This is a genomic window from Leucobacter sp. G161, assembly GCF_001482305.1.
In the GTDB taxonomy this organism is placed as follows: domain Bacteria; phylum Actinomycetota; class Actinomycetes; order Actinomycetales; family Microbacteriaceae; genus Leucobacter.
Map to the genome: position 1 here is coordinate 115,344 of NZ_LOHP01000060.1, position 57,671 is coordinate 173,014.

The window sequence follows — 57,671 nt, forward strand, 5'->3', positions numbered from 1 at the left end:
TCGCTATCGCGGGATCGACCGCATGAGCGCGGAGCTCGTGAACCGCTTTGGCGCGAACAGTTACCGCGTCCACTACCCCGACGCCGGCCTCTCGTACGCCGATGTGCCGCGCGAGAACGCGCTGCTCGCGGCGGCCTCGATTGCGGACGCTGCGGGCGCGGTGCCGCTCTCCACCGACGAACTTGAACGTGTCGCACGTGCGGCGTTCATCAGCCAGCAGGTGTTCGCCGGCTCGCACGGCGAGGGCTTCAATACGTTCGTCTCCACCGAGCGCGAGATCGACGGCAGGCCGGGGCTTGAGGAGTCCGTGCTCGCCCCGCGCACCCTCGTTGCGATCGTGCAGAAGGTGGCGGGCAGCGGCGGTCAGGTTTCGCTCGATCACGCCCTCCGGCGATTCGTCGACGGCGTCATGCACGCGGAGGATCGCCAGGTACTCGCGCTGATTCTACGGTCCCAGGGATTTCTCGCCGGGTAACGCCCCACCAGAGACATGCACTTCGCACACTGACGCCGTGAGATAGTGCGAATCGCACACTGCCGTGGCGCGCATTCGAACGTAGCCTTGCGGAGACCCACTCCTCCCAAGGCAAGGATGCTCATGGCCAGCAGCACGCACGGCGACGACTTCGCCCTCACGAGAGTGCCCCAGGCCTCTCGCAAACACTGGTTCGGAATCGCAGTGCAGCGATTCGGCCAGGTCTCCGCACTCTCGCAGTTCTTGCTCGGAGCGACCCTCGGGTACGCGATGACGTTCGGGGACGCGGTGCTCGCGTTTCTGCTCGGTTCGATCATCCTCGAAGTCGTCATCGTCTTCGTCGGTCTCATCGGCCAGCGCGAAGGCCTGAACACGTCGCTCCTCGCCCGCTGGACAGGTTTCGGTGAGGTCGGGGCAGCGCTCGTTGGCCTGGCAATCGGCATTAGCCTCATCGGCTGGTTCGGAATCCAGTCCGCAATCTCCGCGCAGTCGCTCGACAGCCTCATGCCCGGCGTCTTCCCGGTGTGGGTCTGGAGTCTGCTCTTTGGGCTTGCGGTCACCGCGATCGTCGCCTTCGGGTTCAAGGGCATGCAGTTGCTCGCGAACGTCACGGTTCCGCTGTTCCTTATCCTCGTTGGCTGGTCTGTCATCAGCGAGCTCTCCAAGCACGACATCGGCGAGCTCATGACCGGCCCGCCGCCCGGTCCAACCATGAGTGTCGGGGCAGGCACGGGCATCGTCGCCGGTGGCCTCATCGTCGGCGCGATCATTTCAGCAGATATGACGCGGTTCAACCGCAGCGGCGCCGACGTCGTCAAGCAGACCGTCGTTGGCGTGACACTCGGTGAGTTCGTCATCGGCCTCTCCGGCGTGCTGCTTGCGCACGCGACCGCGAGCGGCGACATCGTCGCCATCATCACCACCTCTGTCGGCTTCGTCGGCCTCCTCATCGTCATCACCGGCACACTGAAGATCAACGACTGGAACCTTTACTCCTCGACGCTCGGGCTCGTGAATTTCATCTCGACGGCATTCGGCAAGAACCTGAACCGGGTCACCACGACAATCGTCCTCGGCGTTGTCGGTTCGGTACTCGCTGCCGCAGGCATCCTCGGTCAGCTCACCGGCTTCCTGACCCTGCTCTCGGTCGCGTTCCCGCCCATCGCAGGCATCATGGTCGCAGAGTACTTCATCGTGAAGCGTTGGCGGCCCGAGCTCGAGTCATCGCGCGCCGAGGGTCGCCTTCCCGTCACCGCGCCACGAGTGGTCCCCGCGACGATCATCATTTGGATCGCTTCCTCGGTCGCTGGCTACTTCATCACCTGGGGCATCCCCGCAGTGTTCTCACTGCTCATTTCCATGGTGCTCTACGTCATCGCAGGCAAGCTGGGCTGGGTACGCGCGATCGGCTCGGTCCGCACCAGGCAGCCAGAGGACGCCGGCGAGTCCGCGTAGCCCCCGTAGCTTCACCCACACGTTCCGCATCACCCCTCAGAAAGCACACACCATGCATATTGGCATCGACGTCGGCGGCACCAACACCGACGCAGCGCTCATGGACGGCAACCGCACCCTCGTCGGCATCAAGCACTCGACGACGCCGGACGTCACCGACGGCATCATCCAGGCCATCGCCGGGCTCCGCGCACAGCACCCATTCAACGGAGCAGACATCACCGCGGTGATGATCGGCACGGCGCACTTCATCAACGCACTCGTCCAGGCCAAGCGCCTCGCGCCTACCGCCGCGCTGCGACTGGGGCTGCCTGCCACCCAAGCCCTGCCGCCGCTCGTCGACTGGCCGGAGACGTTGAAAAGCGCGATCGAGGCGCGCAGCTATCTCGCGCACGGCGGCTATGAGTTCGACGGTCGACCGATCAGCCCGCTCGACCCGGAAGAGCTGCGGGCACACGCGGCCGACATGCAGCGGCACGGCATTCGGTCGGTCGCGATCTCATCGGTCTTCAGCCCGGTGAATCACGACCTTGAGGTCGAGGCCGCGCGGCTCGTTGGTGAGGTGCCCGGCGACGGGGTTGCGATCTCGCTGTCCCACGAAATTGGGCGGATCGGTTTGCTCGAGCGCGAAAACGCTACCGTCATCAACGCCGCGTTGCGGGAACTCGCGTCGGAGATTGTCGACGGGCTAACGGCCGCCGTGCGCGCCGAGGGCATCGACGCGCCGATCTTCCTGAGCCAAAACGACGGCACGCTCATGGACGAGGACTACGTGCGCCGCTACCCGGTGGCAACGTTCGCGTCTGGACCAACAAACTCGATGCGGGGCGCGGCCCTCACCAGCGGGCTCGACACCTGTGCGGTGATCGACGTTGGCGGCACGACCGCCGACGTCGGCCTGCTCATCAACGGTTTCCCCCGTGAGACGGCGAACGAGGTGAAGGTCGCGGGCGTCCGTACGAACTTCCGCATGCCCGACGTACTGTCGCTCGGCATCGGCGGCGGCAGCATCGTGAACCTCGAGACTGCAGAGGTCGGCCCCGAGTCGGTCGGTTACAACCTCGGCACTGACGCACTTGTCTTCGGCGGCACGACGCTCACGGCGACCGACGTTGCCGTTGCAGCCGGCCGGGCAAACATCGGCGATCCCGCACGGGTTGCCCATCTCGATCCCGCATTCGTTCAGCGAGTGCTCGACCGGATCGCGGAGCGGGTAGCCGAGGCAGTGGACCGGATGCGGACCTCGCCCGACCCGATCCCCGTCGTCGCCGTCGGCGGCGGATCCGTGCTCCTCCCCGACGTACTACCGATTTTTGGTGCGGTCTCGAAGCCCGAGAACTACGCCGTCGCCAACGCCATCGGCGCTTCGATCGCGCAGGTTGGCGGAGAGATCGACAAGGTCTATTCAATTGCGCCGGGTCAGCGCGAGGAGACCCTTGCAGCGGTGCGCGGTGAGGCGATCGAGAAGGCGATCGCCGCCGGAGCGAAGCCCGATTCGGTGTCCATTATCGATTTCGATGAGGTGCCGATTCCGTACCTGCCGGGGAACGCCACACGCATTCGCGTGAAGGCTGTCGGCGACCTGAGCATGGGGGCGTCACTGTGAGCTGGACAATTACCGTCGACGACATTGACGACCTCGCGCGAGGCTCAGCCGTACTCGGCACGGGTGGCGGTGGTGACCCCTACATTGGTGGCCTGCTCGCCAAGGAGGCGCTCAGGCGCCACGGTGACGTGACTGTCGTTTCACTCGACGAACTCCCCGACGACGCGGTCGTCGCGTGCGTATCGATGCTCGGCGCCCCGACCGTGATGGTCGAGAAGCTACCGAGTCTCGACGAGGTCATGCGCCCCGTCCGCGAACTCAGCGAACACTACGGCCGGCCCATCACGCACATCATGTGCATCGAGGTGGGCGGGGTGAACTCCACCATCCCGATCGCAGCGGCCGCGGCTACCGGGCTTCCTGTGCTCGATGCTGATGGCATGGGCCGCGCGTTCCCCGAGCTACAGATGGTGCTGCCGACGCTCTACGGCGTCACGTCCTCGCCGCTGGCGTACTCTGACGAAAAGGGCAACGTTGGGGTGCTCCGCACCATTGACAACGCATGGGGAGAGCGGATCATTCGAGTTGCCGCGGTTGAAATGGGCTGCTCAATCATGCTCTCTGGCTTCCACATGTCAGGTGCAACCGCGCGCAAGGCACTCGTCCGTGACTCGCTGTCGCTCTGCATGAACGTTGGTCGGGCAATCGTTGATGCCCGCGCAGACAAGGTCGATGCGGTTGAGCGCGCGACTGACATTCTGGGTGGCCGTGTCCTGTTCGGCGGCAAAGTGACCGATGTGGAACGCGCCACCACCGCAGGCTTTGCCCGCGGGCGTGCGACGATCGAAGAGGGCGGCAGCACCCTCGTGCTGTCGTTCCAAAACGAACACCTCATCGCCGAGCTTGACGGCCGCGTGCTTGCGACGACACCCGATCTCATCATGGTGCTCGACCACGAGAACGGGGAGCCTATCACGACCGAGGGGCTCAGGTACGGACAGCGGGTGCGGGTGATCGCGGCGCCCGCCGATGAGCGGTGGCACTCCCCCGCCGCGATCGAGATGGTCGGGCCACGGTACTTCGGCTACGACCTCGATCCGCACCGCTTCGATGGTACCGTGCGCGCGGGAGCCGCGATCGCTGACGCAGAGTCAGTATCGTGAGCTGGACGCTCACCGCGGAGGATCTCCCGGATCTCGCCCGAGGCGCGACGCTCCTCGGCACGGGCGGCGGCGGCGACCCGTACATCGGTCAGATGCTCGTGCAGCAGGTGCTCGGCGACCGCGGCATCACGATCCTCGACCCCGACGAGCTCGCTGATGACCTGTTCGTGATCCCGACCGCCCAGATGGGCGCGCCGACGGTCATGGTTGAAAAGATTCCGGCCGGCACGGAGCCGCTCGCGGCCCTCCGCACGCTCGAGGCACACCTCGGGCGGCAGGCAGATGCGACCATGCCAATCGAGTGCGGGGGCATCAACTCGATGATCCCGCTCATTGTCGCTGCGGAGTCCGGCCTCCCCGTGGTCGATGCCGACGGCATGGGGCGCGCGTTCCCCGAGCTCTCGATGGAAACGTTCGCCGTCTACGGTGTGCAGGGCTCACCGCTCGCCCTCGCTGGCGAGCGTGGCGAGCACGTCATCATCGACACCGGCTCCGACAACCGGCAGATGGAGTCGTTTGCGCGCGCGATCACGATTCGGCTGGGCGGTGTCGGCCACATCGCCGAGTACGCGATGAGCGGCGCCGATGTACGCCGCACCGCGGTGCCACGCACGCTGTCGATGGCGCTCAACCTCGGCCGGGCGATCCGCGTAGCGCGCGAGCAGCATCGCTCACCGTTCGCGGCGATCGCTGACACCCTGGCGCCGACGCTGTACTCCCACGTTCGCGAGCTCCACGTTGGCAAGGTGGTCGATGTCGAGCGGCGCACGACCGAGGGCTTCGCACGCGGCCGCGCGGTCATCGCCAGCGAGGAGGGCGAGGGCGAGCCGGTCGAGATCGCGTTTCAGAACGAAAACCTCACCGCCTATCGGGGAGCGGAACTGCTCGCAATCGTGCCAGACCTCATCTGCATCGTCGACCATGAAACCGCCGAACCCATCACGACCGAGGGGCTCCGCTACGGTCAACGCGTGCGCGTTCTCGGTATATCGACGCCAGCGCTCATGCGCACGCCGGAGGCGCTCGACACGTTCGGCCCGAGCGCTTTCGGACTCAGCGAAGCCTTTGTCCCCGTTGAGACGCTCGGAGGGGGCGCTGTCGAGGGAGCGTGACACGCTGGCGGGCTACACGGACTCCCCTGCGTCGCCCGCCACGGCAGCGTCGTCAGCGAGCTCGCCGTAGTACTCGCTGGCGCCGTCGAGTACTGGCCGGTCAAGCGTCGCCCCGGTCGTTGGCGGCGTCACAGTGCCCTCGCCATTGGGCGCCTCCGTGTCGGTTGCCGGGTGGGGAATGCGGTAATCGTTGCGCTGCGGCATGCTGCCTCGTTTCGCTCGGGCTGCTCACGCTAACCCGAAGACATGTGTGTTGACCGAATCGCACATGACTGTCAAGCAGGTGTTGGGGCCTGGCGTCTGGCGATCGCCCGATCATCTACGCTTGGAGGCATGGCCCTCACCCTCACCGCGGGAGATCTTCCGCTACTCGCAGCGGGTGCGTCATTCTTCGGCTCAGGCGGCGGCGGCTCCCCGACGCTCACGGAGCTGATGGTGCGGCCGGTGTTCGCGTCGCCGGTTCAGGCTGTCCTGCCTGGAGAACTCGATCCCGACACGCCGTGCTTCGCCGCCGCGTTTGCCGGCTCAACGATGCTGCTCAACGAACGCCTCCCCGGGGCAGATGCGTTCGGTCCGCTCGTCACAGTTGCCGAGCGCTGGATGGGCCGCCGCCTCGAGGCGGTGTGCTCGCTCGAAGCCGGCGGCATGAACGCGCTCACGCCGTTTCTGTTCGCTCACGACCGCATCATCATCGACGCGGACTGTAGCGGGCGTGCCGTCCCAACGCTTGGCCGCACGAGCATCTACATCAACGAAACCCCTGGCCTCTTTGCGGTGTGCTCGACTGGTGCCGGCGGCGTCTCGCTCCTCCAGTCGCGGAGGGCCGAGGACGTCGACCAGCTGTTGCGCGCAGCGATGGTCCAGTCCGGCGGCGCAGGTGCCGTCATCTTCGCCGGCTTCACGGCTCGCGACCTCACCACCGATTCCCTGCACGGCCACCTCGCTCACTCGCTCGAGATCGGCGCAGCGCTCGCCTCGACGCGCAGCGAACCGGTCGAGCTTCTCGCCGCGAGGCTCGGAGCCCGCCTCGTCGGTCACGGACGCGTCCTCGCACTCACACAGGATTCCCGGGACCCGCACGTGCACGCAGCCGAGATTGGCGGCATGGACGGTGCCGTGATTCGCCTGGTGTCACGATCCGAGCACCTCGCGGTACTGGTTGACGGCGAACCCATCGCAGCAGCCCCCGACTACATCGTTGCCATCGACGCGCTGTCTCGCAAACTCATCGAGGTGACCGACTTACACGTGAACAGGCATGTCGCGCTGCTCACGCTTCCCGCGGATCAGTGGTGGCGTGCGGCACCGGGCCGCGCCGACCGCTTGTTCCCCTCCTCCTACGGCATTCACGGATTGGATCCAGCATGGTAACGCCGCGGCGCGCAGACAGCGTCACTCTCGACCTCGCCAGCGTCCTAGCGCACCCGGACAACGGCGAGCTCGCACATGTCGCCGGGCCGGAAGGCGGCAGCTGGCAGGAGGTGACCGTCGACGAGCACACCGCCGCTGGCAGCGGGCTACTCATCCTGTCGTCCCCGTTGCCGGCTACGACGTGGCAGCAGGACGCACTCGTGCGGCGCGTACACGATCGGGGATTTCGCGCGCTGGCGCTGCCAGGGGCGAGTGCCGCCGCGCCCGGCGCACAAAAGCTCGCCGCCCGTCTCGGTGTCTCACTGCTTGCTGTGGCGCGCCCATACGAGCTGGCGCGAGCCTGCTGGCAGCTGCAGCAGGCACGCGACGCACTAACAATTGACTATGTCCGCAAGGTGGCGCAGGCCTTCGAATACCCCGCGACGGATCTCGCTGACCTCCTCGGCCACCTGTGCGCGGCGATCGGGCACGGCATCGCCCTCATTGACGGCAGAGGGGCCGTCCAGCAGTCGGGAGGCACGCTGAGCCAGGAGCTCCACGGCGCCATCGAGTTCTCGCCGTGGATCAGCGTTGCGCGATACGCCGACGAAGCCGCGGCGTCGGTGCGTGTGGACAGCTCGACGCGGGAGGGCCTGCGACTCGTCGTCTTCGGCACGGGGATCGGGGACGCGCAACTGCGCGCACTGTCGACGGTCGCCGAGATCATGATGCCTGCGGTCGCGGCGAGGATCCTCATCGATGAGCTTGCGACGGTGAACGACGCTTCTGCCTCAGCTGACCTGCTGCGCGCGTTTCTCGAGCTGCGCGGCGCACGCGACGCCGATGTACAGACACGCATGTCCGAACGTGGCTGGCGGACCGCCGGCTTCCACCTGGGATTCCAGTTCAGCCCGCGGACCAGGGTCGATCCGATCGGACTCCTCCGAGCCGTGTCGCATGAGCTCGCATCGATCAGCGTGGAGAGCCGTGCTGCGCTGAGCGGGCGGAGCGTGCTCGGCTGGCTGAGCTTCTCCGAGGCACCGAGCGCGAGCCAGGTGGAGACGTACGTTGGCGCGCTGCACGCCGCCCACCAGCACCTCAGGCGCACGCGCGACCTCGCGCTGGGCATCGGCTCACTCCAGAGCGGCGAAGGCGGCCTGGCACGGAGCCTCAGCGAGGCGACAGACGCCGCGAAAATCGCCACATCTCGGTCAAGCACCGGCTATCTCGTTCGTGTCGACAGCCTCGGTCTCGAGCAGCTGCTGCTGGCGTGGACGGGCAACGATACGTTCCTGCCTGCGGCAGAATCGCTCCTCGCTCCGCTTCTCACCGAAGCACCCGAGCTGCTCGACACCCTCGCCGCGTATCTCGACCACGAGTCTGGGATCCAGGCGACCGCGGACGCGCTCGGTCTCCACAGAAACACCGTCTCGCAGCGCGTGCAGCGCGCGCAGGAGCTCGTTGGCGCGGACCTCACCTCGCCGGAGACGCGGCTTGCGCTGCATCTCGCCTGCCGCGCTGTGCTCGCGCCGGGTAGCTAACCCACTTCGCGGTAGAGCCGGGCGGCCGCCTCAACTACCGCGGGATGCTCCGCGCCCAACGCCTGGATACCGACGAGCTCGAGCCCGGCCGGCGGCTGGCCACCGTGCGACCAGAGCAGTGCCGAGGTTTCAGACGGCATCTGCGACGACCACCAGCTGAGCCCGCCTCGCACGTCGCCGTCAGCTTCAAAGAGGCGCCTTGCGATGCCCTGTGTCACCCCAAGGTCTTGCACGACGACCTCACTGGGCCGAACCCCGAGCCGCACGAGCGCAGCTGCGTCGTCGAGGTCGATGAGACCCGGCCCGGAATAGCGAAACTCCGCGAGCGCCCGCGGCTCACCCGCTGGCGTGAGAAACACCTCGGGAATCCACCGTCGCTTGTTGTAAAAACTCTCGGCGATCGCGCCGACGGCAGTGCGCGAAAAGTACCAGGAGTCGAAGAGATCTGAATTGTCCCACCGCCCATGAAACTGTGGCCGCGGAACGAAGGACCAGTGCCCGGGCCGCCCCGGCCGCGCGCCAGCTGTTCTGGGATAGCAGCGGTACAGCCGCAACGCCTCGGGCATGGTTACGCGTACGCGCCCTCATCCTCGGCGTCGATCGCACCAATGACCTCAGCCACCCGTCCGAGCTTGATGCACTCGCGCGGCGTCGAGCCCCGCAGAAACTGGTTCGGCGAGTCGAGCCAGATCGGCACAACCTTCGTGTGCATCGTGGATTCGGCTCGCGCAATAATGTACGCGAAATCCATAATGGATCGCGCCGACTCGGCGGAGGGGAGCTGCGCCCCCTGCTTCCACCGGGTGACCTGCGAGGGTTTCACGCCGATGAGCTCGGCGAGGAGCGTTCCGTTCCCCGCCGCGCCAAGCAGCATGCGGAAACCGTCGGCGAAGCCGGGCTGCTGCGGGACTGAGATGCTCATGCACCCAGTCTACGCGCAATCCTCAAATTGCGCGATGGTTAGCTTGCGATCTCCTGATACGCAAACTGCAGCATGGACTCGTCGACGCCCGCGAGCACGCGGGGCTTTGCCAGGTCATCGAGCACGATGAACCGCAGCATGCCAGCACGCGCCTTCTTGTCCCGCTGCATCGCAGCGAGCAGCCCCGGCCAGCGCCCCGCGGGGTATTCGAGCGGGAGCCCGAGCAGCGTCAGCACACGGCGATGCCGCGCCACGGCTTCGTCAGAGAGCGCGCCCGCCATCCGGCCGAGTTCGGCAGCGTAGACCATGCCGATGGCGATCGCGACGCCGTGGCGCCACTGGTAGCGCTCCGCGTGCTCGATCGCGTGCCCCAGCGTGTGGCCATAGTTGAGGATCTCACGCAGGCCACCCTCCTTGAAATCCTCCGACACCACGCGAGCCTTGACCCCAATCGACAGCTCGACAACGCGCTGGAATTCTGCGGTCGTCGGGTCCGTCGCACGGTCGACATCGGCCTCGATGATGTCGAGGATCTCGGGTTCGGCAATGAAGCCGCACTTCGCAACCTCGGCGAACCCGGCGAGCACCTCGTTCTTCGGCAGGGTCTCGAGCACAGTAAGGTCGCAGATCACAGCGGCGGGTGGGTAGAAGGCGCCAACGAGGTTCTTGCCCTCCGCGGTGTTCAGGCCGGTCTTGCCGCCCACAGCCGCGTCGACCATGCCGAGCACAGTGGTCGGGATCTGCACGAGCTTCACGCCCCGCAGCCAGGTCGCAGCAACGAACCCGGCAAGGTCGGTCACTGCTCCCCCGCCGAGGCCGATGATCGCGTCGCTCCGGGTGAAATCGGCCTGACCCAGGATGCCCCAGCAGAACGCCGCAACCTCAACACGCTTCGCGGACTCGGCGTCCGGCACCTCAGCGAGCATGACCTCGCCGTAGTGTTCCTTAAGTGCGGTCCGCAGTTCGTCAGCAAGCCTCCCGACCGTCGACGTGTGCACGATGAGCACCTTCGATACGCGGGAACCCAGCGCCTCCGGAACGCGGTCGAAGAGGTCCCGGCCCACCGTAATCATATAGTTGGTTTCCCCGGTGACGGTGATCTCGCTGATGTTCGCAGGCATGCTCACTCCTGGTCCTCTCGTTCGGTGTACTGTTCCGCGCTGTGATCCGCGTCTTGGGTGGCAGGAGCATCGTCCTGCAGAGCGCTCCGCGCCGTCGCCTGGGCGGCTGCTCGCTCGCGGCGCGCATACGCGCGTGCCCACTCCACAACGCGGCGGGTGAGTTGTTCCTTCCCGGCACGATCGGTGCGGAAGGTGACGTCGGCTACCTCAAGGTAGAGGGGCTTACGCTCCGCGAGAATGCGTCCCCACGCTGAAGGATCGTCGCGTAGCAGCGGACGGCGTGCAATGTTCGCGGTGCGCAACACCGCTTCCTGCGTCGTCATGAGCAGGATCGTCGGGTGCTCGCGCAGCAGTGCGCGAGTCGACTCAGCGAGCACCGCGCCCCCGCCGAGGGCGAGAATGCGCGTGCCGGGCTGTGCCAACTCCGCGGCGATGATCTCCGCCTCAATCCGGCGGAACTCGGGTTCGCCGTGCGCGGCGAAGAAATCCGTAATCGCGCCGTGCTCGCGCACAAACACCACGTCGCTATCGACAAACGGGATCCCGAGCTCTTTCGCGACGCGGCGTCCGAGGCTCGTCTTCCCAGCCGCCATCGGGCCAACAAACACGATCGTGCGTTCCGGGAGGCGATTCCCGCCACCGCGACGGCGCCTGCGACGCTTCGAGGCGCGACGCGGCTGTGACTTCGCAGGCTCACTGGGCAAGGGTCGTCGCCCGCCGCCACGGCCAGGGGCCGGGGAAGCCTCCTGCGACGGTCGGGCCGCCGTCCCGGCACGTTTCACTGCAGCTGGAGAGTCGGAGACTTCCGCGCCGGCGTCACCGACTGCACGGCGCGCCTGTGCGGGCGGCGCGGGCTTCGGTGCGCCGACCGGGGCCCCCGCTCGCCGACCGGCTCGGCGCCCGCCGCTCACGACTCTCGTGCGGTCGCGAGCTGCTCGGGAATCGCTGCGAGGTAGCTGTCGAGGTTACGACGGGTCTCAGCGAGGCTGTCCCCGCCGAACTTCTCGACGACCGCTTCAGCGAGCACGAGCGCGACCATCGCCTCAGCGACGACGCCCGCGGCAGGAACCGCGGAGACATCGGAACGCTGGTGGTGCGCCTTCGCCTCTTCCCCCGTCGCGACGTCAATCGTCGGCAGCGCGTGTGGCACGGTTGCGATCGGCTTCATCCCGGCACGCACTCGGAGCACCTGGCCGGTCGTCATGCCGCCCTCGATGCCGCCAGCGCGACCGGTGTCGCGAACGATCTCGCCGTCACGCAGGTGCAGTTCATCGTGCGCAACCGAGCCGCGGCGGCGTGTCGTCTCGAACCCGTCTCCGACCTCGACGCCCTTGATCGCTTGGATACCCATGAGCGCACCAGCGAGGCGCGAGTCGAGTCGGCGGTCCCAGTGCACGTACGATCCCAGCCCGGGCGGCAGCCCGTAAGCGAGGACCTCGACAATGCCACCAATGGTGTCACCGGACTTCTTGGTGTCATCCACTTCAGCAACCATGCGGGCGCTCGTGTCCGCGTCAAAGCAGCGAAGCGGATCGGCATCGAGGGCCGCGACGTCTTCGGGACGCGGCAGCATCGTGCCAGAGGGGGCCACCACATCACCGATCGACACGGTGTGGCTCACGAGCTGCACGCCGAGTTCGGCGAGGAATGACCGAGCTACCGCGCCCAGCGCGACGCGGGCTGCAGTCTCGCGGGCACTCGCACGCTCGAGCACCGGACGCGCCTCATCAAAGCCGTACTTCTGCATGCCGACAAGATCGGCGTGTCCGGGTCGCGGACGGGTGAGCGCGGCGCCGCGGCCGCGTGACTTTTCGGAGAGCTCGGTCTTTTCGGAGCTCATCACCTCTGCCCACTTCGGCCACTCGGTGTTGCCAATACGGATCGCGACCGGGCCACCAATTGTGACGCCCTGTACGACGCCGCCCGAGACGTTGAGCTCGTCCTGTTCAAACTTCATGCGGGAGCCACGGCCGTAGCCAAGCTTCCGGCGCGCGAGGTCCTCTCGGATCGCCTCGAGGGAGACTGGCACGCCCGCAGGCATGCCCTCGATGACAGCAATAAGTTCAGGGCCGTGGGATTCCCCGGCGGTAAGCCAACGAAGCATAAGTTCTATCTTTCCACACTCGCGGCGCGCATGGCCGCCAGCACTGACTGTTCGTCGGCAACCGGGGTGTTCGGGTCGCCGTTCATGAAAATACGGATTTGCACGAGCGCCTGCTCGACGAGCATGTCGAGGCCCGCGTGCGCGATGCTGCCGGCCGCGGCCCATCTGAGAGCCAGCGGCGAGGGCCACGGGTCGTAGGCCACATCAAACAGCGGCACGGTAAGCAGCGACGCTGGCAGGGTAGCCGCTCCCCCTGCGGGGCCCGGGAGCGTCGAGATAACGAGTGTTGGCGCAAATGCAGGTTCGTCACCGAGCGTGAGCGCGGTGACGTTCCCTCCCATGCGGTCCGCGAGCTCCGAAGCGGCTTCCGGCCGGCGCGCGGCAACGGCGATCTGCATTGCCCCGAGCGTCCGAGCGGCAAGCACCGCGGAGACCGCGGTTGCTCCAGCACCCAGCACGACGGTGGCGGAGGCGTCGAGCCCGGCGCCTGCGAGCGCGCGGGCGAGCCCGGCAACGTCAGTGTTGAACCCAGCCCACTGCGGCGAACCGTCGGGAGCACTCGTGATTCTGAATAGCGTGTTCACCACGCCGCTCTCCGAAGCGACCGGGTCGACGACCGTCGCGAGGCGCGCCGCCTCTTCCTTCAGCGGCATCGTGAGGGAGAGGCCACGCCAGTCCGGCCCGCACTGCGCAAGAAACGATGCAAGTTCCACGGCCTCAACCTCGTGCCTGCCGTAGTTCCAGGGCAGCCCGAGTACCTCGTAGGCAGCCGCGTGAATCGCGGGTGACTTCGAGTGCGCGATCGGCGAGCCGAGCACCGCGAGTTCAGCCCTGCCCGGCTCACGCCGCTCCGCGTCAGTCGGATGCTGTTCATTCATGACCTAGTCACAGTACTTTCCGCCCTCGGCTGCGTGCGTCGTGCACCACTCGTCGAGGCGCTGCACATTGCGTTCGTGCTCCTCGAGGGTCGCCGCGAACTCGGTCTCGCCGCTTGAGAGATCGACGGGCATGAAGTAGATCCACGGCCCATCGGCCGGGTTCGTTGCAGCCTCGATGGCGGTGTCACCCGGCAGGCCGATCGGCCCAGCCGGCAGCCCCGGGTTCGCATACGTGTTGTACGGGTTCGACTTGTCGGCGCGTTCCTCGTCGGTCGTCCACACAGTGTGCGTGTTACCGGTGCCGTACGACACAGTCGCATCCGACTGCAGCAGCATGTCAATGTCAATGCGATTCAGGAAGACTCGCGCGACCTTCGGGAAGTCTTCAAGCCGCGACCCAGCCTCGCGCTGCACCATCGCCGCGAGCGTGAGCACCTGCCACGCATCCTCATCGGCGACGCCGTGTTCAGCGAGCGCCTGCCACATGCGATCGACCATCGTCTGAATGATCGACTCAGCCGTGGCACCGGGCTCAAAAGTATACGTCGCCGGGAACAGGAAGCCCTCGAGCGAGGGGAACTCGGCAGGTACGCCGAATGCCTGCGGATCCGCAGCAGCGGCCTCGAACTCCTCGAACGGAATATCGACGACGCCAGCCGTGAGCTCGAGTGCGTCCATCGCGGCGGTGCCCTCGGGGATCGTCACCGTGAGCTCCATCCGGTTCGCCTCGTCGGTGAGCGCGGCAAGCGCGGCCTTCGCGCTCATCTGCTGCTTCAAGCGATAGGTTCCCACCTGGAAACTGACTTCGCTCGGCTGCTGCAGCAGTAGCTCGTAGAACGCCTCGGACGTCTTGACAACGTCGGCCTGTTCGAGCGCCTCCGCGACGTCCGCACCGTACTGGCCGTCCGTGATGGTGAGCAACACTTCGCCGCTCCCCTCACCCTCGTAATCGTTGCTCGTCCAGCCCATCGCGAGCGAGATTCGATCGCCGTACGCATTCCAGACGAACGCTGCGCCACCGGCAAGCAGCAGCAGCATCACGATGAGTACGGACGAGATGACAATCCGTCCGCGCTTGCGCGAACGCCGATCCTCGTCACTCAGTGCGTTCGCGGCTCTTCGCCCACGGCGTGTCTCTGTGTCACTCACGTCGCGTCCTCGTTTCTCCGTTGATCGGGGGTGGGCGCCACGACTTCACCCGGCGCCGAACCTCTGTTGCGCTCCACGTCGAGCGCGTGTTGCAGAATAACCACAGCTGCCGCCTGGTCAATGACCCCGCGGCTCTCTTTCGTTTTGCGCCCGGCCTGCCGAAGCTGGCCCTGCGCAGACACGGTAGACAGGCGCTCGTCGACCAACCGCACTTCCGCGATGCCGGCGAGGCTCGTCGCCAGCTGCTCGGCGAACCCGACTGCGTCCTCGGTCGAGAGCGTCCGCTCGCCGCGCAGGTTGAGCGGTAGCCCTACGATAACCTCAAACACCCCAAGCTCGTCAACAATTGTCGCGATGCGTGCAATGTCGGCGCCGCCCTCGGCTTCTCGCTTCACCGTTTCGACCGGCGTTGCGAGCATGCCGTGCATGTCGCTGCGGGCAACGCCAATGCGCGCCTTGCCTACGTCGATACCGACGCGTACCCCTGTGCGCACGGGCTACGCCTCGATCGTGCGCCGCATCTCGGCAAGCGCGGCATCGATCTGAGCTGGATCGGTGCCACCACCCTGCGCGAGATCTGGCTTGCCGCCGCCGCCGCCGCCGAGCACCTGTGCGCCCCGCTTTGCGAGGTCGCCGGCCTTGATGCCGAGTTCACGCGCGCCAGCGGTCGTCGCCGCGATGACGACTGGTTTCCCAGCTCCGTCACCGGCAACAGTTCCCGCGAGGATCACGACGCCCGGCTCAGATGCGAGCTTCTCGCGGAGCTGCACGACCAAACCGCGCACGTCGTCCGGTGAGCCGACCGTACCAAGATCCGCTGAGACCAACTGCACTGCGCCGATGCGCTCAGCCGCTTCAAGTAGGGCAGGCACGCGCTCAGCAAGCTTTGCTGCTTCGAGGGCCGCGATCTTCTTCTCGGCGGCACGGAGCTGCGCGCTGAGATCTTCCACGCGCGCCACCACCTCTGCGCGTGGAACGCGGAGACCACCGGCGAGCTGCTGTACGATTGCGCGCTCTGCGGCGAAGCTCTGGAAGGCCTCGAGACCCACGAGCGACTCGACGCGGCGGTTGGTTGACCCGACTGAGCTCTCAGACACGAGGTTGATCATGCCGACCTCGGCAGCGGTCGCCACGTGGGTGCCGGCGCACAGCTCGCGCGACCACTCGCCGCCGATGTCGACGACGCGCACGCGCTCGCCGTACTTCTCACCGAAGAGCGCCATCGCGCCCATCGCCTTCGCCTCGTCGAGGCCCATCTCGCGGGTGACCACACCGTAGTTTGAGCGGATCGCGAGGTTCGAGATCTCCTCAATCTCGCTCTTGGTCGCCTGGCTGAGGGCTTCCGAGTGCGTGAAGTCGAGGCGCATGTAGCCGGCCTTGTTGTAGGAGCCTGCCTGGTGCGCGTTCGGGCCGAGCACGTCGCGGAGCGCCGCGTGGACGATGTGCGTTGCCGAGTGCGCCTGCGTGGCGCCCCTGCGGTATTCGGCGTCGACGCGGGTTTCCGCGCGCGCGTCAACACCAATGACGCCAACCGTGACCTTCACCGTGTGCACGATGAGACCGGGCACCGGCTTCTGCACGTCGAGCACCTCGGCCTCAAAGCCGTCGCCGACGATGACGCCGTTATCCGAATCCTGACCGCCCGACTCCGCGAACAGCGAGGTCTCTGCAAGCACGAGCTCGGCGATCTGCCCCTCGCGCGCCTCGGCTGCGGGAGCCCCGTCAACGACGATGCCAAGCACGCGGCTCTCGTGGATGAGCTCGTCGTAGCCGACGAACGCTGTCTCACCGAGCCCGCGAAGCTCCTTGTAGACGGCGAGATCAGCCTGCTGGCCGCGCTTTGCCTTCGCGTCAGCCTTCGCGCGGTCGCGCTGCTCCTGCATGAGCGTCGCGAAGACCTCGCGGTCCACCGTCACGCCGGCTTCTTCGGCGATCTCGAGCGTGAGCTCGACCGGGAAGCCGTGGGTGTCGTGCAGGAGGAAGGCGGTGTCGCCGTCGACGCTCGCGGGTGCGCCCGCAGCCTTTGAGCCTGCAACAGCGCTCTCTATCGCTGTGTCGAGGATCTGGATCCCGCTCGCGAGCGTCCGCAAGAACGTCTTCTCCTCGGCGTACGCAACGCGCGAGATGAAATCGAAGCTCTCGTCGACAGCCGGGTATGCGGACTTCATCGCGTCGCGCGACACGGGGAAGAGCTCAGCAAAGGTCGGGCCTTCGACCCCGAGGAGCCGCATCGAAAGCGTCACGCGACGCAGCAGCCGCCGGAGAATATAGCCCCGGCCCTCGTTCGACGGCGTCACGCCATCGGCGATGAGCATGAGACCACTGCGCACGTGGTCGGCGATGACACGCAGTCGCACGTCGTCGTCGAGCTCGGCACCGTAGGTCTTGCCCGCAAGCTCTGCAGCGCGATCGAGGACCGGGCGTACCTGGTCGATCTCGTACATGTTCTGCACGCCCTGCTTGATAAACGCAACGCGCTCGAGTCCCATACCCGTGTCGATGTTCTGCTTCGGCAGATCGCCAACGATCGTGAAATCGAGCTTCGACTTCACGTCCGCGATCTGGTACTGCATGAACACGAGGTTCCAGATCTCGACGTACCTGTCGTGATCGGTTGCCGGGCCGCCGTCGGGGCCAAAGGCGGGTCCTTGGTCGAAGAAGATCTCCGAGCATGGGCCCGCAGGTCCCGGCTGGCCAGTGGACCAGTAGTTCGTGTCCTTGCCGAGCTTCTGGATGCGCTCAAGCGGCAGCGTCGAGTACTCGAGCCAGAGGTTGAGCGCCTCTTCGTCTTCCTCGTACACCGTTACCCACAGATCCTCAGCCGCGAACCCGAGGCCACCATCGGCCTCGCTCGTGGTGAGCAGCTCCCACGCGAACTGAATCGCGCCCTTCTTGAAGTAGTCACCGAAGGAGAAGTTGCCGCACATCTGGAAGAAGGTGCCGTGGCGCGGGGTCTTCCCGACCTCTTCGATGTCGTTCGTGCGGATGCACTTCTGCACGCTTGTGGCGCGGTCGTAGGGTGCGGGCACCAGACCCGAGAGGTACGGCACGAATGGCACCATGCCCGCCACGGTAAACATCAGGCTCGGATCGTCGCTCACGAGCGACGCTGAGGGCACAACCGTGTGGCCTCGCTGCTCAAAGAAGTTCAGCCAGCGGCGTTGAATCTCGGCGGTCTGCATGTGCGGTGCTTCGTTCCTTCGTGGTGCGTCAGCGCAGGCGAGAAGAGGCCGTGCGCCAAAAATCGGTGGATCTCGATCGAGTCGAGGTTAGGAGCTCTTGCGGTCGAGGCTCTTGAGCGTTCGCTCGAGGTCCTCATCGAACTGCTCGCGCTCGGCGGCTTCGTAGCCGTTCGAGAACGCATTGGCGAGTTCGGCGATGCCGCGGTTGACGCGCTCAAAGAAGCGGTGCCCACCCGGGCTCTGATTCACAAAGTGGGCCGCAACAAAGCCGGTGGCCACTCCAAAAATGAACAATGTTAGCTTCCGCACGTGTTTCACCCTCCTGCGGTCTCACGACGACACCTTGCGCGCCGCGGATCCATACGCGACCAGCTTAACCGGTAACGCATGCCGGAAATGCTTGAGGGCGCTGGATTCCTAGTGGATCCCAGCGCCCTCAAACGTTCAGACTTAGCGGCCCGAGTAGAACTCGACGACGAGCTGCACTTCACAGGTCACGGGGACCTCAGCGCGCTTCGGGCGACGCAGCAGGCGTGCCTCGAGCTTGTCGAGTGCGACCTCGAGGTAACCGGGAACCGCGGGAAGCACCTCGGCGTGACCGCCTGCAGCTGCAACCTGGAACGGCTCGAGAACCTCTGAGCGCTCCTTGACGTGGATGAGCTGTCCCGGCTTCACGCGGAAGGAGGGACGGTCAACGAGCTTGCCGTCGACGAGGATGTGACGGTGCACGATGAGCTGACGAGCCTGTGCGGTGGTCCGGGCGAAGCCTGCACGCAGCACGAGTGCGTCAAGACGCATCTCGAGGAGCTCGACGAGGTTCTCACCGGTCAGGCCGTCCTGGCGACGTGCCTCGTTGAAGGTGATAACGAGCTGCTTCTCGCGGATGCCGTACTGGGCGCGAAGACGCTGCTTCTCGCGGAGGCGTACGGCGTAGTCGCTGTCGCTCTTACGCTTGGTGCGGCCGTGCTGGCCGGGGCCGTAGGGGCGCTTCTCGAGGTAGCGAGCCGCCTTCGGGGTAAGGGCGAGGCCCAGCTGACGCGACAAGCGCGTCTGCGAGCGGGTACGTGACGTAGTCGACACGGGTATCCTTTCGGGTTTCTGACAGAGCGGCACGAATGTGCTGTCCGTATGTTCTCTCGGCCACGCTGCGCCCGCATTCACAAGCTTTCGCTCGCAATGCACGCGACACAGCAAACCGTTTTCGGTGAGGGAACGACCGTTGCAGAAACCCGGCTACAGGGCGCCTGCCATATGCCTCCCGCATGCAGCCTGCCGCGGGGAGCAATGTTGGCCATCGAATAGCTTAGCAGAGGATCGCAGCGGGTGGCGGCGATGCCACGCCGCTACTCCCCCCGGCTTATGCGGCGGATCTTTTCGAGCCGTTCAGATATCTCGCGCTCGTTGCCATGCGTCGTGGGCTGATAGTAGTGCGCGTCAACGATCTCGTCGGGAAGGTATTGCTGCGTGACCACTCCGCGCGGGTCGGCGTGCGGGTAACGGTATCCCTTCCCGTGGCCAAGCTTCTTTGCTCCCGGATAGTGCGCGTCGCGCAGCGGCTTGGGCACTGGGCCGAAACGCCCGGCTTTGACGTCAGCGATCGCTGCGTCGATTGCCGAAATGACGGCGTTCGATTTCGGCGCCGTCGCGATATAGATCGTTGCCTCTGCCAGTGGGATTCGCGCTTCTGGGAGCCCGATGAGTTGTGTCGCCTGTGCGGCAGCCACGGCGATCGTCAGCGCCTGCGGATCGGCCAGCCCGACGTCTTCTGCCGCGTGCACCATGAGTCTCCTGGCAATAAACCGAGGGTCTTCGCCGGCCTCGATCATTCGGGCGAGGTAATGCACTGCGGCGTCGGGATCCGATCCTCGCATGGACTTAATGAACGCACTGATCACGTCGTAATGCTGATCGCCGTCTTTGTCGTAGCGCAGCAGCGCGCGATCCACTGAGATCGAGACCAACTCAGCCGTGATCTCAGGCACCGTTGGCGCGCCGGAGTCAGCGTCCACACTGCCACTCGCCGCGTCGTCCACGCCTGCTGTTTCGTCGCCGCCCATGGCGAGCGCGGACCCAGCGGCAGCCTCGAGCCCGGTCAACGCACGCCGCGCATCACCAGACGAGAGCTGCACGAGCGCGTCTCGCGCCTCCGTAGTCAGGCTCACTGCACCGCCAAGCCCTCGCGGGTCAGCCACCGCCCGTTCGAGGAGCTCGGCGATGTCGGCGTCACTCAGCGCTTCGAGCGTAAGTAACAGCGACCTGGAAAGCAGCGGGCTAATGACGGAGAATGACGGATTCTCCGTGGTGGCCGCAATGAGTGTGACCCAACCATTCTCGACACCCGGCAGCAGCGCGTCCTGCTGGGCCTTCGTAAACCGGTGGATTTCGTCGAGGAACAGCACGGTCGCGATATCGTACAGATCCCGGTCGTTGAGCGCGCGTTCCATCACCGTACGCACATCTTTGATGCCCGCGGTCACCGCGGAAAGCTCAACGAAACGCCGTCCGCTCGTGTGCGCAATCGCCTGCGCCATCGTCGTCTTTCCCGTACCAGGAGGGCCCCACAGAATGACCGACACGGCGGACCCTGCCTCATCGCTCGCAATCACCCTGAGGGGCGACCCTTGGCGGAGCAAATGCTTCTGCCCCACCACCTCATCGAGCGACCGTGGGCGCATGCGAACGGCGAGCGGAGCCGTCGCGGCGGACGAAGCTTGGAACTGGGACACACTCCAATGCTACCGAGCACCCCCGACAATCATGCTCAGAGAGGTTCACTGTGGCATAGTGGAGGGGTCTATCTAGTAACGCGGTCGGTCTAGCCGATCCCACACGACAGGTGAGCAACACGGTGAGTGAAGCGACAAACGAGATGCCCTGGGGCAGGGTCGACGAGGATCGTACGGTCTACGTACGAGAGAGCGAGGGCGAACGTGCCGTTGGCTCCTTCCCTGACGGCACACCAGAGGAAGCACTCGCCTACTTTGAGCGCAAGTTTGCGGATCTCGCGGGTGCGGTGACGCTCCTCGAAGCACGCATCGCGCGCGGCACCGCAGACGCATCCGTCGCAGCGACGGTTGCGAAGCTGCAGGAGCAGCTCGTCGAGCCTGCTGCCGTCGGCAATATCGACGCCCTTCGCGGACGAGTCTCGAAGCTGGCTGAGAAGGCTGCCGCTTTCGGCGAGCAGCAGCAGCAGGAGCGCGAGGCAGCACGCGAGGAAGCCGTCGCCAAGCGCGAGGCGATCGTCGCGGAAGCCGAGCAGCTCGCTGCTCAGCCCGAGGCATCTATTCGCTGGAAGGACACGAGCACCGCGTTCGAGCGCCTCTTCACCGAGTGGCAGAACGCACAGCGTTCGGGCCCGCACGTGCCGAAGCCGCAGGCCGATGCCATGTGGAAGCGCTTCCGCGCGGCACGCCAGACCTTCGACACGGCACGACGTGCACACTTCTCGCAGATGGATGCGAACAACAAGGACGTCAAGGCCCGCAAGGAGCGCCTGATTGCCGCCGCCGAGGCGCTCGCAGACCGCGGCCTCGACGGGATCCCCTCGTACCGCAACCTTCTCGAGGACTGGAAGCAGGCTGGCCGCGCCAGCCGTAAGCTCGACGACCAGCTCTGGGCGAAGTTCAAGGCTGCTGGCGACGTGCTCTACCAGGCGAAGGCCGAAGAAGTCGCACAGACCAACGAGGAGTACCAGGAGAACCTGGTCGCGAAGCAGGCAATCCTCGAGGACGCGAAGCCGATCCTCGATATCACCGAGCCCACCGCCGCTCGGAAGCAGCTCACCGCAATCCAGCTCCGCTGGGACGAGGTCGGCCGCGTTCCCCGCGAAGCGCTGCGCGACACCGAGGGCCAGCTGCGCCGCATTGAGGACCACGTCAAGGGCCTCGAAGACGAGCACTGGCGCAAGACCAACCCGGAGACGAAGGCTCGCAGCGAGGGCCTCCGTGGCCAGCTCGAGACATCCATCTCGGACCTCGAGGCAGAGATTGCCTCCGCGAAGGATGCGAAGACGAAGGCCGCTGCCGAAGAGAAGCTCGCGACCCAGAAGTCCTGGCTCGCAGCACTCGGCGACTAGTTATCCACAGATCGTCGTTCCACGCTGGCTTTCGCCGCGCGGAACGACGATCCTGGTGGCATGCCCCCGAAACGCGCGCCCCGGGTTGATCACTGGCCACCCGCGCTGCAATCGGCCGCGACCCTCACGGGAACCCTCGTGCGCTCCGGGCCCGGGTATCGCCCGGTGTCCTGGCCCGACACCTCGTTCACGCGGTGCAACGCCATAGGCGGGCTGCTGACGCAGCGCTACGCGGCCGTCGAAGAGACCGCATCTTGGATTTGGGGTGCCAGCCGTTCGCCCGGCTCTCCGCTCCGACTCATTACGCGTCACGGACGCGCGCCAGCGCGGTTTGAGACCGCAACGTCGGAAGTACCGATCCACATCAGCAACTATCGGCTCCAACCGGGCGATCTTGTTGAGATCGGCGAGTATTACCTCACGAGCCGGTCCCGCACCGCCTACGATCTGCTGCGGTCGACCGCGCCACTCACGCGCCCGCGCGCTGTAGCCTGCCGCCTGCTGTTGCTCGCAGAACCGGGAGCGAGCGGCCGCGTCGCGCGTCGCGCAATGCACTCGAGCAGAGCGGACCGCGCCCGTGTTCGCGCACGACTGTTGGCGCTCCGGTATCCCGTAGCAGCCTCGACCGACTAGTTCGTGAGCCTGTAGACGTCGTACACGCCGTCGATGCGCCTGACGGCGTTCAGCACGTGGTCGAGGTGCGTCGCGTTTGCCATCTCGAACAGGAACCGGCTAATAGCGAGCCGCGACGTCGAGGTGTTCACCGACGCCGAGAGGGTGTTCACGTGGTGCTCTGAGAGCGTCCGCGTGACATCTGAGAGCAGACCGGACCGGTCGAGGGCTTCCACCTGAATCTGTACGAGGAACACGCTCTTGGGAGTCGGAGCCCACTCAACCTCGACGACGCGTTCCTGCTGAGACTGGAGGTTCTTGAAGTTGTGGCAGTCCGTGCGGTGCACGGAGACGCCCTGGCCCTTGGTCACGAAGCCGCGAATATCGTCCCCGGGTACGGGGGTGCAACACTTTGCGAGCTTGGCAAGCACATCGGTCGCACCCTTGACGACCACGCCGCTGGATGTCGCCCGTGACGGCTGGGCGCGCGGAGTGTCGGCGAGCGGCACGCTCAGCGTCGCCGGCTCCGTCGACGCCTGATCGTCGAACATGAGCGCCGCAACCTTCTCGACAACAGACTGCGCGGACACGTTGCCCTCGCCAATCGCTGCGTAGAGGGTCGTGACATCGGCGTGGTTGAGCTGCAACGCTACCTGCTGCAACGCCTCGGAGTTCATCACCTGGTGGAGCGGCAGGCTCTGCCTGCGGAGCGCCTTAGTAAGCTCCTGCTTGCCGGTCTCGGCGGCTTCCTCGCGACGCTCCTTCGTGAACCACTGGCGGATCTTGTTCTGCGCCCGCTTGCTCTTCACGAAGTTGAGCCACGACTTGTTCGGACCGGAGTTCGGATCCTTCGAGGTGAACACTTCGACGACGTCGCCGTTTTGCAGCGCAGTCTCGAGCGGCACCAGCCGACCGTTCACCCGAGCGCCCATGGTGCGATGCCCGACCTCAGTGTGCACCGCATACGCAAAGTCGACGGTGGTGCCGCCGGCGGGAAGCCCGATGACACGTCCCTTTGGGGTGAAGACGTAGACTTCCTTGGCCCCAATTTCGAAGCGGAGCGCGTCCAAGAACTCGCTCGGGTCTTCCGTCTCGGCCTGCCAATCGGAAATGTGCGCGAGCCAGGCCATGTCGTTCGACGCGGTCTGCTTGTCTGCGCCCGGCTGCCGCTGCTTGTACTTCCAGTGTGCAGCCACACCATACTCGGCGCGCTGGTGCATTTCGACGGTGCGGATCTGAATCTCGACTGCGCGTCCGTCAGGCCCGATGACCGTCGTGTGCAGCGACTGGTACAGATTAAACTTCGGAGTCGCGATGTAGTCCTTGAATCGTCCGGGAATGGGCGTCCACCGCGCGTGCACTGCACCGAGAACGGCGTAGCAGTCGCGGATCGAGTTCACGAGTACCCGAATCCCGACGAGGTCGTAGATGTCGTCGAAGTCGCGACCACGAACGATCATCTTTTGATAAATCGAATACAGTTCCTTGGGGCGGCCGGTGACCTCACCCTTGATCCGGGACTCCCGAAGATCCGCGTCGATCGACCCGATCACTTTCCCGACGAGTTCGTCGCGCTGCGGGTTGCGTCGCTTGACGAGATTCTCGATCTCGGCGTACAGCTTCGGCTTCAGGACGGCGAAAGAGAGATCCTCAAGCTCCGTCTTCATCGACTGAATACCCAGGCGGTGCGCAAGCGGTGCGTAGATCTCGAGCGTCTCTTGGGCCTTGCGCTTTGCTGAGTCACCGGAGACAAATCCCCAGGTCCGCGCGTTGTGCAGGCGGTCAGCGAGTTTGATGACGAGCACGCGAATATCTTTCGACATCGCGACAACCATCTTGCGGACAGCCTCTGCCTGCGCCGAGTCGCCGTACTTGACCTTGTCGAGCTTCGTGACGCCGTCAACGAGCATCGCGATCTCCTCGCCGAAGTCGCGTGTGAGCTCGTCGAGTGAATAGTCGGTGTCTTCGACGGTGTCGTGCAGCAACGAGGCCGCTATCGCCACCGGGGCGACGCCGAGGTCGGCAAGAATCTTGGAGACAGCAATCGGATGCGTGATGTAGGGCTCGCCGCTCTTGCGCTTCTGGCCGCGATGAGCGCGCTCGGCGACGTCGTATGCCCGTGAGATAACGGAGAGATCGGCCCGCGGATAGTTGGCTCGAACCGTGCGCATCACCTCTTCGATGGCACCGTGCGTGGCGCCCCGAGAGAAGATTCGCGGCACCAACCGGCGCAGCGAAGTTGCACTCGCTTGTGTCGCATCCGAACTCACCACTGCAGCCTCCTCAACTTCTCAAACGCTACACCAGGGTGCATGCATTCCTTGAATCGACCGCGTGACGCCCCGGCGTTTCTCTCCGGAAACACGGCCGCCGCTGTCGCCCCGCCACAACGGCGAAGGGAGACCGCCCCCGAAACGGCGATCTCCCTGTGCTGCGCGGCAAGCGTCACGCTCGCCCGAAACGGTGCTGCTACGTGGTCGCAGCAACCACCTCGGTTTCGTCCTGCTTCGCACGCTGGCGCAGGATGCGCTCATCGCGTTCCTGGATCTCCTTCTCCCCCGCACGCAGGTGCGCATATGCGGGAGCGGAGACGAAGATCGTCGAGTAGGCGCCGGCGATAATGCCGATGAACAGCGCGAGCGAGATGTCGCGCAGCGTGCCTGCCCCGAGGAATCCTGCTCCGACGAACAGAATCGATGCGACAGGAAGCAGTGCAACGACCGACGTGTTGATCGATCGGACGAGCGTCTGGTTCACCGCAAGGTTGACCGCCTCGCCGTAGGTGCGAAGGTCACTGAGTTCACCCGGGCTCGTGTTTTCACGAATCTTATCGAACACCACCACGGTGTCGTAGAGCGAGTAGCCCAGGATCGTGAGGAAGCCAATCATGGCTGCCGGCGTCACTTCAAACCCGGCGAGACCGTAGATTCCGGCCGTGATGATGAGGTCGTGGAAGAGCGCGAGCATCGCGGCGAGCGACATCTTCCACGTCCGGAAGTAGATTGCCATCACGAGCGCGGCCAACAGAATGAAGACGACGAGCGCGATGAGCGCCTGCTTCGTAATATCCTGCCCCCAAACGGGGCCGATGAACGAGTAGGTCACCTCGTCCGCGTCGATCCCGTAGCCAGCAGCGAGCGCCTCGGTGACGGCCTTGTTCTGGGCGTCGTCGAGTGCCTCTGTCTGCACGCGGACCTCGTTTTGGCCGAGTACTGAAATACGGGGAGCGCTCCCAGGCAACGCCTCTGCTACTGCCTGCTCCGCGACCGCGGGGTCCCGGTCGGCACTGTTTGAGACGTGAACCTGGAACTGGCTGCCACCGGTGAATTCAATGCCGAGCTGGAACCCACCTCGAAGGAAGGGGCCGGCGATGGCGATGATGATGAGCAGCGCGGAGACCGCGTACCAAATCTTGCGCTTGCCGACGAAGTCAATCGACTTCTCCCCGGTGTACAGGGCATTGCCGAGTTCAGCGAATGAGCGGGCCATGTCAGCCTTCCTTTCCTGCGCCGGCGGTCTCAGCTGCCTTGCGCTCGGCGATTGTCTGACGACGCTCTGCCTCGCCGCGACTCTTCGCGACCTTCTTGGCACTGCTCTTCGTCGCCGCTACAGGCTCCTGGAACCGTGCCCGGCCCTGGTACACCGCGCCAAGCTGACGCGGGTCAAGCCCGGAGAACCGGTACCCTCCGCTGTAGACCTTGGTGCGGGCAAGCAGCGTCATCATCGGGTGGGTGAACAGCGCAACCACAATCACGTCGACGATCGTGGTGAGGCCGAGCGTGAACGCGAAGCCCTTCACGTTGCCAACCGCAAGGACGAAGAGCACGACTGCAGCGAGCAGGTTCACGCCGTCCGATGCGAGGATCGTGCGAAGCGCTCGCTTCCACCCGCCCTCGACTGCGGCGGTGATGCCGAAGCCGTCACGCAGCTGGTCGCGGATGCGCTCGAAGTACACGATAAACGAGTCGGCCGTGAAGCCGATCGCCACGATGATACCGGCGACACCAGCGAGCGACAGCCTGTAGCCCTGGCGCCACGAGAAGAACGTGAGCAGCAGGTAGGTGAGGATCGCGGCGACACCAAGCGAAGCGATGGTGAGTGTGCCGAGCAGTCGGTACTGGAACAGCGAGTACACCACGACGAGCGCAAGCCCGATGAGGCCGGCGATGAGGCCACCAATGAGCTGGTTCGAGCCGAGCGTCGAAGAAATGTCTTCCTGGCTCTGCACCGTGAAGCTCATCGGCAGCGCGCCGAACTTCAGCTGGTCAGCGAGCACCTGCGACGACTCCTTGGTGAAGTTGCCGGAGATCGCGGGGCGACCGTCGAGGATCTGTGCGTTCATCGTCGGCGCAGAGAGCACCTTGCCGTCGAGCACGAAGGCGAACTGGTTCAGCGGTGGCTGCTGCCCGAACAGGCGGGTGCTCACCTTGCCGAACTCCTTGGCTCCCTGCTTGTTCATCGTGATCGCGACTTCCCACAGGCCGGTGGTGCCACCGCCGCCCTGGATGGACTGCTGCTGAGCCACTGCGTCGGTGATGACATCACCGGTGAGTTCGACGGGACCCACGATGTACTTGAGCATGCCGGTTTCATCACACGTGATGAGCGGCTTGTCAGCTGGAGCGTTCGCGACTTCAAGCGCACTGTCCGAGGTGCACGTGAACGCGGCGAAGTCTTCGAGCAGGGCCGGGGTGAGCCAGGCCTGATCCGCGGGATCTGTCGGGAGCGGATCCGGGTAGCGGTCGCCTGCAGCTGCGGGGTCTGCCTCAGCATCCGCATCGCCGGCAGGCGCTGCCTCAGCGTCACCGGTGTCGGCTGCTGGAGCTTCACCGGCCGCGGGAGCTTCCGCGTCGGCCGGGGCTTCCCCGTCCGCGCCCTCGATGGACTCGCCGTTCTCAGGGACGACCCCTGCGGTGGCCGGCGCTTCAACGAACACGCCGCGGAAGTCGAGCGCTGCCGACGCCTGAATGCGCTGCAGTGTCTCGTCGTCGACCTTGCCTGGGATCGCAACCGAGATGTGGTTGCTGCCCTGCGTGGTGATCTCGGCCTCGGAGACGCCGGAGGCGTTCACGCGCTGGCGGAGGATGGATACGGCCTGGTCGAGCTGCTCACCGGTGACGGCCTTGCCGTCGTTCTGGTTTGCAGCCAGCAGGATCTGGGTACCACCCTGCAGATCAAGCGCGAGTTTGGGGGTCCAGGTCGCATCGCTGCGATAGACGCCGAGTGTGATGAGGCCTGTGAGCCCGACAATGATGGCCAACAGGAAGATGAGGGAGCGACGTGCACTCCGCACTGCAGGCGCGACGGATCGTTTTGCCAAGACAGATGTCTCGCTTTCAGATATCGGTGCGACAAGCCGCACCGTCGATTACTTACTCCTTGTCGGAGTTCTTGTCTTCACTCTTCTCAGCTGCGGGAGTGCCGTCGAGGTCTGCGGAGGTGTCACCGGTTGCCGGTGCGTCATCGGCAGCGGTGAACCGCTCGCCGAACTCGGGGTCGTCGTCGGGAGCGAGCACCGATGCTTCGCTCTCCTCGACGGGAGCATCAACCGGGGTAACAACCTGGCCGACTGCGTTACGGTGCACGACGAGCGTGCTCGTACCGCTCATGACGGTCACTCGGTTCTCTTCTTCATCGACCGAGAGGATCGTGCCAAAAATGCCCGACTGGAGCATCACTTCTGCTCCCGGCTGCATGTTGTTCTGCATCTCTGCCATCTGCGCCTGGCGCTTCTTGCTGTTGCGGAACATGAAGAAGATAAGCACGGCGACGAGGCCGAGCATAATGAGTGTCATCGGATCCATGAGGCGTTGACCCTTTCAAAGATTGTGGAGCGCGCCCTTGAACACGCACGGACCGCACAAGTCTAGCGGGGTTTCCTGCGAGCGGCAGCACTCTATACAGGAGGTGGCACGATCCCGAGATGCGCCCAGCCAAGCGAGGTTGCGATCCGCCCGCGCGGGGACCTGGCTATGAGTCCAGCCCGCATGAGAAACGGCTCGACAACCGCCTCGATGGTCTCGGCTTCCTCCCCCACGGATGCGGCGAGCGTCGACAAGCCGACGGGCCCGCCGGCGAAGCGCTCAACGATAATCCGGAGTACCTCGCGATCGAGCCGGTCGAGGCCGTGATCGTCGACGTCGTAGAGCGAGAGCGCAGCGCGCACGGACCTCGCGTCTGGCTGGGTGCCGTGGACGAGGGTGTAGTCGCGCACGCGTCTGAGCAGCCGGTTCGCAATACGCGGGGTTCCCCGCGACCTGCCGGCGATCTCCACCACCCCAGCGGTATCGATAGGAAAATCGAGCAGCCCGGCGGCGCGGGTAAGAACGCCCTCGAGCTCGCTGTTTGCGTAATACTCCAGGTGCGCGGTAAATCCGAAGCGATCACGCAATGGGTTCGGGAGCAACCCGGCGCGAGTGGTCGCGCCGACGAGCGTGAATGGGGAGAGCTCGAGCGGGATCGACGTGGCACCGGCCCCCTTGCCGACCATGATGTCGACTTTGAAGTCCTCCATCGCGAGGTAGAGCATCTCTTCGGCGCTGCGAGCCATGCGGTGGATCTCGTCAATAAAGAGCACCTCACCGGGTGTCAGGGCGGACAGCACGGCAGCGAGATCGCCGGCATGTTGGATCGCCGGGCCCGATGTCTGCTGCAGCGGCACCCCCAGCTCGGTGGCCACAATCATCGACAGGGTCGTTTTGCCCAGGCCGGGTGGACCAGCGAGCAGGATATGGTCGGGCGTCCGCGACTCGATCTGAGCTGCGCCAAGCAATAATCCCAGCTGCTCGCGGACCTTCTCCTGCCCGACGAACTCAGCAAGCGAACCGGGTCGGAGGGCGCCTTCGTAACTCACCTCGGTCGGCATCGCCTGTGGCGATAGCTCTCCCGACAGTGGCGCGCTCATCGGCGACCCCGCTGCAGGAGCGCAAGGGCAGCTCGCAGCAGCTGTGCGTTCGACAGTTCCGCGCCTGCGTCGCGCGCATCCAGCACGGCTTGCCGAGCCTCGGGTTCATTCCAGCCGAGTCCCTGCAGCCCCTCGGTCACCTCTTCGGTGAGGGCCTCGTCCGGATCCACGGCGACGGGACTCGCGTCTGTGGCATCAAGCTCAAGGCCGGCGAGCTTGCCGGCCAGGGAGACCGTAATCAGCTTCGCGGTCTTCGGCCCAATCCCAGAGACCTTCCGGAATGGCTTGTCGTCTTCTGCGGCAACGGCGCGCACGGCCTCGCCTGGCGAGAGTTCGGACAACACGCCGAGCCCTGAGCGAGGCCCAACGCCTGAGACACCGATGAGGATCCCGAAGAGCGCGAGCTCGGCCTCGGTATCGAACCCGTAGAGTGTCAGCGAATCCTCGCGAACGATGAGGGATGTGTGCAGGAACAGCTGCTCCCCCGGTGTTCGCTGCGCCGTTCGCCCACTGGGGACCTCGACGCGCATGCCGACACCGCCGACTCCGAGCACAACCCAACCAGCACCGGCAGCCAGCACCTCACCGCGTAACGAAGCAATCACACGCTAAGCATATGGCGAGTGAGCCGCAATACCCGACGCGCCACACCGGCCATTCGAACATATGTCCGAACCGATACGCGAGCACATCTTGCCGTTCGGCCAATGCAACAGCGGGGCCAACGGCACGCCGCTGACCCCGCTGCGAGACCGCTTCCTAGACGGCGGCGGCGACCTGTTCGCGCTCGGCTACGCCGTTCCGCACAGACCGGTTCACGGCCGACACGATTGCCTTGAGCGTGGCGCGGCTTGTATCGGGGTCAATCCCGACGCCCCAAAGTCGCTGCCCGTCGACCTCAAGATCAACGTAGGCGGCAGCGACGGCGTCCCCGCCCTCGCTCATCGCGTGCTCAACGTAGTCGAACAGTGTCACAGCATGCCCGGAGGAATTGAGATTGTTGATGAACGCATCGACAGGCCCGTTGCCCCGGGATGTGTCTTCGCGCTGCTCATCACCGTCACGGTACTCAACCGTGAGCTCGGTCACACCGTCTCCGGCGCTCACCGTCGACGTGCGGAAGAGCTCGTAGCGGCCCCAGCGCTCGACGCCGTCGGCTCCCGCTGACGGCAGGTATTCGTCCTGGAAGATGCTCCAGATGGCGTCGCTCGAGACCTCGCCGCCCTCAGAATCAGTGACGCCCTGCACGACCGAGCTGAACTCGATCTGCAGCCGGCGCGGGAGGTCAAGCGAGTGATCAGTCTTCAGCAGGTAGGCGACCCCGCCCTTGCCGGACTGTGAGTTCACGCGGATGACGGCCTCGTACGAGCGACCGAGATCCTTGGGATCGACCGGGAGGTACGGCACCGCCCACTCGACGTCATCGATCGAGACCCCGGCAGCGTCTGCATCGGCCTGCATCCGCTCGAAGCCCTTCTTGATCGCGTCCTGGTGCGAACCCGAGAAAGCGGTATACACGAGGTCGCCGGCCCAGGGGCTGCGCTCGGGCACACGGAGCTGGTTGCAGTACTCGGCGGTGCGGCGCACCTCGTCGAGGCGCGAGAAATCGATCATCGGGTCGATACCCTGCGTGAACATGTTGATGCCGAGGGCGACAAGGTCGACGTTGCCGGTGCGCTCGCCGTTTCCGAAGAGGCAGCCCTCGATGCGGTCTGCGCCGGCCATGTAGCCGAGCTCGGCCGCGGCGACCGCGGTGCCGCGGTCGTTATGCGGATGCAGCGAGATGATGACGTTCTCGCGATGGTTGAGGTGTCGCCCCATCCACTCGATCGAGTCGGCATACACGTTCGGGGTGGCCATCTCGACGGTCGACGGCAGGTTGATGATGACTTTGCGCTCAGGAGTCGGCTCGAAAACCTCGAGTACGGCATTGCAGACCTCAACCGCGTAATCGAGTTCAGTGCCGGTGTAGGACTCGGGCGAATACTCGTAGTAGACGTCAACGTCTGGGCAGATCGACTCGGCGGCCTTGCAGAGCTTCGCGCCTTCGATGGCCATCTGCTTAATGCCCTCGCGGTCGGAGCGGAAGACAACATCGCGCTGCAGGATCGACGTCGAGTTGTACAGGTGCACGATCGCCTGCTTCGCCCCAATGAGCGACTCGTAGGTCCGGGTGATGAGGTGTTCGCGCGCCTGGGTGAGCACCTGAATCGTGACGTCGTCAGGGATCGCGTCTTCTTCAATGAGCTGACGAACAAACTCGAAGTCGGTCTGGCTCGCCGACGGGAAGCCAACCTCGATCTCCTTGTAGCCCATCTGCACGAGCAGGTCGAACATGACGCGCTTGCGTTCGGGACTCATCGGGTCGATGAGGGCCTGGTTACCGTCGCGGAGATCGACAGCGCACCAGCGCGGCGCCTCGGTGATCTGCTTCGTCGGCCACGTGCGGTCGGGCAGATCGACCGGAATGATCTCGTGGTACGGGCGGTAGCGGTGGATCGGCATACCAGAGGGCTGTTGCGTGTTCTTCATGACGTGTCCTTCTTCGTTACGTTCGCTCAGCCAAACACAAACACCGCGACGAGGGAGGCCTGAGACTGAATTAGTTCGAAGTCGAGGACTCGTCGCGGCAGCTAAGAAGAAGCGAGCCGAACAGCATGGGATGAGTTTAGCGTAATCTGGGGCATATGCGAAAACATTTCCGAATCGGCTCGCTTCTGCTCGCAACGGTTGGGTTCGCTGCCGTCACCGCTGTCGCGGCTTCTCCGGCTCACGCCGATGTTGAAGATTTTACCTACGATGCCTGGCACGTCTCATACGACGTAGGCACAGACGAGAACGGCCGTGCGGTGGCACAGGTGACTGAGACGGTGTCACCCCGCTTCCCTGAGACGGACCAGAACCGCGGCATCGTGCGCGGCGTTCCTGTCAGCTACGAGAACGTCAACACGAATCCTCGCGATTTCACGGTCACGGACCCGACCGGTGCGCCCGTCCCGTTTGAGATCGATGAGGAAGACGGCTTTCGCATCGTGCTTGTCGGTGACGATACCTATGTCCACGGCCTCCAGACCTACGTGATCAGCTACACGATCTCCGATGTCGTGCTCGCGAGGGACGACGGTGCAGCCGACGAGTTCTACTGGGACATCATGGACTTCGAGCACCAGCAGCCAATCGAGCAGTTCAGCGCCGACCTCGTCTTCGCGCCCGAGCTCCAGACCGCAATGACCGGGAATATGCGCTGCTATGTGGGCGCACCACACAGCGAGGACGAGTGCGCCATCGGGGGCACCGGAACCGAGGCTGACCCGGTGTCCCTGTCAGGCCTGTCGCTCGGCCCCGAGCAGGGAGTGACGGTTGCCGTCGGCATGGCACCGGGTAGCGTCGTCCAGCCGCCTGAGCGACTGCCGAACTTCGCGCTCGACGGGCTCCCCCTCATCGTCGGAGGCGCCGGGCTCGCCTCAGCGGCGACGGGGGTGGTGATGGTGAGTCGCTTCCGTCGGCAGCGCCGCAGCGGCCGGGGAACGATCGTCGCCCAGTACGACGTCCCTGCCGATTTGCCGCCGCTCATTGCGGGGCCGATTGTCGGAAGCGCGGTCCAGCCGGCAGCGACCCCGCAGATCATCCACCTCGCGGTGATTGGGGCGACCCGGTTGGAAGACGGCGAGCCGACGGGCAAGAAAAAGAAGAAGAAGACGCAGGTTGTTCGCGTCGTTGATCCGTCGCGCGCTGTGGACCAACTCGACATGCTCACGCTGCAGGCGCTCGTACCGGGAGCAGTGCCGGGAGCTGAGATGACGCTCCCCAAGGAGAGCACAGCGTTCGCGGAGAAGATGACGTCGCTCACGAGCGCGGGAACCGCGGCGGCGCAGGCCCGCGGCTATCTCGAGAAAGCGTACGCGCCTGGCGGTCGCGCCCTCGGGTACGCGACGCTCGCGATCAGTCTCGCACTCGTCGTCTTCGGTGTCTTGGGCCTCGTGTTCCGCGGATCCCCGCTTCCCCTGCTGTTCCTCTTTGGCGGGGTCTTCCTCGGGGTGAGCGCGTTCTACGGACTCGCGAAGCACACCGTGCACACTCGACTCGGTGCTGAGACACGCGAGTAGCTCGAGGGAGTGCGCCTGTTCATCACGGTTGCCGAAGAAGACCGCATCACCATGCTGCAGTCGTTCTCGGGCGCCGAACGGAGCGAGGCTGACGGCGGCGCCGTGATCCATCTGTATGAGCGGCTGCTCCCGTATGCGATGCTCTTCAACCTCGAGAAGGAGTGGGCGAAGGTGCTCGAGGTGCGCTACAGTGCCGAACCCGCATACGTACCCTATTGGTATCCGGGCATCGCGATGCACGGCTTCGCAAACCTATCGACGTCGCTCTCGCGCTACACGGATTCTGTCACGAACGCGGTGAGTTACACCTCGTCGAGTGCTGGTGGCTCCACCGGCGGCGGGTTCGCGGGCGGCGGCGGAGGCGGAGGCTTTAGCGGCGGGCGCTAGCCTCCGCCCACGGGCTGCTTAGTGGCGGCGCGGAACGTAGCGCGCGTCGCCAAGTCCGATGATGAAGTATCCGATGATCGGGAACATCCAGAGCAGGAAGACGGAGAAGGCCGCGCCCTTGCCAAAGTTTGTTCCGAGGCGCAGCGCGACAAAGATCGCGAAAATGAAGCCCACGATCGGGATGATGTAGAGCAGCGACATCCACGCTGAGTACCCTGCGATCTTCACGATGAGGATCACGTTCACAATCGGGATGAGTGCGAGAATGCCCGCGTACCCGGCCTTGGTGAACATGCGCCATGCCGCAATCACGAAGACGACGTAGAAGGCGATCATGATCACGGAGCCGGTGCCGGAAAGCACCGCTGCCATAGCGTCATCAATTGGCGTGTTTACTGCGTTCATAGAAGAATTCTATGGTGCACACGGGCGTCGTTCACCCGCGAGTCACCGAAGCGACGCGAGAACGTTGCCTTGAACTGCTGAGATGAGGCTGGCCTTGTCCCGATTTAAGTCCAAAGGAACCTCCGTGCCTCAGCGTCACATTCTTGCCGGCTGCACCGCCGCACTCATCACAGCATCAGTCCTCGCGTTGCCATCGACCGCAACCGCCGCGCCCCTCACGCCGACCGCGGACCAGCTCACCGGCCCCCGCATCTCCGAGGTCGAATCCTCAGACGGAACTCCAGGAGACTGGGTCGAGTTCTTCAATCCAGCGCCCACCGCGGTGGATCTCTCCGGGTACACGTTCAGGGACAGTGACGACACGCACAGCTACCTGCTTCCCGAGGGCAGCATCATCGCGCCGGGCGGCTACCTCGTCCTCGATGAGCTCCAGAAGGGCAGCTCAGCTGTCGGCTTTGACTTCGGGCTCGGCAAGGCTGACTCGGCTCGGCTCTTCGACACCTCGGGTGCGCTCGTCGACAGCTACAGCTGGACAGCGCACGCGCCCGTCACCTTCGGGATCACCGAGGCAGGCGAGTGGGAGGCAACCAGCGAGCCAACACGCGGCGCCGCAAACATCTTTGCAACGCCCGCCCCTGGCAGCGTATTCCTCAGCGAGGTTGACTCACAGCCGGCAGACTGGGTTGAGCTCGTCAACACCGGCAGCACAGCGCTCGATCTTGCGGGATACGAGCTGCGTGACAACTCCGACGATCACAGCTGGAAGTTTCCGGCGGGAATCAGCATCGCCCCCGGTGAGTACCTCGTCGTCGCGGCCGACACTCAGGGCAAAATCGGGCAGTCCCCCGGCGCGTTCGGCGACGCGATCGGGATCGGCAGCGCCGATCGAATCCGGCTCTTTGCGCCGGACGCATCACTGATCGATGACACGCTCGCGTGGGAGGGCCACGCGGTGATCGACGGCGACGCAGCGCTCGCAACGCTCGCCCGCTGTGTCGCAGGCGAAGGCAGCTTCGTACTCGCACATCCGACACCGGGCGAGCCGAACCGGTGCGCAACGAACCCCGATCCTGGGCCGGGCCCCGAGACCCCAGCGGACACGCTTGCCTGGCCGGGATCGGCAACAACCCGCGTCATCGATTCGACGCCCATGTTCCGCGAGGACTCTTCTGGCCTCGATACCCAGCTCACGCCCTCCGGCGTCGCACTCTGGGCGGTCGACAACGGCGAGGGCCGCTTCTGGAAGCTCAATGCGCAGGCAGACGGCACCGTCACCTTCGCCCCGGGCTGGGAACAGGGTAAGCGGGTCCGCTTCCAGCGCGACGCGTCGAACCCCAGCGCGAAGGGTCCGGACACAGAGGGCATCACGGTCGCCGGTGATGGTTTCCTCTACCTCGCTTCCGAACGTGACAACGGCACCAAGGGAGTGAACCAGAACACGGTACTCAAGGTCGATCCGAACGCGCCCGGACCCGATGTCGTTGCGACGCAGGAGTGGGATGTCACCGAGATCCTGCCCGCAGTCAGCGCCAACCTCGGCATCGAGGCCGTCGAGTGGGTGGCGGATGCCGACCTCGAAGGCAAACTCTTCGACGCGAACACCGGAGCCCCGTACTCCCCCGCGAGCTACCCGGGCCACGGGGACGGGCTCTTCTTCGTCGCAGTCGAGGACGGTGGCCAGGTCTTCGCGCTCGCGCTCAACACTGACGGCACCGTCCAGCGTGTTGCCGAACTGAAGCCGCAGCTCGCAGGGGTCATGGCTCTCGACTGGGACACGGTGAAGGGTGGTCTGTGGGCCGTCTGCGACGACGGCTGCAACGGGGCCACGGCGTTCTTCGCACTCAACGGCACCGACAAGCCAGAGCTCACTCACTTCGACCGCCCGGAGGGGCTCCCGAACACCAACAACGAGGGCTTCGCGACGTCGCCCGCCGCGCTCACCACGAACGCAGCAGCGAAGTCCGCAACCGCACAGTCTCAGCGCCCCGTCTGGTGGTTCACCGACGGCGCAAAGTCGGGCGCGCTTCAGGCCGGAACGGTGTTCACGCCCCCGGTCACGGACGACGGGACTGACGGGCCAGACACCGATGGCCCAGACAACGGCAACAGCAACGGCGGCAACGGCGGCAACGGCGGCGGCAAGACTGACACTGGCAAGGGCAGCACGCCGCAGCAGGGGTCCGCGAAGCTCGCGGCCACAGGCGCGAGCGATCAGCCGGCGCTTGCTGTTACCCTCGCTGCGCTCGCCACTCTGCTCGGTGCGGGTTCTCTCGCACTCGTGGCTCGGAAGCGGCGCCGCGCGTAGGGCACACAGCACAGTGGGCGGCCTGCCGGGAGTGGTTCCCCTGCACGCCGCCCACACGTTGGATCCCCAGCGAAGCCACCCGGCTCCTCACAGTTGCAGGCACAAACCTCAGCGAGTACGCACGCTCACCTGCCATGACCTCAGCGAGGTCATGGGCCTTGTACTGCACATCACTCCTGACTTCGCTGAGGTCATGGCTCATGAGCAGTTCAGGCCGGGGATCCTCGACCTCGAGAGTGCGCTGGCCGGAGCGAGAAGGGGCTCGCTGCGCTCCACCGAGTCTGTTCTTGCCGAGGTCCGTGCATGGAACTACCGCGGGCGCCTCGCGGTTAGAAACCGAGACGCCCGAGTGCCTTCGGATCGCGCTGCCACTCCTTGAGCACCTTCACGCGCAGCGAGAGGTACACGCGGCGCCCGAGGAGCGCTTCAATCTCGCGGCGGGCGTCTTCGCCGATCTGGCGGAGCCGCGAGCCGCCCTTTCCGATGACGATGCCCTTCTGGCTGTCGCGCTCAACGTACAGCGATGCGTAGAGCTCGAGGAGTCCCTGTTCGCCCTCGTTCTCAGGCTCGCGTTCTTCGCGGTCGTCCACCGTGGCCGCGAGCGAGTGCGGAAGCTCCTCGCGTGCTTCGCGCAGCGCGGCCTCGCGGATGAGTTCGGCGATCCGCTCGTCCTCGGTTTCGTCGGTCGACGCCTCGTCTTCGTACAGTGGCGGCGAGACCGGCATGAGCTTCAACAGCTCGTCGCTCAGAATGTCGAGCTGGTCGTTCGTCACCGACGATACGGGCACGACGGAGTCCCACTCGCGCAGCTCGCCGAGTCGCACGAGCTGGTCGTAGATCTCATCCTTGGACGCCTCGTCAACCTTCGTGAGAATGGCCACCTTCTTGGCACGCGGGAAGTCGTTCAGGCGGTCGTTAATGAAGCGATCTCCCGGCCCGAGTTTCTCGTTGGCCGGGACACAGAACCCAATCACGTCGACGTCGCCGAGCGTGGCTTCGACGAGCGCGTTGAGGCGCTCCCCGAGCAGCGTGCGCGGCCGGTGGATGCCCGGGGTGTCGACGATGATGAGCTGCCCGTTTGGGCGGTGCGCAATACCGCGGATCGCCCGTCGCGTCGTCTGCGGCTTCGGGCTCGTGATGGCGATCTTTTCGCCGACGATCGCGTTCGTGAGCGTTGACTTGCCGACGTTCGGTCGGCCAACGAAGGACACGAAGCCAGCCCGGAATTCAGTGCCCTCGGGAAGTGCCGTTCCGTATGCGACCTGGGGCACCTCTGGGGTGTCTGCTGCAGATGTGGTCATGCTGTGTCCTCAATCATTGTTCCGTTCGCGGTGTCCGCGGGTTCCTGCACCGCGCGGGCGCGCGCCGTGATAAGTCGTTTGCGTCGGCGTTCGGTGTCGATCGCCTCAAGTTCGATGCCCTCGCCCGTCACTCGGTCTCCCACCTCTGGGAGCCTCCCGAGCCACTTCGCGAACAGCCCACCAACAGTATCGACCTCTTCGTCATCGAGCTCGAGATCGAAAAGCTCGCCGAGGTCGTCGATCGGGAGCATCGCGCTCACGAGGTACAGCCCCGGGGCCTCTTCGACGACCTCGGGGGCCTCCCGATCGTGCTCGTCGCTAATGTCGCCGATCACTTCCTCGATGAGGTCCTCGAGCGTCACGAGGCCGGAGATGCCACCGTACTCGTCGACCACGAGGGCAAGATGGTTTGACTCATGCTGCATCCGCCGTAGGAGCTTGTCGGCGCGCTGCACCTCGGGGACGAACATTGCAGGCTTCATGATGCGGGTCGCGGGCGACTCCTCAGACTCTTCCGGCCGGCGCAGCACGAAGCTACTCGCGTCGCGGAGGTAGACCACGCCGAGCACCTCGTCTACGTCGTCCCCAATGACGGGCACGCGCGAGTGGCGAGCGTTGAGCAGCAGTTCGAGGGTGTCGCGCACGGAGACATCGGAGTCGACCGTGACCATGTCGGTGCGGGGCACCATGACCTCGCGCACGAGGGTGTCACCGAACTCAACGATCGAGTGGATGTAATCGCGATCCCCCTCTTCAAGAAGGTCGAGCTCGGTCGCCTGATCCACCATCGAGAGCAGCTGCTGCTCGTCACGAACCCGACCGCGACCGAGGGCCACACGCTCGGCGATACGTCGCACCGCCGTGCTGGCCCGCTCAAATAGCGGAGGAAGATCTTGGTCGCTCATCGAGCTCACCGTTCTCGGGTACTGAACGACAGCACGAGATCCCGCTGAAGGCCGAACATCTCAGCCTCCTCGTCGGGAGTTCCATGGTCGAACCCGAGCAGGTGGAGCATGCCGTGCGTCACGAGCACGGTGAGTTCCTGCTCGAGGGAGTGCCCGGCGGCATCAGCCTGCATCAGCGCGATCTGCGGGCAGACCACGATATCGCCAAGCAGACCGGCCGGCGAAGCCGCATCCGGGCGCCCGGGGCGGAGCTCGTCCATCGGGAAGCTCAAGACATCTGTCGGGCCGGGCTCGTCCATCCACTGGACGTGCAGCTGCTCGATCGCTGCCTCGTCGACGAACATCAGGCTGAGCTCGGTGTCCGGATGCACGTACATCGACTCGAGCACGAAGCCCACGAGTCGCTGCAGCCGGTCTTCGCCGACGGCGACCCCTGATTCGTTGTTGATCTCGACGCTCATCGGTCGCGCTTCCCCTCGGTGGTGTGCTGGTCTGTGGCTGATCGTTCATCGAACGCCGCGTAGGCGTCAACGATGCGACCGACGAGGCTGTGCCTGACAATGTCGTCGGCGGTCAGCTCGGAAAAGTGAATATCGTCGACACCGCGCAGGATGCCACTCACGACGCGAAGGCCGCTCTGCTTCACCGGCAGGTCGACCTGCGTCATGTCCCCGGTGACGACCATCTTCGACCCGTACCCGAGTCGGGTGAGGAACATCTTCATCTGTTCGGGGGTCGTGTTCTGTGCCTCGTCGAGGATCACGAATGCCTCGTTGAGGGTGCGCCCGCGCATGTATGCGAGCGGGGCGACCTCGATCGTGCCGTTCGCGAGCAGCTTCGGGACGAGATCCTGATCCATCATCGAACCGACCGCGTCGAACAACGGCCGGAGATACGGATCGATCTTGTCTTCGAGGCTGCCAGGCAGGTACCCGAGCCGCTCGCCAGCTTCTACAGCGGGCCGCGTGAGCACGATCTTTGAGACCTCGCGGCGCTGCAGCGCCTGCACGGCCTTCGCCATCGCGAGATAGGTTTTTCCGGTTCCGGCGGGACCGATGCCGAACACGATCGTGTTCTGCTCGATTGCATCGACGTAGTCGCGCTGCCCCTGCGTTTGCGGGCGCACCGCGTTGCCCCGAACCGTGAGAATCGGTTCGCTCAGCGTGATCGCCGCGCGCGGACCGTTGCCGTCGCGCACCATCCGCGCGATCGATCGCACGTCGGTGCTGGAGACGGTGCCGCTGCGCCTGGCGAGCTCGAGGATCTCGCGCACGAGTTCCTCGGCCGCCCGCACCGCGCTCGTCTCGCCGCGGATCGACAGCACGTCATTGCGGGCGTTAAAGACGACGTTGGGATGCTGGGTTTCGAGGTCAGCGAGGAGCTGGTCACGGTGACCGAGAAATGACGCGAGTTCGACGCCGGTAAGCGTCACCGTTCGCTCGAGCTGCGGCTCGGGCCGGGCGACTCCGTCCGTTGAGACGGCAGCTGTGTGTGGTGAGTCTGGTTCAGAACCCAACGAGGGATCGCTCCTCAAGATTTGCAATGATGTGCGCGTGCACGTGGAAGACGGTCTGGCCGACGCTCGCGCCGTTGTTAAAGATCAATCGGTACTCACCGTTTGCGTGCTCGGCCGCGAGCTGCTTTGCAACGGCGACCATTTCTGCGAGCAGCGTCGGGTCGCCAGCGGCGAGCTCGGTGACGTTCGCGTACTCGGTTGACTTCGGGATCACGAGAATGTGCACCGGAGCCTGCGGATTGATATCGGGGAACGCGACAACGCGATCGGTTTCCGCGAGGAACGTCGTCGGGATCTCACCCGAGATGATCTTGCCAAATACAGTCTCTGCAGCCATGCGCTTCAGTCTACCGACCCGCGGCGGGGCGCGGGGACCCAATCTTGACGGGCGAACGGTGTGTTCACCGCAAGGCGCCGGTAATCAAGGATCCTCACCAGCGACCCAGCGCGGTGTTCAGCACCGCCAGCGCCGCGGGCCCCGCAGAGGAGGTGCGCAGCACATCATCTCCGAGCAGCACAATGCGCCGGTCCCCTGTCACCGCTACGGAACCGCCAAGCTCGGCGAGTTCCGTCTCGCTCAGTCCGCCCTCGGGTCCGACAACGAGAAAGACATCACGGTCGTCGCTGGGGAGCCACGCACTGAGCCGCGACTCACCACGCGGGTGCAGTACGAGCAGGTGCCCGTCCGTGGCCAACAGCTCCGCAGTCGTCTTCGGAGCGTGCACCTCAGGGATCCACGCCCGCATTGACTGTTTCGATGCCTCGCGAGCGATCCTGGCCCACTTGGCGACACCCTTCTCAGCCTTCTCGCCGCTCCAGCGCGAGATCGACCGCTCAGCCTGCCACGGGATGATCGCATCGACGCCGAACTCGGTCGCCTGCTCGACTGCACGCTCGTCGCGGTCGCCCTTTGCGAGGGCCTGCACGAGCACAATGCGGCGCGCGGGTCGCGGCGTCACCTCGACGCTCGTCACACGCAACGTAAAACTATCGCGCTCGACTGCTTCGACGTTCCCGGTAGCGCGCAGCCCACGACCGTCACCGACGATGGTCTGCTCGCCCACCCGAAGCCGACTCACGCGCACTGCGTGTCGCCCTTCGTCGCCCCCAACCGTGACAAGATCTCCCGGTTCTGGGCAAGCAAGACCCTCGGCAAAGTACAGATTTGCCACGGACTAGCCGAAGAAACGATCGCGGAGCTTGCCGAAGAAGCTCTGTTTGAACTCGCCAAAGTGGGGCGGTTCGTCCTTACGGAGCTTCGCGAGCTGCTCCACGAGCGACTTTTCCTTGTGAGTCAGCTTCGTGGGCGTCGCAACCTGCATCGCGATCTTCAGGTCGCCACGGGTCGTGGAGCGCAGGCCCTGGATACCGCGGCCACGCACCGTCACGAGATCACCGGACTGTGTGCCGGCGGGGACCTCAACCGACACTGCACCGTCGAGCGAATCGACATTGACCTCAGTACCGAGGATGGCGTCGGTCATGGACACCTGCATGGTGCTCAACAGGTCGTTGCCGTCGCGACTGAAGACGTCGTCGTGCTCGACGCGGAACTCGATAAACAGGTCCCCGTTCGGGCCACCAAACGGGCCTACCTCGCCGCCGCCACGCATCTGCATGCGCGTGCCAGTGTCAATACCCGATGGAATGTCCACCTGCATGGTGCGACGCTCGCGCAGTCGCCCCTTGCCCGCGCACTCAACGCAGGGGCTCTCGATGATCGTGCCGTAACCCTGGCAGCTGCCACACGGGTGCATCGTGACGACGTTCCCGAAGAGTGAGCGCACCTCCCGCTGCACCTGCCCCTGGCCACGGCACACGTCGCAGGTGACCGGGTGGGTGCCTGGCTGACAGCCGTTGCCGCCGCAGACGTTGCAGAGCACAGCGGTGTTCACCGTGACGTCGCGCTGCACACCGAAGATGACCTCTTCAAGCTTGACGTCAACCCGGATCAGTGCGTCCTCGCCGCGTTCCTCACGCGAGCGCGGGCCACGCGATCCGCCGCCGAAGCCGCCCCCGAAGAACGTCTCGAAGATATCGCCGAAGCCGCCCGCTCCGCCCTGCGAACCACCCATGTCGTAGCGCTGACGCTGCTCGGTGTCGCTGAGCACGTCGTATGCGTGCGTAACGCTCTTGAAGCGCTCCGCGGCTTCCTCGCTGGGGTTCACATCGGGGTGCAGCTGGCGGGCCAGCTTGCGATACGCCTTCTTGATCTCTTCGAGGCTCGCTTCGCGAGAAACGCCGAGCGTCTCGTAGTGATCCGCCACAGTGGTACTCCTAGGTGTTCGTGGTTTGTGTGAAACGTCGTTGACTGCCGTTAACCGTTTAGCGGTCTTCGCTCAGCAATCGGTTGAGATATCTGGCAACCGCGCGAACCGCCTGGATATTCCCGGCGTAGTCCATGCGGAGCGGCCCGAGCACGCCGAGTCGCGACGCCCCCGGCTGTTCGTAATTCGTAGCGATAATCGAGGCGTCTGAGAGGCCATAGGCCTCATTCTCACGCCCGATCGACGACGCGATCTCCCGCTCATCCTGTACGAGCTCGCCGAAGAGCCGAAGCAGCGTGACCTGCTCCTCAATTGCCTCGAGCACGGTCGGTAGGGATCCCGCGAATTCACCAGGCCGGGTGAGGTTGGCGGCGCCGGCCACGGCAATACGGTCTGAGCGATTCGCCTGCAGCTGCTCAGACACCGCGCGCAGCACGTGGAGCGCGAGTTCGACGTCAGCGGGCTCCGCCCACTCGCGCACGCGGGCGGCAAGGTCAGTGACCGCGCGATCGGCGGCATCGATGTCGCGACCGACGACCGATCCCGAGATCTGCTCCCGGACACCGTTGAGCCAGGCCTCGTTCGCTCGGTCTGCTGGGAGGAGCGTCGTGTGCTGTTCGACAACCCCGTTGCCAAGGATGAGCACGCACAGCACCCGGTTCTCACCGAGCGCGACAAGGTCAACGTGTCGAACTGCGACTGACCGCAACGACGGATACTGCACGACGGCTACCTGGTTGGTGAGCTGCGAGAGCAGTCGCACCGTCCGCGCCATGACGTCATCGAGATCGCTTGATTCTCCGAGGAAACGCTCGATCGCGGAGCGCTGGGCCGCCGTCATCGGCCGCAGCTTGGCGAGCGTATCGACGTACATCCGGTAGCCCTTGTCCGTGGGCACGCGGCCAGACGAGGTGTGCGTCTGGGCGATCAGCTCGTCGTCTTCAAGCAGCGCCATGTCGTTGCGGATCGTCGCGGCAGACACCCCAAACGAGTGCCGCTCAACGATCGACTTCGAACCAACTGGCTCGTTCAGCGCGACGTAGTCACTAACAATTGCGTGCAGCACTGCGAGGCTACGCTCCGGAACCATCACGCGCCCCCTTTCTGGCACTCCAACAACCTGAGTGCCAGTCTACTACTCGAGCAGTTTTCCGACGACCGTGTCCGCCAAGAGCCGACCACGAAGGGTCGGCACGATCCGCGGCTGCGCCCCCTGCACCCCAAGCGCCGCGCGGCCTTCAATGAGCCCGTCAGCAATGAGCCCCGCCACGGCTTGCTTACCGTGTTCGCTGAGAGCTTCGATCGGGAAGCCGTCTCTGATGCGGGTTTCGAGCAGCACGCGCTCGCTATGTCGAGCTTCTGCGGTGAGGAGCTCACGAGCGTGGGCTGGCGAGAGGCCCTGCCCCATCCGCTCTGCGTATGCTCGCGGATGCTTCACGTTCCACCAGCGGAGTCCACCCATGTGACTGTGCGCACCTGGGCCGGCGCCCCACCAGTCCTCACCCGTCCAGTAGGACAGGTTATGGCGTGATCGTGTCTCCGGTGTACGCGACCAGTTGCTGATCTCGTACCAGTCGTAGCCCGCAGCGCTCATACGCGCGTCGAGCATCTCGTACATCTCCGCGTGCAGGTCATCATCGGGCTCAGCGACCTGGCCGCGGCGAATCTGTCCTGCGAGCTTCGTGCCGGCTTCAATGATGAGCGCGTACGCCGACAGGTGGTCTGGCGCATTCGCGAGCGCTGCGTCGAGCGAACGTTCCCAGTCGGCGAGCGACTCCCCCGGGGTGCCGTAGATGAGATCGAGACTCACCTGCAGGCCGACGGCGCGAGCCGCCTCCACCACGACGGGTACCCGCTCGGGCGTGTGCGTCCGATCAAGCGTCGCCAGCACGTGCGGCACCGCAGACTGCATACCGAAACTCACCCGCGTGAATCCGGCCTCCGCAAGCGTGGCAAGGTACGCCTCGTCTACGGAATCCGGGTTCGCCTCAGTCGTCACCTCGGCACCGGGCGCAATTCCCCACTCGTCGCGGATCCGCGCCAACACCATCGCGAGGTCGCTCGCGGGTAGCAGCGTAGGTGTGCCACCTCCAAAGAAGACCGTCGAGACCTCACGGTCTGGCAGACCAGCGGTGCGCATGACGCCCGCGCCGAAACTCAACTCCCGAGCAGCTTCCGCCGCATAACCGGCCTGGCTCGCGCCGCCGCCAAGCTCACTCGCGGTATAGGTGTTGAAGTCGCAATAGCCGCAGCGCACGCGGCAGTACGGCACGTGCACGTAGACGCCGAACGCGCGGTCCGCAGCGCCAGCCACTACGCTCTCCGGGAGCGCACCATCTGCCGGGGCGGGCTCGCCATCAGGGAGCACGCTCGGCATCGTCAGTCTTCCTGCGGCGCGGTGTCGGCCGAGTCAGACGCAGTCGTGCTGGAGTCAGCTCCTGTCACGCCGTTGCGAAGCGCCGCTCCCGGTGCGAGCGCCGCAATGCAAGCCTGCGCCTGCTCGACCACATCGCGGAGCTCCGCGCGCTGCTTGATCCCAGCCATGAGACCAGACTTCGTGAGGAACGTAAACCCGCGGGCAACCGCCCACACCGTCCCGTCGGCACGCTGCTCCACGGTGATGAGCTGCTCGCCGAAGCCGGGTACCTCGTCACGGTCACCCCAGGCGAAACCCAGCCGCTGCGGCTCGTCCACGGTCGAGATGACCATGATCGGGCGCGCGTTCTTCCCTGCTGGCGTGAGCGTGGCAGTGGTTCCCGGCTGAATATAGGCGACACCCTCGGGGCTGAAGAGCTCCTCGGGCTCATCGCCCAGTTCAGGCGTCCCGCCCGCATTGAACTGGACTCCCAGGTATTCGCCTGGCTCCCCGCGCTCAACATCGGTGACGGCGACACCTGCGGCTCGGTGGGCACCCCACGTCATGAGCAGGTTCGCTGCGGTCAGGAAGCGTTCTGAGCCGCTTCCGAGCTGCAGCGATTCCTCGTACGGCGTCGAGCCGTCGGGAGGAAAGCGCAGCAGATCAGCAGCGTCTGACGCGCCGATCGCCGCGTAAGCGACGGGCATGCTTGTATAGCTTTTTCTGCGGGGACCGGTCACTTCTTGGTTACTTCCTTGCCCTCGACGTCACCCGAGAGGGCGGCAATGAACGCTTCCTGGGGAACCTCAACGCGGCCCACCATCTTCATGCGCTTCTTGCCCTCCTTCTGCTTCTCGAGGAGCTTGCGCTTACGGCTAATGTCACCGCCGTAGCACTTCGCGAGGACGTCCTTGCGGATCGCGCGAATGTTCTCGCGCGCAATCACGCGGGCGCCGATGGCAGCCTGAATCGGCACCTCGAACTGCTGGCGCGGGATGAGCTTGCGCAGCCGCTCGGTCATCATCGTGCCGTACGCGTAAGCGTTGTCACGGTGCACGATCGCGCTGAACGCGTCGACAGCTTCGCCCTGGAGCAGGATGTCGACCTTCACGAGGTCGGCCTCCTGCCAGCCGCTCGGCTCGTAGTCGAGGCTCGCGTAGCCCTGGGTACGGCTCTTGAGGTGATCGAAGAAGTCGAAGACGATCTCACCCATGGGGATGTTGTAGCGGAGCTCAACGCGCTCACCGAGGTACTCCATACCGAGCAGGCTGCCGCGACGCGACTGGCAGAGTTCCATGATCGCGCCGACGTAGTCCTTCGGTGCGAGGATCGCAGCGCGAACCATTGGCTCGGAGACACTCGCGAGCTTCCCGTCGGGGTACTCAGAGGGGTTCGTGACGGTCACCTCCGTGCCGTCTTCCTTGAGGACCTCGTAGATCACGGACGGGGCCGTCGCGATGAGGTCGAGGTCGAACTCACGACGCAGCCGCTCCGAAATAATCTCGAGGTGCAGCAGGCCGAGGAACCCGCAGCGGAAGCCGAAGCCGAGCGCAACCGAGGTCTCTGGCTCGTACTGCAGCGCAGCGTCGGACAGCTTGAGCTTGTCGAGCGCCTCGCGCAGCACCGGGTAGTCGGAGCCGTCGAGCGGGTACAGGCCCGAGAAGACCATCGGCTTCGGGTCGGTGTAGCCGGGCAGCGCCTCGGTCGCGCCGCGCAGCTTCGAGGTGACGGTATCGCCAACCTTCGACTGGCGCACATCCTTCACGCCCGTGATGAGGTAGCCGACCTCGCCGACAGCGAGACCCTTGGTCGGGGTCGGGCCGGGCGAGGAGACACCGATTTCGAGCGCCTCGTATTCGGCACCCGTCGACATCATCTGCACCTTCTCGCGTGGCGAGAGCTTGCCATCGACCATACGGACGTACGTGACCACGCCGCGGTACGGGTCGTAGACCGAGTCGAAGATCATGGCGCGCGCCGGTGCGTCAGTCTGGCCGACGGGAGCGGGGATCCGCTGGATCACGACGTCGAGCAGTTCCTCGACGCCGGCACCGGTCTTGCCCGACACCTTGAGAATATCCTCGGGATTGCCACCGATGAGGTCGGTGATCTCGCGCGCGACCCGCTCGGGGTCTGCCGCGGGAAGGTCGATCTTGTTCAGCACGGGAATGATCTCGAGATCGTTCTCCATTGCCAGGTAGAGGTTCGCGAGCGTCTGCGCCTCGATACCCTGGGCGGCGTCAACGAGGAGGATCGCTCCCTCACACGCGGCGAGCGAACGCGAGACCTCGTACGAGAAGTCAACGTGGCCAGGGGTATCGATCATGTTGAGGGCGTACTCGCCACCCTCAGACTGCCAGTGCATACGCACGGCCTGCGACTTGATGGTGATACCGCGCTCGCGCTCGATATCCATGTTGTCGAGGTACTGGGCACGCATGTCGCGATCGGACACCGTGCCGGTGACCTGGAGCATGCGGTCGGCAAGCGTCGACTTGCCGTGATCGATGTGCGCGATGATGCAGAAGTTGCGGATCATCGAAGGGTCGGTCGACGCCGGCACCGGTGGTTTAAGACTACGAGGAGACATTGCCAGCCATTATCTCACGCGCGGGCGACTTGCGGGGCCACCTCCCGTTCAGGGCGCGCCTCCCCCGCGCCGCGTCGGCACCTGGGCTGCCCCGGCCCGCATGGGCCGTAGGATGAGCGCATGGCTGTTCCTCAGTTTCTTCGTCGCTTCATCACGCCGGGACGCCCCGAGCGCGCAGCGCTCTACACCGTCGCGCTCGGCGCAGCCGCGCTCATCGACCCGGCAAAGCTCACTCCCGGAGGGCGCGCCGCCTACCGGCTCGCGCTCGCAGGCATCACCGCCGCGGTCGTCGCGGGCGACACTCCGCGGGAGCTGGGTCCGCAGGGCCGCGCCGCTGCCGCCACTGTTGCTGGTGGCGCGGTGCTCGGTCTCGCTGAGGCGGGCGAAGCACTCGACGGCACGTTGCAGCGATCCCTCGCACGCCGCGGCGTCAGGAGGCCCAGACTCGTCTTCGCCGCGGTCACGGCCGGGCTCGCGTTCGCGACCGAGCTGCCCGCGCTACTCGCGAACCGTCGCGGGGTGTCCTATCGATCGGGCAACTCGCAGCATATGGCTGTCGTCGACCACGTACCGTTTGGGGAAGTTCCCGAGGGTGCACGCACGCTTATCACCGGCATGCTCGATTTCAGCGCCGACCCGGGCTCCGAGGCGCTGCGTGCCCAGCTCGCCTCCGCCCGCGAGCGACTGGGGGACGGTGGATCAGGATCCTTCGACACCATCGACATCGTCGTGCTCGACGCCGAGGCGCTCCCGCGGGCTGTCCCCCACAGGCAGCAGTTCCCGGTTGTCGCAGAGTTCGCAGACCCGAACACCGGCTCCCCGCGCGTGGTGAGGCTGGGCATCGACGGGGGCAGCCTCGCGCAGCTGACGATCGAGGCAGACGATCGTGCAGCAGACTCGCCTTGGCTGTGGCCCGAACGCTGGCCTGCGCTCGCGGAGGTCACGTTCTCCGTCGAGGGATCAGAGCCGGTCAATTCCCGCGCCGCGAAGCTCGCCCGCGCTGCCGGCAGGGACTGAGGCGCCGCCCGCATGACACCTGTCACGAATTCTTCGTGACAGCCTCACCTCGCGGTGACCCCGCTCGCCGCGAAATGCTTGTGGCATGCACACACTCGCACTGGAGATCACCGGCGTCACCCGCCACTTTGGATCAGGAGACCGGCTCGTACGCGCCGTCAACGGGGTCGACCTCCGCGTTGAACGCGGCGAGGTCGTCGCCTTGCTCGGCCCAAACGGCGCGGGCAAAACCACGCTCCTCGACATGGTGCTCGGGCTCAGCGAGCCCGACGGCGGCTCGCTGCGGGTACTCGGCGACTCCCCTAGGAACGCAGTTGGGAACGGCTCGCTCTCCGCGGTGCTACAAACCGGCGGACTCCTCGCGGATCTCACGGTGACCGAAACCCTCGAGGTCATCGCAAGCTTCCACCGCGCCCTCGCCCGCGTGCCCGAGGTCATCGAACGGGCCAATCTCACCGACATTGCGCGCCGCAAGGTGAGCAAGTGTTCCGGCGGCGAGCAGCAGCGCGTGAAATTCGCGCTCGCGCTCCTGCCCGACCCCGACGTGCTCGTCCTCGACGAGCCGACCGCCGGCATGGACGTCACCGCACGCCGAAAGTTCTGGGACGCCATGCGAGCCGACGCCAACGCCGGGCGGACGATCGTCTTCGCCACCCACTACCTCGAGGAAGCCGAGCAGTTCGCCCGCCGGACAGTCGTCATGAACCACGGCAAGGTGGTCGCCGACGGCGACACCGCAACGCTCCGCGCCTCGCTGGGCGGGCGCACGCTCCGGGCGACGCTCCCCGCGGCAGACTCGGCATCGGCGGCACTGCTCGCAGAGCTCGCGGCGCTCCAGTCCGACGGTTCAATCACCTCGCTCGAGCGGGACGCAGGCAGGATCCTCATCCACACCCCGAACTCAGACGCGATCGCCGCGCGCCTCCTCCAGGCTGGCGCCACCGAGCTCGAAATCGCCGCGCCCACACTCGAAACCGCGTTCGCAGCGCTCACGGAGGCCTAAGCCCATGCTGTTCACCACCACATTCTTCCGCGTCGAGGTGCTCCGGCAGTTCCGCAACCCGTACACGCTCGCGTTCACGCTCGCGATGCCCGTCGCGATGTACCTCCTCTTTGGGGCCAACGCCGAGTACGCCTCCGCGAGCGCGGGCAACGGCAACGTCGCGTTCTACGTCATGGCGTCGATGGCCGCGTTCGGCACGGCCACCGCAATGACCTCGCTGTGTGCGCTCGCGGCTTCCGAGGTCGGCCAGGGCTGGGGCAGACAGATCGCGCTCACGCCCCTGTCGATCACCGGCTACGCCGTCGTCAAGCTCGCCGTCGCGCTCGCGTTCTCTGCATTCTCGACCGCGATCGTCTTCGCCGTCGGCGTGCTCACCGGGGCGCGCGCCGATTCGCTCTGGTCGTGGCTCGTCGTCGCGGGCATCATTCTTGCGGGCGGGCTCATGTTTGGGCTGTTCGGGCTCGGGGTGGGGCTCGCATTCAACTCCGATTCCGCGGCGTCGCTCGCGTCGATCTCGATCACGCTGTTCGGCTTCGTCGGCAACCTGTTCATGCCGCTCTCGGGCGCCATGCTCGACGTGGCCCGTTTCACCCCCATGTACGGCTATGGCGCGCTCGTGCGGTGGCCCATCACCGAGGGCGCCCTGGTCATGGGCGGCGGCAGCGAACCTCTCTGGGTCGCGCTCGCAAACTTCGCGGTCTGGACACTGCTCTTTGGGCTCCTCGTGCGCTACGGCGTGTTGCGCTCCCGCCGTCGCCGTTAGGCTCCCAGCCGTGCCATTAGGCTCTCAGACATGAAGCACGACCAGACCGAAACCCAGGACGCCTGGGCGCGCTACGGCTGGCTCATGGGCGCGATCTGGCTCGTGTTCCTGTTCTACCCCATCACCGCGCTGGCCAGTTCGAACGCCCCTCTACCGTTCCTGGTGCTCGGCTGGTGCGGGGTCGTGGGCTTCGCCGCCGCGTACCTCTCCGGGTTCATCATCGGGATGCGCGATTCGGGCACGGGCACGCAGCGCGTCACCGTGCTTATCTTCTGGGCGGCCCTCGGGTGCGTACTGCTCACGATTCCCGCGATTTCCTGGCCCGCGCTGAGCTTTCTCCCGTTCCTCATGTCGTACGCCTCCTACATTCTCAGCCGGCCATGGCACTGGGCCCTGAATGTGCTCGGCCCAGCGATTGTGACGGGATACGTCATCTCCGCTGGTGTTGCTGCCCGCAGCCAGCCGTGGGGACTCATGTGGATCGTCTGCATGATCGCCATCGTGAACTCCATTAACTCCTGGCTCATTCGGCGCTCCGCCCGCGCAGACGAGCTCAGGTTCGAACTCGCCACGAGCGAGGAGCGCGAGTCGGTCGCGCGCGACGTGCACGACCTGCTCGGCCACTCTCTCACCGTGATCAAGCTCAAGGCTGAGCTCGCGGCTCGGCTCGTCGAGCAAGATCCCGCGCGAGCGCGCGCCGAGCTCGACGAGATCGTGCGACTCTCGAGCGAGGCCATCGCGGGCGTACGCGGCACCGTCACTGGGCTCCGCGCCGAGAGCCTTTCTGAACAACTGCATGCGAGCAGCAGCGCGCTCGCGGCCGCTGGCATCGTCTTCGAAATGCGCGGATCGACCACAGTGCTGTCGCCGGCGCAGTCAATTCCTGCCGCATGGATCCTTCGGGAGGCGACGACAAACATCCTCCGACACGCATCCGCAAGTCGGGTACTCGTGTCGCTTTCCCCTGGCACGCTCTTCATCGAGGATGATGGGACGGGCCTCGCCGGACCGAGAGCCCGAACCGGCAGCGGGCTGCGCAACATGGAAGAGCGCGCCGCTGCAGCCGGCGCGGAACTCCGCGTCGGCGCCGCAACACCAACCGGAACGAGAGTGAGCCTGACATGGTGACCCCAGGCGCTGCACACGCCCCGACGGGCAATATTCGGCTGCTCATCGCCGACGACCAGGCGCTCGTACGCGGCGCGCTCGGCGCTCTGCTGTCACTCGAGGGCGACCTCGAGGTCGTCGGTTACGCCGGAAATGGTGACGAGGCGGTCACCGAGGCGCAACGATTGCGCCCGGACGTGTGCCTCATGGACGTACAAATGCCGGGGCTTGACGGCCTCGAGGCCACCCGGCTGGTTGTCGCTGCGTGCGAATCGACGCGGGTACTCATCGTCACGACCTTTGCAAAGCCCGGGTATCTGCGCCAAGCACTCGAGGCTGGAGCAAGCGGATTCGTCGTGAAAGATACCCCGGCAGAACAGCTTGCTGAGGCCGTGCGACGCGTGCACGCCGGGAGCCGCGTCGTTGACCCCGCGCTCGCCGAAGCATCGCTCTTCGAAGGAGCAAACCCCCTCAGCGAGCGGGAACGGGAAGTGCTCAAGTACGCGGGTGACGGCCTCACAGCGCCCGCAATTGCCGCCGAGGTGTTCCTCTCTGCCGGTACGGTTCGGAACCTGCTCTCCGCTGCAATCGGTAAGGTCGGTGCGCGCAACCGCACAGCCGCTGCGCGCATTGCTCAGGACAAAGGATGGATCTAGTGCCCCGAAGCCCTGACATGCCTCGCGTGGCGGTGGCTGCGGTCTCGGTCGTGCGTACGACACTCGGCGTATGCGTGCTCGCGGTGCTCGGCTATACCTACGTAGTCGGAGTCTCGATTGACGGGGCGAATCCGTTCAACTATTTCGGGTACTTTACGAACCTCACCTGCCTCCTCACGGCCCTGCTCGCTGTCGCGCTCGGGGCAGGAGGCCTCGCCGGCCGCAGGCCGACCCCTGCGATGGACGCGACGAGGGCTGCCCTGGTCGCGAGCATGCTCGTTGTCGGCGTGATCTACAACACGCTGATTCCCGGCACCGGCACGGCCCCACCCTGGGTCTCGACAGTGCTCCATGTCGTCTTCCCTGCTGCCGTGCTCGTGGACTGGGCGTTCGTTGGTGACCGCGGCCCGCTCCCCTGGCGCAGACTGTGGCTGGTTCTGCCCTACCCGCTCCTGTGGCTCACCGTTGTACTCATTCGGGGCGTGACCGACGGCTGGGTGCCCTATGGTTTTCTGCTCCCCAGCCACGGCCTCGGTTGGATACTCGGACATGTCGCCGCTCTCCTGGCAGCGCTGCTCGCGGCTGCTGCACTCGTGTGGGCGCTCTCTCGATGCGGGGGCATTTCGTGCTTTCTGGCTGATCCCCGCACGCTCGACCCCGAGGGCGACACGGCCGAGCCCGTTTCGACTGTTCCCGACCACCAAGATCTGCTAAAGTAAGTTCTTGACTTGCGTGTGGTTCAATCCACACCCCCGTTAGGTGCCCTCTCTCACCGCGCGGATCAACCCGATTGACCTCAACTGAAGGAACCAACCCAACGTGGCAAATATTAAGTCGCAGATCAAGCGCATCAAGACCAACGCTAAGGCGACTGAGCGCAACCGCGCGCACAAGAGCGAGCTCCGCACCGTCATCCGCAAGACCCGTGACGCAGTGACCGCTGGCGACAAGGCTGCAGCAGAGTCGGCGCTGAAGGTCGCAACCCGCAAGCTCGACAAGGCCGTTTCGAAGGGCGTGATTCACAAGAATCAGGCTGCGAACCGCAAGTCGAAGCTTGCAGCTCAGGTCGCAAAGATCTAAGCATCTCAGCTTTCTGGCTCAGGCCCCGCTTCGGTGGGGCCTGAGCCATTTTTGCGTGAGAAGGCAAGAACTACCAGGCTCGACGAGCACACCTGGGAACTGCGAAACGCCTCCGCTTGCTCTGAGTGGCGCCCTCCGAGCCAGTGGTTTGGAGCGAAGCCCCTTTTCGCATCACCACCAGACTCTCGGCACTCAGGCACGCCCAGCCTGAATCGCTGACTAGACATGTCCTCAGCGAGGTCAGGAGTGATCGGCAGCACAAAGGTCATGACCTCGCTGAGGTCATGGCTCATGAGCGCTCTGCACCGCTGAGGTCTGCACCCACAGTCATCGCACTAGCCGCTGTCCGCTCGCCCGAGTGAAGAGGCGTCTACCCCAACGCGGCAAGCCAGTAGCCGACGAAGACTGGGCCACCTGAGGTGCTCATCGTCCGGAGGACGCCGACAGACAGCCTCCCTGGCTCGACGAGATCTGATCCCGAGACACCCCTCGGCAGAAAGGTCCAGGTGTCGATGAGCCCACTCAGCGCCCATGACGGAAACGTCGAACACCAACAGGCCCAGCGAGAACCAGACGTTGGCAATCCCGTAGTTCTCGCCGCGCCGAGGTGTCAGCCGTATCGGCCGCGGAGCGCAACGAACGACACAAACCGCTCGATAGCATACTCGGGGTCGCGACTGCCACCCTTGAGGTTCCACTCGGTCTCGGCCGCAAGATCGATCGCACGCGCGAGATCTTCCTCGCGCCAGCCGCGAATGTCCTTCAGCGCACGATCAACCATCCATGGCGCCATACCAAATTGCTTCGCGAGCTGGCCCGAGGACCCTCGGGCGCCGTAGACCCGAGCCATGCCACGGAGCTTCATGTTCAGCACTGCGAGGATCGGAATGGGCGAGGTGCCTCCCAGCATCGCCTGCCTCAGCAGTACCAGCGCGTCCGCCCGCTTACCGGCGACGGCGGCATCTGCAACCTTGAAGCCACTCGCTTCCACTCGACCCTCCGTGGCGCGATTCACCTGGTCCTCGGTGATTTCGGCGCCAACGTCGGAGATGAGCTGGGCGCAAGCACCGGCGAGTTCGGCAACGCTGCCGGACGAATACGCGGCGGCGAGCATCCGTACGGCGCCGGGCGTGGCCCGCGCCCCTAGCCGCCGGAACTCACCCTGCGCGAACGCGAGCCGCTCCTGGTCTTTCTTGAGCTCAGGGCAGAGCACCTCAACGGCGCCCTGCGTCTTACGCACAGCGTCAAGGAGCGCCTTACCCCGCTGTCCGCCCGCATGCCGGAGCACGAGCGTCGTATCCTCTGCCGGCCCGGTAATGTACCGCTTCGCATCTTCAATGAATGCGTCGGAGCACTTCTCGACCCCGCTCACTCGAATCAGCCGGGGCTCCGCGAACAATGACGGGCTCGCAAGCGTAAAGAGTTCACCCGCGCCATAGCTGGCGGCGTCGATGTCGTGCACCTCAAGTTCGCTGTGCGCTTCGCGGAGGATGTCGCGAAGGCGCTGCGAAGCGCGATCCGCAAAAAACTCCTCAGGACCGCTGACCAGCACCACAGGCGCCGGCGTTACGTCCATCCACTCGAGCTGAGAAATCTTAGATGCTGCCACGCGTCAACTTTACCGCCAGCACCTGACATCCGCGCTGCCGCCATATTGGCGGGCGTGGGAGACTATGCCCCGGCCTTGACCGGCGGATTCGAAATGAGGGATCCGACGAGCTGGTCGTACTCTGCAGGGGTAACCGGCTTCCCGAGCAACAGGTTGCGAAACACGAGCACGCCGAGCAGACTGTCGAGCACGAGATCGGCATCGAGGTTCTTCGGGAGCGCCCCTTGCCCCACCCAGTGCATGAGAATTTGCGCGCCGAGCTCACGCCGCGCTTGACCGAAGCGCGCGATGAACCCTGGCAGCACCTCCGGGCTCAGCACGGTGTAGGCAAAATTCTGGAGCGTCGCACCGTCAGCTCCACCAACGATGGGCTGGTAGTTCACATACGCCGCAAGGTCGCCGTGCAGATTGCCGGTGTCCGGCAGGTCCCCAACCGCATAGATCCGCTCGATGGCGTCAAGAATGAGGTCCGAACGTTTCGGCCAGCGCCGATAAATCGCCGGCTTCGTGGTCTTGGCACGCTGGGCAATCGCTTCGATCCTGAGGGCTGGAAGCCCATCACTCAGGATATGCGTCGCCACCTCCGAGAGCACCCGTTCCGTCAGGGCCTCGTCGCGAGGTCTGCCCGCCTGGGCTGGCAAGGACATCTTTACTACCACTTCCTCCGCGCGCTTCGTCTGCGCGCACTCTCTCGTACTCGGCAACGCAAGACTTCAACGCCCCGTGGATACACACGGTGAGTGGATTGAATGCTTAAGGTTGCCCGATCGATACTGCCAATCATGCAGATACGTAGCGCACAATTTATCGACGAGTTCGACACTAATCGAATCTCGCCGGGAATACCATCCGCGACGCGCCGAAATTAATTCACCCCTCCCCCAATAACCTGTCCGCATCTGGGGTTTTCCCGACCAATTCTTAATTGATGAACATTTAATATCACCCACAATTCATCCCGCCAGTGGACCACCGGCCGCGATCATCACCGAACCACTTTCCATCACGCATTTCGGCGGCACTCCAGCAAAATCATTCATCTGATTAATGTAAGGTGAACCTAAGTAATCAGCGATTCCCGAGGTGTTCATGACGTTGCTTGAGGTGCGGCCGCCAGTGGCCGCCATTCCCAGTTCGGAGCACCACGTGAGTTCCCCCTTCCTCTTGCGCACGAAGATCGTGGTCCCCGGGCACGCGACGACCTGGCCCACGCACACCCACCCCGAGCACGAGCTCCTCTGGACGGATCGCGGTGTCGTGACGATGGTCGCCGACGGTAAGCAGTGGACCGTGGCGCCCGGGGTTGGACTCTGGATCCCCGCGGGCGTTGACCACCAGGGGTCATCACGCGAGAGTACCGAGGTCCGTGCGACGTACTTCTCCCCCGAGAGCTGGCACAAGCCCTGGGACCGACCCGTGGCTGTCCGCGTCCCACCGGCAGTCCGAGAACTCCTAATACACCTCTGGCGCTCGCCCATGTCGGTCGAAGAGCGCGTCAGGGCCCAACAGGTCTGCGTGGACATGCTCCACATCTCAGATGACATCGATCTCGACCTCCCGCTTCCCGAGGACCGCCGCCTCGCCCTACTCGTGGAGATGATCCTGAGCGATCCCGCTGACGACCGGTCGCTTGAGCAGTGGGCATCGATCCTCAACATGACATCCCGCACGCTCACCCGCGCATTCAGCAACGAAATCGCGATGAGCTTCGCGCAGTGGCGTCGTCTCGTGCGGATGCGCTGCGCCCTCGGTCATCTGAGCGAGGGAATGAGCGTGAAGTCCGTCGCGCGTCGAGTCGGCTACAGCACGACGAGCGCATTCGTCTCAGCCTTCCGGAAGACCGTCGGCTACACGCCGGGCGAACTCGCCGAGCGCATCTAACCCTGGGCAGGGCTGCACGTGGCCGCTGTCCGAATTGAAACACAGTGTGTCTCCCGACACGGTGACCGGCCGCGTAGCGTCAAAAGCAGTGCCCCACGTGGCCCGCGTTCCCTGTCCGGCCAACCATGGAGTTCCCACCCGACAATGCCTCCCCACCCTTCGCCCACCGTCGCCCCTCCGCACGGCCTGGCCCGCAGTAACCTCGTGCGCGGAATGACCCTTGCGGGCATCCTTGTCGCGCTCGCAGGCGTGGCACTTGCGAGCGTCGTGATCGGTTCACGGGAGATCCCACTCTCCGTCGTCTGGGACGCTGTCACCGCCCCCAGCAGCGTCGAGGATCACTTCGTCATTCGCGACCTGCGCATCCCGCGGACCGTCGTCGGCGTCGTCGTCGCCGTCGCGCTCGGCGTCGCGGGTGCGTTGATCCAGGCACTCACCCGCAATCCCCTCGCCGACCCGGGGATCCTTGGGGTGAACGCCGGCGCCTCGTTCGCGGTCGCGTTGGGTGTCGGATTCTTCGGCGTTTCGACAATCTCTGGGTACGTCTGGTTTGCGTTTGCCGGCGCGCTCATCGTGACGATCGCGGTCTACGCGATCGGTTCTGCTGGGCGCGGCGGTGCAGACCCGCTGCGTCTCGTCCTCGCGGGTGTCGCGCTCGGCGCCGCTCTCAGCGGCCTGACGAGCGCGCTGACACTGCTCGACCCCGAGGCGTTCGACAAGATGCGCAACTGGGGTGCCGGCACGATCGTGGGCCGCGGTCTCGACCTCGTGTGGCCTGTGCTCCCGCTCCTCGGGGTCGGTCTTGTGATCGCACTCATTGTCGCTCGT

At 65.2% G+C, this 57,671-nt stretch carries 56 protein-coding genes (2 of these 56 cut by a window edge); 21 read left to right on the top strand and 35 right to left on the bottom strand.

Translation table 11 applies throughout. From position 1 onward, the window contains the following. The 5 genes from AUL38_RS08030 to AUL38_RS08050 form a co-directional block, all read left to right on the top strand. Nucleotides 1-475, top strand: partial view of an AAA family ATPase gene (locus AUL38_RS08030; protein WP_059060885.1) — the final stretch only. 950 nt of this gene lie to the left of the window's left edge; only the last 475 of its 1,425 coding nucleotides appear in the window; its start codon lies off the left edge, out of view; it ends in the stop codon at nt 473-475. Nucleotides 476-598: 123 nt separating this feature from the next. Continuing rightward, complete coding sequence (locus AUL38_RS08035) at nt 599-1,930, top strand: cytosine permease (protein ID WP_059060887.1); 1,332 nt, start codon at nt 599-601, stop codon at nt 1,928-1,930. Nucleotides 1,931-1,982: 52 nt separating this feature from the next. Then, entirely contained in the window at nt 1,983-3,536 is a 1,554-nt protein-coding gene (locus AUL38_RS08040) for a hydantoinase/oxoprolinase family protein (protein WP_059060889.1), read from the top strand. Further along, nucleotides 3,533-4,639 (top strand): DUF917 domain-containing protein, encoded by a 1,107-nt coding sequence (locus AUL38_RS08045; RefSeq protein ID WP_059060892.1) that lies wholly within the window; start codon nt 3,533-3,535, stop codon nt 4,637-4,639. The genes AUL38_RS08040 and AUL38_RS08045 overlap by 4 nt, the downstream gene beginning before the upstream one ends. Next, nucleotides 4,636-5,751, top strand: a complete 1,116-nt coding sequence (locus AUL38_RS08050) for a DUF917 domain-containing protein (protein WP_059060893.1) — start codon at nt 4,636-4,638, stop codon at nt 5,749-5,751. The genes AUL38_RS08045 and AUL38_RS08050 overlap by 4 nt, the downstream gene beginning before the upstream one ends. Before the next feature lie 12 nt (nt 5,752-5,763). Here AUL38_RS08050 and AUL38_RS08055 read toward each other — a convergent pair whose 3' ends face one another. Then, entirely contained in the window at nt 5,764-5,955 is a 192-nt protein-coding gene (locus tag AUL38_RS08055; RefSeq protein WP_059060895.1) for a hypothetical protein, read from the bottom strand. 129 nt (nt 5,956-6,084) lie between these two features. On the opposite strand from AUL38_RS08055, the gene AUL38_RS08060 reads away from it, so the two are divergent. Next, the gene (locus AUL38_RS08060; RefSeq protein ID WP_059060897.1) at nt 6,085-7,122 is read left to right on the top strand and encodes a DUF917 family protein; all 1,038 of its coding nucleotides are present in this window, start codon (nt 6,085-6,087) and stop codon (nt 7,120-7,122) included. Continuing rightward, on the top strand, nt 7,116-8,642 hold the full coding sequence (locus AUL38_RS08065) for a CdaR family transcriptional regulator (protein ID WP_059060899.1): 1,527 nt from the start codon (nt 7,116-7,118) through the stop codon (nt 8,640-8,642). Before AUL38_RS08060 ends, AUL38_RS08065 begins: the two co-directional genes overlap by 7 nt. Here the strand turns inward: AUL38_RS08065 and AUL38_RS08070 are convergent. From AUL38_RS08070 to AUL38_RS08125, 12 genes are all read right to left on the bottom strand, one after another. Continuing rightward, nucleotides 8,639-9,208: an RES family NAD+ phosphorylase gene (locus AUL38_RS08070; protein ID WP_059060902.1), complete on the bottom strand. Its 570-nt coding sequence runs from the start codon at nt 9,206-9,208 to the stop codon at nt 8,639-8,641. The two genes, AUL38_RS08065 and AUL38_RS08070, sit on opposite strands and share 4 nt — an antisense overlap. A gap of 2 nt (nt 9,209-9,210) precedes the next feature. Beyond that, nucleotides 9,211-9,564, bottom strand: coding sequence for a helix-turn-helix transcriptional regulator (locus tag AUL38_RS08075; protein WP_059060904.1), 354 nt, complete (start codon nt 9,562-9,564; stop codon nt 9,211-9,213). Between the two features lie 38 nt (nt 9,565-9,602). Next, the gene (gene aroB, locus AUL38_RS08080; protein ID WP_059060906.1) at nt 9,603-10,685 is read right to left on the bottom strand and encodes a 3-dehydroquinate synthase; all 1,083 of its coding nucleotides are present in this window, start codon (nt 10,683-10,685) and stop codon (nt 9,603-9,605) included. A 2-nt stretch (nt 10,686-10,687) separates the two neighbouring features. Then, nucleotides 10,688-11,389 (bottom strand): shikimate kinase, encoded by a 702-nt coding sequence (locus AUL38_RS08085; protein ID WP_235590653.1) that lies wholly within the window; start codon nt 11,387-11,389, stop codon nt 10,688-10,690. 203 nt (nt 11,390-11,592) lie between these two features. Further along, nucleotides 11,593-12,789 (bottom strand): chorismate synthase, encoded by a 1,197-nt coding sequence (gene aroC, locus AUL38_RS08090; protein ID WP_059060907.1) that lies wholly within the window; start codon nt 12,787-12,789, stop codon nt 11,593-11,595. A 5-nt stretch (nt 12,790-12,794) separates the two neighbouring features. Next, nucleotides 12,795-13,667 carry a shikimate dehydrogenase gene (locus AUL38_RS08095; RefSeq protein WP_059060909.1) on the bottom strand — a complete coding sequence of 291 codons (873 nt, stop codon included), beginning with the start codon at nt 13,665-13,667 and terminating at the stop codon, nt 12,795-12,797. 3 nt (nt 13,668-13,670) lie between these two features. After that, nucleotides 13,671-14,816: an endolytic transglycosylase MltG gene (gene mltG / locus AUL38_RS08100; protein WP_235590654.1), complete on the bottom strand. Its 1,146-nt coding sequence runs from the start codon at nt 14,814-14,816 to the stop codon at nt 13,671-13,673. Further along, nucleotides 14,813-15,310, bottom strand: a complete 498-nt coding sequence (gene ruvX / locus AUL38_RS08105; RefSeq protein WP_083506703.1) for a Holliday junction resolvase RuvX — start codon at nt 15,308-15,310, stop codon at nt 14,813-14,815. The genes mltG and ruvX overlap by 4 nt, the downstream gene beginning before the upstream one ends. Before the next feature lie 3 nt (nt 15,311-15,313). Beyond that, complete coding sequence (alaS, locus tag AUL38_RS08110; protein WP_059060911.1) at nt 15,314-17,998, bottom strand: alanine--tRNA ligase; 2,685 nt, start codon at nt 17,996-17,998, stop codon at nt 15,314-15,316. An 87-nt stretch (nt 17,999-18,085) separates the two neighbouring features. After that, nucleotides 18,086-18,307: a hypothetical protein gene (locus AUL38_RS08115; protein WP_059061227.1), complete on the bottom strand. Its 222-nt coding sequence runs from the start codon at nt 18,305-18,307 to the stop codon at nt 18,086-18,088. A 141-nt stretch (nt 18,308-18,448) separates the two neighbouring features. After that, nucleotides 18,449-19,078: a 30S ribosomal protein S4 gene (gene rpsD / locus AUL38_RS08120; RefSeq protein ID WP_059060913.1), complete on the bottom strand. Its 630-nt coding sequence runs from the start codon at nt 19,076-19,078 to the stop codon at nt 18,449-18,451. Between the two features lie 263 nt (nt 19,079-19,341). Continuing rightward, nucleotides 19,342-20,673, bottom strand: coding sequence for a replication-associated recombination protein A (locus AUL38_RS08125; RefSeq protein WP_059061228.1), 1,332 nt, complete (start codon nt 20,671-20,673; stop codon nt 19,342-19,344). A 173-nt stretch (nt 20,674-20,846) separates the two neighbouring features. Between AUL38_RS08125 and AUL38_RS08130 the strand changes: the two genes are divergently transcribed. Both AUL38_RS08130 and AUL38_RS08135 read left to right on the top strand, forming a co-directional pair. Further along, nucleotides 20,847-22,073, top strand: a complete 1,227-nt coding sequence (locus AUL38_RS08130) for a DUF349 domain-containing protein (RefSeq protein ID WP_235590655.1) — start codon at nt 20,847-20,849, stop codon at nt 22,071-22,073. A 60-nt stretch (nt 22,074-22,133) separates the two neighbouring features. Further along, nucleotides 22,134-22,706, top strand: coding sequence for a hypothetical protein (locus AUL38_RS08135; protein ID WP_059060917.1), 573 nt, complete (start codon nt 22,134-22,136; stop codon nt 22,704-22,706). Here the strand turns inward: AUL38_RS08135 and AUL38_RS08140 are convergent. The 7 genes from AUL38_RS08140 to leuA all read right to left on the bottom strand — a co-directional run bounded on the left by AUL38_RS08140 (nt 22,703) and on the right by leuA (nt 32,121). Then, nucleotides 22,703-24,907, bottom strand: coding sequence for a bifunctional (p)ppGpp synthetase/guanosine-3',5'-bis(diphosphate) 3'-pyrophosphohydrolase (locus AUL38_RS08140; protein ID WP_201023721.1), 2,205 nt, complete (start codon nt 24,905-24,907; stop codon nt 22,703-22,705). The genes AUL38_RS08135 and AUL38_RS08140 overlap by 4 nt on opposite strands. Nucleotides 24,908-25,154: 247 nt before the next feature. Beyond that, nucleotides 25,155-26,174: a protein translocase subunit SecF gene (secF, locus tag AUL38_RS08145; protein ID WP_059060921.1), complete on the bottom strand. Its 1,020-nt coding sequence runs from the start codon at nt 26,172-26,174 to the stop codon at nt 25,155-25,157. Nucleotide 26,175: 1 nt separating this feature from the next. Continuing rightward, nucleotides 26,176-28,005 (bottom strand): protein translocase subunit SecD, encoded by a 1,830-nt coding sequence (secD, locus tag AUL38_RS08150; RefSeq protein WP_059060923.1) that lies wholly within the window; start codon nt 28,003-28,005, stop codon nt 26,176-26,178. A 52-nt stretch (nt 28,006-28,057) separates the two neighbouring features. Continuing rightward, entirely contained in the window at nt 28,058-28,489 is a 432-nt protein-coding gene (gene yajC / locus AUL38_RS08155; protein WP_059060927.1) for a preprotein translocase subunit YajC, read from the bottom strand. Nucleotides 28,490-28,581: 92 nt separating this feature from the next. Further along, nucleotides 28,582-29,589: a Holliday junction branch migration DNA helicase RuvB gene (gene ruvB, locus AUL38_RS08160; protein ID WP_059060928.1), complete on the bottom strand. Its 1,008-nt coding sequence runs from the start codon at nt 29,587-29,589 to the stop codon at nt 28,582-28,584. Next, nucleotides 29,586-30,194, bottom strand: a complete 609-nt coding sequence (gene ruvA / locus AUL38_RS08165) for a Holliday junction branch migration protein RuvA (RefSeq protein WP_059060930.1) — start codon at nt 30,192-30,194, stop codon at nt 29,586-29,588. Before ruvA ends, ruvB begins: the two co-directional genes overlap by 4 nt. A 154-nt stretch (nt 30,195-30,348) precedes the next feature. Then, the gene (gene leuA, locus AUL38_RS08170) at nt 30,349-32,121 is read right to left on the bottom strand and encodes a 2-isopropylmalate synthase (RefSeq protein ID WP_059060932.1); all 1,773 of its coding nucleotides are present in this window, start codon (nt 32,119-32,121) and stop codon (nt 30,349-30,351) included. 155 nt (nt 32,122-32,276) lie between these two features. On the opposite strand from leuA, the gene AUL38_RS08175 reads away from it, so the two are divergent. Continuing rightward, nucleotides 32,277-33,695: a DUF2207 domain-containing protein gene (locus AUL38_RS08175; protein ID WP_153006520.1), complete on the top strand. Its 1,419-nt coding sequence runs from the start codon at nt 32,277-32,279 to the stop codon at nt 33,693-33,695. 9 nt (nt 33,696-33,704) lie between these two features. Next, nucleotides 33,705-34,082, top strand: a complete 378-nt coding sequence (locus AUL38_RS17120; protein ID WP_153006521.1) for a hypothetical protein — start codon at nt 33,705-33,707, stop codon at nt 34,080-34,082. An 18-nt stretch (nt 34,083-34,100) separates the two neighbouring features. Here AUL38_RS17120 and AUL38_RS08180 read toward each other — a convergent pair whose 3' ends face one another. Beyond that, nucleotides 34,101-34,487, bottom strand: coding sequence for a DUF5684 domain-containing protein (locus AUL38_RS08180; protein ID WP_059060934.1), 387 nt, complete (start codon nt 34,485-34,487; stop codon nt 34,101-34,103). A 124-nt stretch (nt 34,488-34,611) separates the two neighbouring features. Here AUL38_RS08180 and AUL38_RS08185 point away from each other — a divergent pair, with 124 nt between their 5' ends. After that, complete coding sequence (locus tag AUL38_RS08185) at nt 34,612-36,792, top strand: lamin tail domain-containing protein (protein WP_059060936.1); 2,181 nt, start codon at nt 34,612-34,614, stop codon at nt 36,790-36,792. Between the two features lie 329 nt (nt 36,793-37,121). Here the strand turns inward: AUL38_RS08185 and era are convergent, their stop codons facing one another. The 11 genes from era to lepA all read right to left on the bottom strand — a co-directional run bounded on the left by era (nt 37,122) and on the right by lepA (nt 47,727). Beyond that, nucleotides 37,122-38,093, bottom strand: a complete 972-nt coding sequence (gene era / locus AUL38_RS08190; RefSeq protein ID WP_059060938.1) for a GTPase Era — start codon at nt 38,091-38,093, stop codon at nt 37,122-37,124. Beyond that, complete coding sequence (locus tag AUL38_RS08195) at nt 38,090-38,998, bottom strand: hemolysin family protein (protein ID WP_059060939.1); 909 nt, start codon at nt 38,996-38,998, stop codon at nt 38,090-38,092. The genes era and AUL38_RS08195 overlap by 4 nt, the downstream gene beginning before the upstream one ends. Before the next feature lie 5 nt (nt 38,999-39,003). After that, nucleotides 39,004-39,459: an rRNA maturation RNase YbeY gene (gene ybeY, locus AUL38_RS08200; protein WP_059060941.1), complete on the bottom strand. Its 456-nt coding sequence runs from the start codon at nt 39,457-39,459 to the stop codon at nt 39,004-39,006. After that, complete coding sequence (locus AUL38_RS08205; protein WP_059060945.1) at nt 39,456-40,514, bottom strand: PhoH family protein; 1,059 nt, start codon at nt 40,512-40,514, stop codon at nt 39,456-39,458. The genes ybeY and AUL38_RS08205 overlap by 4 nt, the downstream gene beginning before the upstream one ends. Next, nucleotides 40,504-40,851: an HIT domain-containing protein gene (locus tag AUL38_RS08210; protein WP_059060947.1), complete on the bottom strand. Its 348-nt coding sequence runs from the start codon at nt 40,849-40,851 to the stop codon at nt 40,504-40,506. The genes AUL38_RS08205 and AUL38_RS08210 overlap by 11 nt, the downstream gene beginning before the upstream one ends. Nucleotides 40,852-40,945: 94 nt before the next feature. After that, on the bottom strand, nt 40,946-41,686 hold the full coding sequence (locus tag AUL38_RS08215; RefSeq protein WP_059060948.1) for a 16S rRNA (uracil(1498)-N(3))-methyltransferase: 741 nt from the start codon (nt 41,684-41,686) through the stop codon (nt 40,946-40,948). Nucleotides 41,687-41,689: 3 nt separating this feature from the next. Then, a complete protein-coding gene (gene dnaJ, locus AUL38_RS08220) occupies nt 41,690-42,781 on the bottom strand; it encodes a molecular chaperone DnaJ (protein ID WP_059060956.1) in 1,092 nt (363 codons plus the stop codon). Between the two features lie 58 nt (nt 42,782-42,839). Further along, on the bottom strand, nt 42,840-43,871 hold the full coding sequence (gene hrcA / locus AUL38_RS08225; RefSeq protein WP_059060957.1) for a heat-inducible transcriptional repressor HrcA: 1,032 nt from the start codon (nt 43,869-43,871) through the stop codon (nt 42,840-42,842). 45 nt (nt 43,872-43,916) lie between these two features. After that, a complete protein-coding gene (hemW, locus tag AUL38_RS08230; protein ID WP_059060958.1) occupies nt 43,917-45,158 on the bottom strand; it encodes a radical SAM family heme chaperone HemW in 1,242 nt (413 codons plus the stop codon). Nucleotides 45,159-45,160: 2 nt separating this feature from the next. Further along, the gene (locus AUL38_RS08235; protein ID WP_059060960.1) at nt 45,161-45,844 is read right to left on the bottom strand and encodes a DUF1990 family protein; all 684 of its coding nucleotides are present in this window, start codon (nt 45,842-45,844) and stop codon (nt 45,161-45,163) included. 29 nt (nt 45,845-45,873) lie between these two features. Beyond that, the gene (gene lepA, locus AUL38_RS08240; protein ID WP_059060962.1) at nt 45,874-47,727 is read right to left on the bottom strand and encodes a translation elongation factor 4; all 1,854 of its coding nucleotides are present in this window, start codon (nt 47,725-47,727) and stop codon (nt 45,874-45,876) included. A 120-nt stretch (nt 47,728-47,847) separates the two neighbouring features. Here lepA and AUL38_RS08245 point away from each other — a divergent pair, with 120 nt between their 5' ends. From AUL38_RS08245 to rpsT, 7 genes are all read left to right on the top strand, one after another. Beyond that, a complete protein-coding gene (locus AUL38_RS08245; RefSeq protein WP_059060964.1) occupies nt 47,848-48,744 on the top strand; it encodes a hypothetical protein in 897 nt (298 codons plus the stop codon). Between the two features lie 85 nt (nt 48,745-48,829). Continuing rightward, entirely contained in the window at nt 48,830-49,747 is a 918-nt protein-coding gene (locus AUL38_RS08250; protein ID WP_059060966.1) for an ABC transporter ATP-binding protein, read from the top strand. Between the two features lie 4 nt (nt 49,748-49,751). Then, nucleotides 49,752-50,510 carry an ABC transporter gene (locus AUL38_RS08255; RefSeq protein ID WP_059060968.1) on the top strand — a complete coding sequence of 253 codons (759 nt, stop codon included), beginning with the start codon at nt 49,752-49,754 and terminating at the stop codon, nt 50,508-50,510. A 30-nt stretch (nt 50,511-50,540) separates the two neighbouring features. Next, the gene (locus AUL38_RS08260) at nt 50,541-51,638 is read left to right on the top strand and encodes a sensor histidine kinase (protein WP_059060970.1); all 1,098 of its coding nucleotides are present in this window, start codon (nt 50,541-50,543) and stop codon (nt 51,636-51,638) included. Further along, entirely contained in the window at nt 51,632-52,273 is a 642-nt protein-coding gene (locus AUL38_RS08265; RefSeq protein WP_059060985.1) for a response regulator transcription factor, read from the top strand. Before AUL38_RS08260 ends, AUL38_RS08265 begins: the two co-directional genes overlap by 7 nt. After that, on the top strand, nt 52,273-52,992 hold the full coding sequence (locus tag AUL38_RS08270; protein ID WP_235590656.1) for a Pr6Pr family membrane protein: 720 nt from the start codon (nt 52,273-52,275) through the stop codon (nt 52,990-52,992). The genes AUL38_RS08265 and AUL38_RS08270 overlap by 1 nt, the downstream gene beginning before the upstream one ends. Nucleotides 52,993-53,092: 100 nt before the next feature. Then, nucleotides 53,093-53,353, top strand: a complete 261-nt coding sequence (gene rpsT, locus AUL38_RS08275) for a 30S ribosomal protein S20 (RefSeq protein ID WP_059060986.1) — start codon at nt 53,093-53,095, stop codon at nt 53,351-53,353. 610 nt (nt 53,354-53,963) lie between these two features. Here the strand turns inward: rpsT and holA are convergent. From holA to AUL38_RS17370, 3 genes are all read right to left on the bottom strand, one after another. Further along, nucleotides 53,964-54,929 (bottom strand): DNA polymerase III subunit delta, encoded by a 966-nt coding sequence (gene holA, locus AUL38_RS08280; protein ID WP_083506706.1) that lies wholly within the window; start codon nt 54,927-54,929, stop codon nt 53,964-53,966. Between the two features lie 95 nt (nt 54,930-55,024). Beyond that, complete coding sequence (locus tag AUL38_RS08285; RefSeq protein WP_059060989.1) at nt 55,025-55,609, bottom strand: TetR/AcrR family transcriptional regulator; 585 nt, start codon at nt 55,607-55,609, stop codon at nt 55,025-55,027. A gap of 306 nt (nt 55,610-55,915) precedes the next feature. Continuing rightward, nucleotides 55,916-56,089, bottom strand: a complete 174-nt coding sequence (locus AUL38_RS17370; protein ID WP_161937422.1) for a hypothetical protein — start codon at nt 56,087-56,089, stop codon at nt 55,916-55,918. A gap of 19 nt (nt 56,090-56,108) precedes the next feature. On the opposite strand from AUL38_RS17370, the gene AUL38_RS08290 reads away from it, so the two are divergent. Together AUL38_RS08290 and AUL38_RS08295 are read left to right on the top strand one after the other, a co-directional pair. Beyond that, nucleotides 56,109-56,843: an AraC family transcriptional regulator gene (locus AUL38_RS08290; RefSeq protein ID WP_161937423.1), complete on the top strand. Its 735-nt coding sequence runs from the start codon at nt 56,109-56,111 to the stop codon at nt 56,841-56,843. Between the two features lie 144 nt (nt 56,844-56,987). Next, on the top strand, nt 56,988-57,671 hold the 5' portion of the coding sequence (locus AUL38_RS08295) for an iron chelate uptake ABC transporter family permease subunit (RefSeq protein ID WP_201023716.1). The gene runs 363 nt beyond the window's last position; only the first 684 of its 1,047 coding nucleotides appear in the window; it begins with the start codon at nt 56,988-56,990; its stop codon lies beyond the right edge, outside the window.

Coding starts and splice junctions, on each gene's coding strand:
- AUL38_RS08035 (WP_059060887.1), top strand. CDS start 599: ATGGCCAGCAGCACGCACGGCGACGACTTCGCCCTCACGAGAGTGCCC.
- AUL38_RS08040 (WP_059060889.1), top strand. CDS start 1,983: ATGCATATTGGCATCGACGTCGGCGGCACCAACACCGACGCAGCGCTC.
- AUL38_RS08055 (WP_059060895.1), bottom strand. CDS start 5,955: ATGCCGCAGCGCAACGATTACCGCATTCCCCACCCGGCAACCGACACG.
- AUL38_RS08060 (WP_059060897.1), top strand. CDS start 6,085: ATGGCCCTCACCCTCACCGCGGGAGATCTTCCGCTACTCGCAGCGGGT.
- AUL38_RS08065 (WP_059060899.1), top strand. CDS start 7,116: ATGGTAACGCCGCGGCGCGCAGACAGCGTCACTCTCGACCTCGCCAGC.
- AUL38_RS08070 (WP_059060902.1), bottom strand. CDS start 9,208: ATGCCCGAGGCGTTGCGGCTGTACCGCTGCTATCCCAGAACAGCTGGC.
- AUL38_RS08075 (WP_059060904.1), bottom strand. CDS start 9,564: ATGAGCATCTCAGTCCCGCAGCAGCCCGGCTTCGCCGACGGTTTCCGC.
- aroB (WP_059060906.1), bottom strand. CDS start 10,685: ATGCCTGCGAACATCAGCGAGATCACCGTCACCGGGGAAACCAACTAT.
- aroC (WP_059060907.1), bottom strand. CDS start 12,789: ATGCTTCGTTGGCTTACCGCCGGGGAATCCCACGGCCCTGAACTTATT.
- AUL38_RS08095 (WP_059060909.1), bottom strand. CDS start 13,667: ATGAATGAACAGCATCCGACTGACGCGGAGCGGCGTGAGCCGGGCAGG.
- alaS (WP_059060911.1), bottom strand. CDS start 17,998: ATGCAGACCGCCGAGATTCAACGCCGCTGGCTGAACTTCTTTGAGCAG.
- AUL38_RS08125 (WP_059061228.1), bottom strand. CDS start 20,673: ATGCGCCCACGGTCGCTCGATGAGGTGGTGGGGCAGAAGCATTTGCTC.
- AUL38_RS08135 (WP_059060917.1), top strand. CDS start 22,134: ATGCCCCCGAAACGCGCGCCCCGGGTTGATCACTGGCCACCCGCGCTG.
- secF (WP_059060921.1), bottom strand. CDS start 26,174: ATGGCCCGCTCATTCGCTGAACTCGGCAATGCCCTGTACACCGGGGAG.
- yajC (WP_059060927.1), bottom strand. CDS start 28,489: ATGGATCCGATGACACTCATTATGCTCGGCCTCGTCGCCGTGCTTATC.
- ruvB (WP_059060928.1), bottom strand. CDS start 29,589: ATGAGCGCGCCACTGTCGGGAGAGCTATCGCCACAGGCGATGCCGACC.
- leuA (WP_059060932.1), bottom strand. CDS start 32,121: ATGAAGAACACGCAACAGCCCTCTGGTATGCCGATCCACCGCTACCGC.
- AUL38_RS08175 (WP_153006520.1), top strand. CDS start 32,277: ATGCGAAAACATTTCCGAATCGGCTCGCTTCTGCTCGCAACGGTTGGG.
- AUL38_RS08180 (WP_059060934.1), bottom strand. CDS start 34,487: ATGAACGCAGTAAACACGCCAATTGATGACGCTATGGCAGCGGTGCTT.
- era (WP_059060938.1), bottom strand. CDS start 38,093: ATGACCACATCTGCAGCAGACACCCCAGAGGTGCCCCAGGTCGCATAC.
- AUL38_RS08195 (WP_059060939.1), bottom strand. CDS start 38,998: ATGAGCGACCAAGATCTTCCTCCGCTATTTGAGCGGGCCAGCACGGCG.
- ybeY (WP_059060941.1), bottom strand. CDS start 39,459: ATGAGCGTCGAGATCAACAACGAATCAGGGGTCGCCGTCGGCGAAGAC.
- AUL38_RS08210 (WP_059060947.1), bottom strand. CDS start 40,851: ATGGCTGCAGAGACTGTATTTGGCAAGATCATCTCGGGTGAGATCCCG.
- hrcA (WP_059060957.1), bottom strand. CDS start 43,871: ATGGTTCCGGAGCGTAGCCTCGCAGTGCTGCACGCAATTGTTAGTGAC.
- hemW (WP_059060958.1), bottom strand. CDS start 45,158: ATGCCGAGCGTGCTCCCTGATGGCGAGCCCGCCCCGGCAGATGGTGCG.
- AUL38_RS08235 (WP_059060960.1), bottom strand. CDS start 45,844: ATGCCCGTCGCTTACGCGGCGATCGGCGCGTCAGACGCTGCTGATCTG.
- lepA (WP_059060962.1), bottom strand. CDS start 47,727: ATGTCTCCTCGTAGTCTTAAACCACCGGTGCCGGCGTCGACCGACCCT.
- AUL38_RS08245 (WP_059060964.1), top strand. CDS start 47,848: ATGGCTGTTCCTCAGTTTCTTCGTCGCTTCATCACGCCGGGACGCCCC.
- AUL38_RS08250 (WP_059060966.1), top strand. CDS start 48,830: ATGCACACACTCGCACTGGAGATCACCGGCGTCACCCGCCACTTTGGA.
- AUL38_RS08255 (WP_059060968.1), top strand. CDS start 49,752: ATGCTGTTCACCACCACATTCTTCCGCGTCGAGGTGCTCCGGCAGTTC.
- AUL38_RS08260 (WP_059060970.1), top strand. CDS start 50,541: ATGAAGCACGACCAGACCGAAACCCAGGACGCCTGGGCGCGCTACGGC.
- AUL38_RS08265 (WP_059060985.1), top strand. CDS start 51,632: ATGGTGACCCCAGGCGCTGCACACGCCCCGACGGGCAATATTCGGCTG.
- holA (WP_083506706.1), bottom strand. CDS start 54,929: ATGGACGTAACGCCGGCGCCTGTGGTGCTGGTCAGCGGTCCTGAGGAG.
- AUL38_RS08285 (WP_059060989.1), bottom strand. CDS start 55,609: ATGTCCTTGCCAGCCCAGGCGGGCAGACCTCGCGACGAGGCCCTGACG.
- AUL38_RS17370 (WP_161937422.1), bottom strand. CDS start 56,089: ATGGCGGCCACTGGCGGCCGCACCTCAAGCAACGTCATGAACACCTCG.